At 56.0% G+C, this 40,598-nt stretch carries 41 protein-coding genes; 15 read left to right on the forward strand and 26 right to left on the reverse strand.

The genetic code is table 11. The features are described from left to right. Nucleotides 1–255: 255 nt before the first annotated feature. From ML541_RS17820 to ML541_RS17825, 3 genes are read left to right on the forward strand one after another with little or no spacing between them, the layout of a single operon-like run. Entirely contained in the window at nucleotides 256–459 is a 204-nt protein-coding gene (locus ML541_RS17820) for a DUF6496 domain-containing protein (protein ID WP_243375069.1), read from the forward strand. Continuing rightward, the gene (locus ML541_RS18935; protein WP_279342570.1) at nucleotides 452–577 is read left to right on the forward strand and encodes a hypothetical protein; all 126 of its coding nucleotides are present in this window, start codon (nucleotides 452–454) and stop codon (nucleotides 575–577) included. The genes ML541_RS17820 and ML541_RS18935 overlap by 8 nt, the downstream gene beginning before the upstream one ends. A 7-nt stretch (nucleotides 578–584) precedes the next feature. Then, entirely contained in the window at nucleotides 585–1,748 is a 1,164-nt protein-coding gene (locus ML541_RS17825) for a hypothetical protein (protein ID WP_243375071.1), read from the forward strand. 82 nt (nucleotides 1,749–1,830) lie between these two features. Here the strand turns inward: ML541_RS17825 and ML541_RS17830 are convergent, their stop codons facing one another. From ML541_RS17830 to ML541_RS17905, 16 genes are all read right to left on the reverse strand, one after another. After that, complete coding sequence (locus ML541_RS17830; protein WP_243375072.1) at nucleotides 1,831–3,501, reverse strand: ASKHA domain-containing protein; 1,671 nt, start codon at nucleotides 3,499–3,501, stop codon at nucleotides 1,831–1,833. A 70-nt stretch (nucleotides 3,502–3,571) separates the two neighbouring features. Next, nucleotides 3,572–4,597, reverse strand: a complete 1,026-nt coding sequence (locus ML541_RS17835; protein WP_243375075.1) for a uroporphyrinogen decarboxylase family protein — start codon at nucleotides 4,595–4,597, stop codon at nucleotides 3,572–3,574. Next, the gene (locus ML541_RS17840; RefSeq protein WP_243375169.1) at nucleotides 4,594–5,637 is read right to left on the reverse strand and encodes a uroporphyrinogen decarboxylase family protein; all 1,044 of its coding nucleotides are present in this window, start codon (nucleotides 5,635–5,637) and stop codon (nucleotides 4,594–4,596) included. Before ML541_RS17840 ends, ML541_RS17835 begins: the two co-directional genes overlap by 4 nt. After that, nucleotides 5,637–6,302 carry a corrinoid protein gene (locus ML541_RS17845; RefSeq protein ID WP_243375078.1) on the reverse strand — a complete coding sequence of 222 codons (666 nt, stop codon included), beginning with the start codon at nucleotides 6,300–6,302 and terminating at the stop codon, nucleotides 5,637–5,639. Before ML541_RS17845 ends, ML541_RS17840 begins: the two co-directional genes overlap by 1 nt. Before the next feature lie 260 nt (nucleotides 6,303–6,562). Continuing rightward, nucleotides 6,563–7,906 carry a nitrogenase component 1 gene (locus tag ML541_RS17850; RefSeq protein WP_243375080.1) on the reverse strand — a complete coding sequence of 448 codons (1,344 nt, stop codon included), beginning with the start codon at nucleotides 7,904–7,906 and terminating at the stop codon, nucleotides 6,563–6,565. Continuing rightward, nucleotides 7,899–9,428, reverse strand: a complete 1,530-nt coding sequence (locus ML541_RS17855) for a nitrogenase component 1 (protein ID WP_243375083.1) — start codon at nucleotides 9,426–9,428, stop codon at nucleotides 7,899–7,901. The genes ML541_RS17850 and ML541_RS17855 overlap by 8 nt, the downstream gene beginning before the upstream one ends. A 4-nt stretch (nucleotides 9,429–9,432) precedes the next feature. Then, nucleotides 9,433–10,800, reverse strand: a complete 1,368-nt coding sequence (locus tag ML541_RS17860; RefSeq protein WP_243375091.1) for a hypothetical protein — start codon at nucleotides 10,798–10,800, stop codon at nucleotides 9,433–9,435. An 8-nt stretch (nucleotides 10,801–10,808) separates the two neighbouring features. Further along, a complete protein-coding gene (locus ML541_RS17865; RefSeq protein ID WP_243375094.1) occupies nucleotides 10,809–11,567 on the reverse strand; it encodes an ABC transporter permease subunit in 759 nt (252 codons plus the stop codon). Nucleotides 11,568–11,585: 18 nt separating this feature from the next. Next, nucleotides 11,586–12,626, reverse strand: coding sequence for an ABC transporter substrate-binding protein (locus ML541_RS17870; RefSeq protein ID WP_243375096.1), 1,041 nt, complete (start codon nucleotides 12,624–12,626; stop codon nucleotides 11,586–11,588). Between the two features lie 40 nt (nucleotides 12,627–12,666). Next, on the reverse strand, nucleotides 12,667–13,569 hold the full coding sequence (locus ML541_RS17875) for an ABC transporter permease subunit (RefSeq protein WP_243375099.1): 903 nt from the start codon (nucleotides 13,567–13,569) through the stop codon (nucleotides 12,667–12,669). 11 nt (nucleotides 13,570–13,580) lie between these two features. Beyond that, on the reverse strand, nucleotides 13,581–14,627 hold the full coding sequence (locus ML541_RS17880) for an ABC transporter substrate-binding protein (RefSeq protein ID WP_243375102.1): 1,047 nt from the start codon (nucleotides 14,625–14,627) through the stop codon (nucleotides 13,581–13,583). A gap of 34 nt (nucleotides 14,628–14,661) precedes the next feature. Next, the gene (locus ML541_RS17885; RefSeq protein WP_243375105.1) at nucleotides 14,662–15,690 is read right to left on the reverse strand and encodes an ABC transporter substrate-binding protein; all 1,029 of its coding nucleotides are present in this window, start codon (nucleotides 15,688–15,690) and stop codon (nucleotides 14,662–14,664) included. A 15-nt stretch (nucleotides 15,691–15,705) separates the two neighbouring features. Further along, on the reverse strand, nucleotides 15,706–16,491 hold the full coding sequence (locus ML541_RS17890) for a hypothetical protein (RefSeq protein WP_243375108.1): 786 nt from the start codon (nucleotides 16,489–16,491) through the stop codon (nucleotides 15,706–15,708). A 2-nt stretch (nucleotides 16,492–16,493) separates the two neighbouring features. Continuing rightward, the gene (locus tag ML541_RS17895; protein WP_243375111.1) at nucleotides 16,494–17,309 is read right to left on the reverse strand and encodes an ABC transporter ATP-binding protein; all 816 of its coding nucleotides are present in this window, start codon (nucleotides 17,307–17,309) and stop codon (nucleotides 16,494–16,496) included. A gap of 189 nt (nucleotides 17,310–17,498) precedes the next feature. Then, entirely contained in the window at nucleotides 17,499–18,428 is a 930-nt protein-coding gene (gene cysK, locus ML541_RS17900) for a cysteine synthase A (protein WP_243375114.1), read from the reverse strand. 68 nt (nucleotides 18,429–18,496) lie between these two features. Next, entirely contained in the window at nucleotides 18,497–18,850 is a 354-nt protein-coding gene (locus tag ML541_RS17905; protein ID WP_243375117.1) for a NifB/NifX family molybdenum-iron cluster-binding protein, read from the reverse strand. A 214-nt stretch (nucleotides 18,851–19,064) separates the two neighbouring features. On the opposite strand from ML541_RS17905, the gene ML541_RS17910 reads away from it, so the two are divergent. Beyond that, nucleotides 19,065–19,601: a hypothetical protein gene (locus ML541_RS17910; protein ID WP_243375119.1), complete on the forward strand. Its 537-nt coding sequence runs from the start codon at nucleotides 19,065–19,067 to the stop codon at nucleotides 19,599–19,601. An 83-nt stretch (nucleotides 19,602–19,684) separates the two neighbouring features. On the opposite strand, the gene ML541_RS17915 is transcribed toward ML541_RS17910, so the two are convergent. The 7 genes from ML541_RS17915 to ML541_RS17945 form a co-directional block, all read right to left on the reverse strand. Further along, complete coding sequence (locus ML541_RS17915; RefSeq protein WP_243375122.1) at nucleotides 19,685–21,103, reverse strand: hypothetical protein; 1,419 nt, start codon at nucleotides 21,101–21,103, stop codon at nucleotides 19,685–19,687. Between the two features lie 30 nt (nucleotides 21,104–21,133). Then, on the reverse strand, nucleotides 21,134–22,102 hold the full coding sequence (locus ML541_RS17920) for a hypothetical protein (protein WP_243375124.1): 969 nt from the start codon (nucleotides 22,100–22,102) through the stop codon (nucleotides 21,134–21,136). A gap of 91 nt (nucleotides 22,103–22,193) precedes the next feature. Continuing rightward, nucleotides 22,194–22,547 carry a glutaredoxin domain-containing protein gene (locus tag ML541_RS17925; protein WP_243375126.1) on the reverse strand — a complete coding sequence of 118 codons (354 nt, stop codon included), beginning with the start codon at nucleotides 22,545–22,547 and terminating at the stop codon, nucleotides 22,194–22,196. A 31-nt stretch (nucleotides 22,548–22,578) separates the two neighbouring features. Continuing rightward, complete coding sequence (locus ML541_RS17930) at nucleotides 22,579–23,892, reverse strand: nitrogenase component 1 (protein ID WP_243375129.1); 1,314 nt, start codon at nucleotides 23,890–23,892, stop codon at nucleotides 22,579–22,581. Then, complete coding sequence (locus ML541_RS17935; protein WP_243375131.1) at nucleotides 23,892–25,364, reverse strand: nitrogenase component 1; 1,473 nt, start codon at nucleotides 25,362–25,364, stop codon at nucleotides 23,892–23,894. The genes ML541_RS17930 and ML541_RS17935 overlap by 1 nt, the downstream gene beginning before the upstream one ends. 18 nt (nucleotides 25,365–25,382) lie before the next feature. Then, the gene (locus tag ML541_RS17940) at nucleotides 25,383–26,720 is read right to left on the reverse strand and encodes a nitrogenase component 1 (protein WP_243375134.1); all 1,338 of its coding nucleotides are present in this window, start codon (nucleotides 26,718–26,720) and stop codon (nucleotides 25,383–25,385) included. A gap of 63 nt (nucleotides 26,721–26,783) precedes the next feature. Further along, on the reverse strand, nucleotides 26,784–28,283 hold the full coding sequence (locus ML541_RS17945) for a nitrogenase component 1 (RefSeq protein ID WP_243375136.1): 1,500 nt from the start codon (nucleotides 28,281–28,283) through the stop codon (nucleotides 26,784–26,786). 677 nt (nucleotides 28,284–28,960) lie between these two features. On the opposite strand from ML541_RS17945, the gene ML541_RS17950 reads away from it, so the two are divergent. The 7 genes from ML541_RS17950 to ML541_RS17980 are packed head-to-tail and all read left to right on the forward strand — an operon-like array spanning nucleotide 28,961 to nucleotide 35,673. Further along, entirely contained in the window at nucleotides 28,961–29,797 is an 837-nt protein-coding gene (locus ML541_RS17950) for a hypothetical protein (RefSeq protein WP_243375139.1), read from the forward strand. A 17-nt stretch (nucleotides 29,798–29,814) separates the two neighbouring features. Continuing rightward, nucleotides 29,815–30,699: an ABC transporter ATP-binding protein gene (locus ML541_RS17955; RefSeq protein ID WP_243375142.1), complete on the forward strand. Its 885-nt coding sequence runs from the start codon at nucleotides 29,815–29,817 to the stop codon at nucleotides 30,697–30,699. Next, on the forward strand, nucleotides 30,696–31,454 hold the full coding sequence (locus ML541_RS17960) for an ABC transporter permease (protein ID WP_243375144.1): 759 nt from the start codon (nucleotides 30,696–30,698) through the stop codon (nucleotides 31,452–31,454). The genes ML541_RS17955 and ML541_RS17960 overlap by 4 nt, the downstream gene beginning before the upstream one ends. A gap of 28 nt (nucleotides 31,455–31,482) precedes the next feature. Continuing rightward, a complete protein-coding gene (locus tag ML541_RS17965) occupies nucleotides 31,483–32,493 on the forward strand; it encodes an ABC transporter substrate-binding protein (protein WP_243375147.1) in 1,011 nt (336 codons plus the stop codon). Next, complete coding sequence (locus ML541_RS17970) at nucleotides 32,493–33,692, forward strand: ABC transporter permease (protein WP_243375150.1); 1,200 nt, start codon at nucleotides 32,493–32,495, stop codon at nucleotides 33,690–33,692. Before ML541_RS17965 ends, ML541_RS17970 begins: the two co-directional genes overlap by 1 nt. Nucleotides 33,693–33,706: 14 nt before the next feature. Next, entirely contained in the window at nucleotides 33,707–34,351 is a 645-nt protein-coding gene (locus ML541_RS17975) for an ABC transporter ATP-binding protein (RefSeq protein ID WP_243375153.1), read from the forward strand. Nucleotides 34,352–34,383: 32 nt separating this feature from the next. Continuing rightward, complete coding sequence (locus ML541_RS17980) at nucleotides 34,384–35,673, forward strand: homocysteine synthase (RefSeq protein WP_243375154.1); 1,290 nt, start codon at nucleotides 34,384–34,386, stop codon at nucleotides 35,671–35,673. Nucleotides 35,674–35,783: 110 nt separating this feature from the next. On the opposite strand, the gene ML541_RS17985 is transcribed toward ML541_RS17980, so the two are convergent. Together ML541_RS17985 and ML541_RS17990 are read right to left on the reverse strand one after the other, a co-directional pair. Continuing rightward, nucleotides 35,784–36,170 (reverse strand): type II toxin-antitoxin system death-on-curing family toxin, encoded by a 387-nt coding sequence (locus tag ML541_RS17985; RefSeq protein ID WP_243375157.1) that lies wholly within the window; start codon nucleotides 36,168–36,170, stop codon nucleotides 35,784–35,786. Then, nucleotides 36,167–36,412 carry an AbrB/MazE/SpoVT family DNA-binding domain-containing protein gene (locus ML541_RS17990; RefSeq protein ID WP_243375160.1) on the reverse strand — a complete coding sequence of 82 codons (246 nt, stop codon included), beginning with the start codon at nucleotides 36,410–36,412 and terminating at the stop codon, nucleotides 36,167–36,169. Before ML541_RS17990 ends, ML541_RS17985 begins: the two co-directional genes overlap by 4 nt. Before the next feature lie 156 nt (nucleotides 36,413–36,568). Here ML541_RS17990 and ML541_RS19015 point away from each other — a divergent pair, with 156 nt between their 5' ends. The 4 genes from ML541_RS19015 (at nucleotide 36,569) to ML541_RS19020 (ending at nucleotide 39,309) form a co-directional block, all read left to right on the forward strand. After that, nucleotides 36,569–36,826: a type II toxin-antitoxin system RelE/ParE family toxin gene (locus ML541_RS19015; RefSeq protein ID WP_347710813.1), complete on the forward strand. Its 258-nt coding sequence runs from the start codon at nucleotides 36,569–36,571 to the stop codon at nucleotides 36,824–36,826. Then, entirely contained in the window at nucleotides 36,823–37,197 is a 375-nt protein-coding gene (locus ML541_RS18000; protein WP_243375162.1) for a helix-turn-helix transcriptional regulator, read from the forward strand. The genes ML541_RS19015 and ML541_RS18000 overlap by 4 nt, the downstream gene beginning before the upstream one ends. A gap of 1,183 nt (nucleotides 37,198–38,380) precedes the next feature. Continuing rightward, nucleotides 38,381–38,740: a helix-turn-helix domain-containing protein gene (locus tag ML541_RS18005; protein ID WP_243375165.1), complete on the forward strand. Its 360-nt coding sequence runs from the start codon at nucleotides 38,381–38,383 to the stop codon at nucleotides 38,738–38,740. Between the two features lie 179 nt (nucleotides 38,741–38,919). Then, nucleotides 38,920–39,309, forward strand: a complete 390-nt coding sequence (locus ML541_RS19020) for an ImmA/IrrE family metallo-endopeptidase (RefSeq protein ID WP_347710814.1) — start codon at nucleotides 38,920–38,922, stop codon at nucleotides 39,307–39,309. A 90-nt stretch (nucleotides 39,310–39,399) separates the two neighbouring features. Here the strand turns inward: ML541_RS19020 and ML541_RS18010 are convergent, their stop codons facing one another. After that, nucleotides 39,400–40,137, reverse strand: coding sequence for an abortive infection system antitoxin AbiGi family protein (locus tag ML541_RS18010; RefSeq protein ID WP_243375167.1), 738 nt, complete (start codon nucleotides 40,135–40,137; stop codon nucleotides 39,400–39,402). Nucleotides 40,138–40,598: the final 461 nt, after the last annotated feature.

The raw sequence follows: 40,598 nt of genomic DNA on the forward strand, positions 1-40,598 counted from the left end.
GTAAAATGGCTGTAGGACATGGTGGGTTCCTTTCCGTAGTGAGTGTTGGTCGCGCTTCACACACTACCAGAAAACCATCATGTCCTGCTTTTTTATCACGTGGTGCACTTACGAATAGAATCTACCCTTCAAGGGGCATATTGGGTCCCTCTTTCGTTCTACAGGCAAATATAGCCGTCACGGCTCAAGTGCAGAGTATCTTTGTTATACTTGAATCGAGGCGGCAGCTTCCACGTTTGCATGAGGGAGGTCACCATGGCACGTTACGGCAAGAAAGCGCAGGAAACGGTTGAAGAGACCATGGATGAGTTCAAGAAGGGGCAATTGAAAAGCGGCAAATCGGAGAAAAAGGTCACCAATCCCAAGCAGGCAGTTGCCATCGGTCTGTCGAGGCCCGAAAAAAGGGGGCCAAGGTGCCCGAACCCCCAAAACACGCGTGAGGAATGTCGGAATGGATGATCGAGGACACCGGGTCATTCTCATTACCGGCGCTACCGATGGACTGGGGCTGAAAGTTGCCACCGATCTGGCAGCCAAGGGATACACCCTGCTCCACGGGTGGACAAAACCGGAATAGGGAATATATGCAAAGCTTCGAATCCACAGTTTCTGCAGCGGGCCTGATGCTCGATTTTGCCGGTGCTACTGGCCTTACCGGCAGCGGGACGCCACGGCGCTACCTCTGGACCGATGCCTTCGCCATCTGCAATTATCTCGATCTCTTCACCCGAAGCCAACAGCAGTCGTGGCTGGATCTGGCGCTGCAACTCGTTGACCAGGTTCATCATATCCTTGGTCGCCACCGTCCCGATAATGCCCGTACCGGCTGGATCAGCGGGCTGTCCGAGCCGGATGGGGAGCGGCATCCAACCGTCGGAGGGCTACGGATCGGCAAGGAGCTGCCGGAACGTTCCCCGGGCGAGCGATATGACGGCCAACTGGAATGGGAGCGGGACGGCCAGTATTACCATTACCTGACCAAGTGGATGCATGCCTTGAGCTGTGTCGCCAGGGCTACCGGCAATATCGAATATCTCCTTTGGGCCATCGAACTGGCCAAGGTGGCCCATGGCCGTTTTACTGCGATCCCTGAACGCGGCAACGGCCGGATGTACTGGAAAATGAACATCGACCTGACCCGCCCTGCGGTCACTTCCATGGGGCAGCACGATCCCCTTGACGGGCTGGTCACCTACAGCGAGCTCCAGGCATGTTCTGAGACAGCGGAGACAAAGGACAGGCTTCCAGCTCTGGACAGAGAAATCGAGGAGATGGCCAGGCTCTGCCGGTCCACGTCAGTGGCGACCGATGACCCGCTGGGGTTGGGAGGCCTGCTCTTTGACGCCGGTCGCATGATGCAGCTAACCATCCGCGGAAAGTTCCATGAAGATGGACTGCTGGAGCGGGTGCTGGATGCAATTCTCGAAGGACTCGTTTTTTTCGACAAGCAGGACCAGGTGCAGCTTCCTGCCGCATACCGACTGGCATTCCGGGAGCTGGGGTTGTCCATAGGCCTTCATGGCCTGGAACGGATGCGGGGATGGCTCGGATCATATCCGGAGCAGTTTAGCCCCCTCGTCACGAGGCGGTTGGAGCAGCTGGCCAGGTACTTACATCTGGGAAATAAGATAGAGCAGTTCTGGCTGGAACCGGCACACCGCAAACAACGGACCTGGAGTGAACACCGGGACATCAACCAGGTCATGCTGGCAACGTCCCTGGCCCCGGACGGCTTTCTCACCGCCTGATTTCCTTTCCTCAAGGCCAATCTCAATCGGAGTCGAAATTCCCGGGCTTTCGCTGCGATTCCCTGTGGGCAGAAGCACTTGATCAAAAAGAGAGTACTTCAACAAAGACGCGGTCGAAGTCAGCGCAGTTTGCCAGCTCTACAACTTTGACCTCCTGCACTAATCGCTGCACCTCAATTCGGCTGTTGTGGTTGAGCAAGAAAGCCTTTCCGCCACTTTTAGCTGTGTTGCCGACAAACTCAATTTTTCCTGTGGTTTCAGCAGGAAGAAGTCCGATCGTGACCAGACTTTCTGCGGTGAGATGAAAACCGAAAGACCCGGCGATGAGGACCTTATCTAGATCCACAGGATTCACACCCGTATGGCGCAATAGGAACTCCACCCCAGCCCTGATTGCCCCTTTCGCAAGCTGCACCTGACGAACATCCTTTTGGGAAAGATACACATTGTCAGTCAGCTTGAAAGCCGGCTTACCATCAATTTTTACAAGTCGCTCCGCCAGGAGAGGAAGCAAAACTGGATCTTCAGGTGAGACGAACTTTCCGTTCTTGTTGATTACCCCATGTCGAACCAGTTCGGCTACTATATCCATCAATCCGCTGCCGCAAATACCGGTAGCCGGAGAGTTGCCAATGGTCTTGAGGCAAATATCCCCCCCCTTGAGGATAGCGAAACGCTCGATCGCCCCCTGCCCTGCTCTCATGCCAAAGGTAATGTTCATTCCCTCAAAAGCAGGTCCGGCAGCGGTAGAAGTTGCCCGAACCTGGCCTTCATGGACGATCGCCATCTCACCATTGGTGCCTATGTCGATAAAAAGAACTGTCCCCTGTTCTTCATGAAGCCGTACCGCTTGCAGACCGGCTGTAATGTCAGCCCCAACATAGGCGGAGATGATCGGGGGCAGGTAAACAATCCCCTTGGGCGCAATGGTCAGCACCAGATCATTAGCTGACATCCAGCAGCCGCCAGTGAGTTCGGGGGTATAGGGGTATTGCCCGAGAGAACGGGGGTTGATGCCTGCAGCGAGGTGGAGCATACAAGTGTTGCCGCTGAAGACGACCTCGTAGATGCGATCCTGGTGGACCTCTGCCTCGCCTGCTACCTGCCCGATCAGGCGGTTGATTTCACCGATCACACCAGAGCGCATCTCCGATAATCCCTTTTCTTCGCAGGCAATCCGAATCCGGGAAAGTACATCCTGGGCATGGCGGCTCTGGGGATTGAGAGCCGAGGCATGTGCCAATTCCATTCCTGTGTTCAGATCGACTAGAGATACCACCAAGGTGGTGGTGCCGATATCCACCACTACTCCAAAGGTCTCCCCTTCCGTATCCCCCTCTTCCTCATAGGCGATTTCGCCGCCGTGAAAGACGGCTGTCACACCTTTGTCAGGCTGAAATTCCTTAGTTACGTGCGGCGCCAGGGCCACGGCCAGGGCATGACCGTGGCTGGTTATCTTAAGGTCCTCCTGGGCAACATCCGGGACAAGGACGGTAATGTCGCCGATTACTTCGGCTTCGCAGGAAAGCACCTGCCCCGCCAATTTCTGATCGTTGGAAAGATGATGCACCCCACGCCGTATAATATGGTGGAGGGAGTCCGGCTCCAAATGGACGGCGCATTTACCGCAAACGACGGCACCGTTGCAGGGGGATTCAATCAGCACACCGGCCAAGCGTGCCGCTTCCAGAACGGTGGTCCCTTTTTCGACGGCAATGGAGCGATTGGCGGGGAGGAAATGGACGTTTGGCATTAATTTATCTCCATCGAGAAAAGCAATAGGACCTATAGGTCCCATAGGACGCATAGGTCCTATAGAAAAACTAATGGCTATTTTTGACAATGCCGGTCATGGCCCGAATATTTGCCACCGGCGACGCCGTACTAAGACCGCAGGCAGGCGAAATAATGTCGATGCCGTCTTTTACCAGCCCTTCCGTATGGCGGGCGACCTTGTCCGGGTCTCCCAATTCAAGCAGGAAGGTGCTCACATTGCCCATGGTAGTTAGCTGGGGATACTCCTGCTTCAGCAGTTTTAGATTCACGAAGGCGTCGGTGCTGATAGCATCCGCATGAAGCTGGGGGATGGAAGGTTTGACCGCCTTCATCTCCCCGCAGATATGCACCAGTACCGGCACGCCGGTGGCATGGATGCCGTCGATGACCTTATTGAGATAGGTGACCGCGTAGTCGGAGAACATCTTCGGCCCGAGGATTTCGCCGGTGGCGGTGGGATCGCCGATACAGATGGCAGTGGCGCCGCTCTCCACCAATGTTTGGGCAAAGGCTATGAGAAATTCGCTGACGTAGTCGAGGACCCGGTGGGAAGCGTCCCGCTCTTTGCGCAGCTCTTTCAGAAACTGCATGGGGTCGACGATTGAAGCTGCAGTGCTGATGGGTCCGGTGACGCTGCCGATAATCGGCACCTCCGGATTCATTTTCGCCAGCCGTTCGGCGGCCCCAGCCAGGGTGTGTATCCGGCCTGCATTGAGCATGGCGGCAACGTCCCGATAGACCACCTCCTTCACCGACGGAAACGACTCCCGGGCGATCTTCGGTTCGCAGGCCAGGGTGCCGAAGTCGATGTCGCTCCCCAGCACCTCCGCCTCCACCGTCATGCAGAAGGGAATGCCCAGGTTTTCGAAACCGGTATCCCGATGGACATCGGTGGCGATTGCCGCCATCAGTTCGCTGTCGAAGTGCCCTTCCGGAAGAGTGTGGCCGCTTTCGTTCATCACATCCACAATGGCGGCGTTCATCATGCCGCCGGTGCAGATAACCGGCGGCCGGTCCACCTTTTTCTTCTTCACTGTATCCAGCAAGCGCTGTTTGGGACTGAGACTCATCATTGATCCTCAACTTTAAAATTACGCACCGTCTCCATCATCGCCTCTATATTCTCGAACGGCGCCTCCGTAGGCAGACTACAACCGGACGCGACGATGAAGCCTTTGGGGTTGTCATGGGCCTCGCGGAGGCAGGAAAGGGTTGCCCGGCGCACATCCTCCACCGCCCCCTGCAGCATCACCGCCGAAGGATGCACATTGCCCATCAGCCGCACCCGGTTTCCCACCGCCAGCTTTGCCTCGATCAGACTGGCATCGTTATCGATACTTATGCAATCGGCACCCGCCTCCACCATCGACTCCCAGATCTTGGCCGTTTTGCCACAGATGTGCAGGGTAACACTCTTCCCTTTGCCGTGGATGAAGTCGATGAGCCGTTTGAGATAGGGCAGGGAGAACTCCTTGAACTGCCGGGGGCTGATGACGGTGGATGACGACATGGCATCGGTAAGGCTTGGTGTCGCCCCGGCCTCGATAATCGCCGCGGCATAGCGGAAATTTGTGTCCAAGGATATTTCGCAGAGCCGATGCACAGTCTCAGGGTCCTTCAGCATCAGCCGGGCCAATGTTTCCGCCCCCACCAGGAAAGAGGCGTTGGTGAAAGGGCAGGTCAGCGCTCCGGTCACCGGCACCTCGTTACCCACCTGATCCACGGCAATGCGCATCGCCTCCAAGTGATGGGGCAGATTGCCGTCCCGGTACGGATCCGCGGGCTGCAGCCGCTGGACCTCAGCCGGATCGCTGATGGCCGGAGCTTCCAGGTACGCAGTCTCGTCTGCCGGATAATGCACCTTCGCACCCATGGCCTCGGCCTGGGTATAGAGGTCGGTGAAGATGCGGATCACGTCGTAGCCGAACTTGCGGTAGGCAGCCACCTGGGCCTGGGCGATGAGCGGACCGTTGCCGCGGAAATCCCCTACCTTGACGCCGATCACTCTGGCCGCGGTGTTGCCGACGATGGGAACGCAGGGGAGACGATCTATTGCTTCCCCTTTGCCGTAGGCGGCGAGACGTTCCAGTGGTTTCATGGCATCAGTGCCCATCACGCTGCTGCCACTTCCGGGGAAGTCAGCCTTCTAGCCAGACGCACGGCATCGGCGGCGTTGACCGCATAGCCGTCGGCGCCGATCCGGTCGGCAAAGCCCTGGGATATGGGGCCGCCGCCGACGATGACCTTGAACTTGTCACGTACCCCCTGATCGTTGAGCTGGCGCACCACCTCCCCCATGCCGTCCATTGTGGTGGTCATGAGCGTGGAAAGGGCAATGATGTCGGCATCAATTTCCTGGGCGGTCTGAACGAAGCTTGCCGGAGGAATATCGCGCCCCAGGTCGGTCACGTCGAAGCCCGAGGTTTCCAGCATGATCTTCACCAGGTTCTTGCCGATATCGTGGGTATCCCCCTGAATGACGCCGATCACAACCCGCCGCTTTTCCGCCACCGCATCCTGCCTGATGTGGGGCTTCAACACATCCATCCCCGCGTACATGGCATCGGAGCACATGAGCAGCTCGGGAATGAAGTATTCCTCCTCGTCGAAGAGCTGCCCTGCCCGCTCCATACCGGCCGAAAGCCCCTTCTCGATTGCCTCATAGGCATCAAGCCCTGCTGTCGCAACCGCTTCAGCCGTGGCCACCGCCTGATCCTCGTCCATATCCACCACGGCGTCGGCCAATTGCTTGTATAACGTTTCTTTGTCAGCAGACATTTCCATTCCTCCTCTTGTCTCCTCCATAGAGGAGCTCTTTTAGAGTTTTCCTATCTCGTGAATGTGCAGAAAAGGCTGCCGTGGCTTCGGGAGGGAGTGACCGAGCCACAGCGGCGAGCGGACACTCGCCCCATGGTGCTAGAAGCCTCGCCGCCTGTCGAATGCAAAACCGATTGCGACGAGAACAGGCCCCGCAAGGTCCGCAGCTGTGGCGACCAAACGACCGGATGAAGTCGCGGCAGCCTGGCCTCCACCACAATTCATCTATTCGCCACCACAGCGCTGAATAAATCCTCAGCCAGCCGTAAGCCCCCGCTGAAACCGGTATAGCCCCGGTCCAGCACCGCCCGGTTGGCAACGGGAAAGGAAACTGACAGGTGCGGCGCCCCCAGCTGCAGGGCCAGTTCCCGCTCCAATGAGCTTCCAACCACGAAGGCTGGGCTGAAGGCGTTGTAAAATTTCTCACCCCTGGAGCGCGGCCAGTGGCGGTTCAGGTGACCCAGCACTTCGCTTGCATCCGTCTCGAAAACCAGCTTGGTTTTGTAGCCGGAGGCAAGCTTCTCTACACGGCCGGCCAGGGCAACCTTTTCCTCCTCCTTCACCTGGTCCGTGCAGACGGTCAATTCGGGCAGCCAGCCCAGGTCATCGGCCAGGAAGCGGCTCAGGGCCACGGCATAGTTGCCGTCACCGACTACCACCGCGTAGCGCTGCAGGTCGATATCGTTATAGCAGTCCGTAAGAGGCTCCAGGATTTTGTAATAGCGGCTTTTCTCCCGGTCGATCACCCCCTGTACCATACTTTCGTCAAGTGCCAGCTTTGCTGCCACCAAGCGGAGGAACTCCTCCGAGGCACTGGGGCCCACGGGGAGCGGCAAGGTGAGATAGGGCGTGCCGTGGCGTTCTTGAAACTGCCGGGCCGCCTCCTGACCGTAGATGTCGGAGACGACTATATTCAACTCCGCCTCGCCCGCCCGGCGAATGGCCTCCAGGCTGTCATCGGCGGTAAAGAACGAATTTACCTCAAGCCCCAAAAGTTCCAGCAACCGGCGGATTCCTTCCAGGTTGCCACGCCAGAACGGGTCCATGTAAGGAACGATCCCCCAGAGGTTGACCTTTCCCTTCACCTTGGGGAGCCCCCGCTCCAGAAAATCCTTGACCAGGGCCTGCAGCACCAGGTCGTATCCCCAGTAGGAGTTGCCGCGGAAGCCGCCGGTGATGGCGCCGATGATCGGCGCTCCCTCATCGCGAAACTCGTTGACTACGGCAAAGATATCGTCGCCGATCATTTCAGGGACGCAGCCTGTCAGGACCACATACAGCTCTCCGTCCATGACCTTGAGGGTGCTGGCGATCTGTTCCCGCAGGCGCTCCTCGCCGCCGAAGACCACCTCGTTCTCCTGCATGTTGGAACTGGGAACGGTCAGGGAACCGCAATAGCCTCCCACCTGGAGACCGCTGCCGCCGTTCTGGGTCCAGGCAAAATTGCCGGCGCAGCCGGATGCCGAATGAAGGATGGGGATCGCTCCCGGCAGGGCGGTGACGGTACCCACCGCTCCCCCCAGGGAACACATGAAACGCGCCCGTTCGACAAAATGTTCACTCATTGACAGACCTCCCGCGGGTATTCAGATAGGAAAAGGGCTCGGCCCTATACCAGTTTTCCGTGTAGGGGAGCCGAATGTTCTCGCCCAGGTTGCGGTTGTAGACGGGATTCTTCAGCTGGCGATGCAGCCGTCGCGCCACCTCGTACACGCCTCGGTAGCCGATGTAGGACAGCCCGGTGTTGTAGATGACATGGGTGGGAATGCCAAGCTTCGCGGCGGTCATGTTGCCGTTGGCGTGGCCCAGAAACAGATCCGGCTTGAGCCGTTTGAGCAGGTTGGCCTCCTCGAAGGGCTGAACGTTGGCAATGTCCACCACGTAATCGCTCTTGGCCTCGCCGGCCAGCTTCTCGTACTCCACGTTGGCAAAATCGTCATGGTGGAAGGAACGGATGCCCACCACCTCCAGCCCTATCTCCTGCAACAGGCGAGAGGTGGCCAGAGCGCGGAACTCACCGGCGCTGACGAACACCCTCTTTCCTTCGAACAGGGGTCGAAATTCCTTTAGTGCTTCCTTGAGCTCCGCCTCCTCGGCGGCGATCAGCGGCTCCACCTGCCCTTCCAGCCCCAGCGCCGCGGCCACATCCCTGAGCCACAGGCTGGTGTTCTCGATGCCGATGGGCATGTGCCTGATGATGGAGGGGACGTTGAACCGCTCCTGTAGATAGCCGAGGAAGTAGTCGTCATGGGTTGGGCAGGTGCTGATGGAGAGGGCCGCCCGGGTTGCTTTGACGAAAGAGTCGGGATGGGCGAAGACAGGAAAGACATTAACCTCCAGCCCCAGTGAATTCAGAAGCCGCTCCAGTTCCTGCTCGTCCACCCGCCCCATGGAGGAGACGTTCATCAGGTTGACCGTCTTCGCCAGGCGCTGCTGTTCCAGGAAGACAGCCAGTTCGTCCTCCGGAGCCGGATTGCTGATACCCCGTTCCTCCAGGAGATTGCGGCCGATGGTGTGATAAACCGCATCGTAGGCGGTGGCCCAGATTTTGGTCTTGAACCCCTCACAGTGAACGGGCAAGAGCCTGGCGTTGACCTGGGGCTGTAACTTCTGCGCCACCCCATCGATGTCGTCGCCGATGATGCCCGGCACACAACCGGCAACAATGGCGATGGTCGCCGGACGGTAACGACGATCCACCTCAATGATGGCTTTTTCCAATTTCGGCTCGCCGCCGCTGATGACATCGGTCTCATCCAACGCTGTGGAAAGCCAGATTCCATCCTTGGTTTTCCCCTGGCGGACGTTGCTCCCCACCCGCACGTTTGCATTCTGGGAATGGGTACAGGAACCGCAGCCAAGAGCGCTGTGCAGCAGCACCACGTTATCGGGCAGGGTGTTGAGCATGGCCAGAGCAGGCAGCAGCAGACAGATGGAGCCCTGGGTAAAGCCCCGGTCGCCGTCGTCGATCAAGCAGCTCTTGCCTTTGGCCTTTCCGGCCAGGCCGCAGATGGTGTCGTTGTGGGCAATGACCGCCTTCAGCCGGTCTTCGCGCTTGGGAGGGACTTTGTTGTCGAAGTAAGTCATCTGTTCATCCTTTCACGTCCAGTGTCTTTCTTATTTTTGCCGGAATCTGCTTCCAGCAAGGTATCCAGGTGGAGCAGTGGCCGCAGGAGCCGTAATTCCAGTCTTTGAGATGTTCCTTGTTGCCGTGGGTCTCACAGCGTCCGGGCAGTTTGCCGGCATCGGTAATGGCCCCGGTCGGGCAGCGGTCGATGCAGGCCCGGCAGCTGCCGTCGAAGGCGTAGAGGCAGTAGCCATAAACCTCGGAATAACGGCGTTCCGTCGGTTGCAGGTTGAGGGTCGTTATAACGCTGCAGAGCCGGCCGAATGCCCCCTTCTCGCTGATGAAGTTCTGGTGCAGGCCGAAGGTTCCAAGTCCGGCCGCCAGGGCGGCGTGCCGCTCAGACCAGAAGGGAAGCCAGCCGTCCGAGTCGTAGCGGGGATCGATGTTGGGAGCCACGGCCTGTGCCCCATTGCGCTCGGCAAAACGGATCAAGGCCCGTCGCACCACGTTGAGGAACTTGGAGCCGTTCCACTTGCCGGAAGAAAACTCCACGGCTGAGTAGCGCTGTTCCCGGCTGTAGTTCCTGGAGATGTGCTCGGTGAATGGCAAAAAGACGCTGATCACCGAACGGGCGCCAGGAAGCCACTCTTCAGGCAGCCGATGGCATGGCCCCACCACCTCCGGATCCTGGAATCGTGCGAAGAGCGGATCATGGGCGGAAGCAACCGCAACCAGCGGCTCGTCCCAAATGGGTGGGTTATCCCCTTCGGGAAGGGCATTGCGGAAATCGCCCTTAACCAACTCGGTGACAAAATTGACGATCTCAGCGGTTGCCACATCAGGCTGAGACACGATGGTAACCGGATTTTCCGGCAGCGGATCGGGAATAAAGAACCGTGGATTTACCCCTTCCGGCAGCTGTCGGTTCCTGGTAAGCGCCTCGGGGTTGGGATTGGCCGATCCCTTCACCACCGGCGGTTTGTCGAAGGGTTTCCTGAAGCCGGGGGGCGAACCCTTGGTGAAGTCGTAGGCAACCCAGATGTAGAGTTGCTCGTAGAGCCCATCAAGCAGGTTCGCTGCTAGTTCTGCCGGCGTCTGTCCCTCTTTGAGCCGGGTCGTCCCCTCTTCAGGAAAGAGCTCCCCCTCGATGAAGTAGTAGATCTCCTGGCGAATAGGAGCCGCCGCGTTGCGCAGGGCCGCAGTGCGGTCAGATTGCCGCACCGCCAGCACCTTGCGCCGGTCCGGCCTGTATCCCCAATGGTTTGCCTGCAGGATGTAGTCGGTCAGGCATTCCAGCACCGACTGCCGGTTGAGGATATTGGGATAGGGCTCCCCCCACTTGGGGATTTCATTGATGAACAGTGAATTGTGGTCGCCTTGTTGTGGCAGCATGGCCTTACCTACCTTTTCCCGGTCCAGTGGAGCACCCGCCGCTGGAGCAGATCGAACAACTCCATGATTAGAATGATGACCAGCGACATGAAGAGCATGCCGGCCAATACCTTTGGGTAGTCGGAAAAATCGGCGTGGTACTGGATAAAGTGCCCCATCCCCGACTTGGCGCCGAACATCTCCGCCACCGTCAGGAGGATAAAGCTGAAGACCAGTGCCATGCCGGCCCCGCTGAAGATCATGGGCATCGCCCCTGGCAGGATCACCTTGCCGTAGAGACGAAAGCCCCTGAGTCCCAGGGTGCTGGCATTATCCAGGTAGCGCTGTTCCAGCAGCACTACACCATGGATGGTCCCCATCAGGATCGGCCAGAAGGCGCCGGCAAAGATGATGAACGCCGACGACAGCCAGAAGGTGGGGAGAATGGCTATGGCATAGGGAATGAGCATCGTCGGCGGGATTGGGCTGATGCCGCGGAAAATGGGCATCAACACCCCCCGCAGGAAGCGGGATGAACCGACCAGAACCCCGCCGCCAATCCCGAGCACCAGAGCCAGCAGGTAGCTGGGCAACAGGAGCCCCATTGAGTTAACGAAGCCCTGCAGCAGTTTCGGTATGGAACGCTTCAACTCGGGGAGAATCTTGGCCAGCCCGGGAAACAGCACCGGTTCGAGCCAGCCGGTCAGATCGGTGGCAATCTCGAAGAGCACCATTAACAGTATCAGCAGGACCAGTGACCAACCGTATTTCTTTACCAGTAGCAGCATCGGTCGCTCCAAAGACGGTTAAAGATTCTGCTTGGCGAAGCGCTTCTTCGCCTCCTTGAAGTACTTGTCCTTCGGGTTGCGGCGCAAAAGCTCGTTCAGGGCGTCCCGGTACAAGTCCGTATTGATGAAGCGATTGAGATCCACATCGGTCTGCAGGTAATCGATGGCCTTCATGTCATCCCACATCTGTTTCACCCCTTTTTTGTTGGGGTCCACATCCACATGCTGGTGGGGCTCCAGGGTGAACTCCCTGGCCATCTTCTCATCCATATCCAGGAACTTCTTGTTCACATCCACCGCCAGCCGGGGATTGGCAGCCTTCAGCTTCTCGGCCTGGAGCACCCCCCGCAGGAAAGCACGGTAGGCTTCCGGGTGTTCCTTTACCGCCTTACCCTTGGCAACGATTCGGCAGCAGGGATGCTTGGGAAAATAGTCATTGCTCCAGCCAACGACAGCCACCCCCGATTCTTTGGCCTTTACCAGCACCGAGGATGCGCCGATCCCTGCATCCACCTTGCCCGCCTTGACCGCTTCCAGAACGGCGGAGGGGTTCTTCAATTCGATGATCTTCACATCTTTATTTGGATCGAGACCGGCACGCTTCAGGGCTCCCCGCCAGACGATGTCGGCGGTATAGATACGGGGCGTGGCCACGGTTTTGCCTTTGAAGTCCTTGATGTTCCTGAATTTTCCCGCCTTGGAAGGGAGCGCCAGCACCGGGTGGCCGCCGGAAAGGTGGCCACCGATGATAGTGAAATCTGACCCTTTGGAGATAAAGGTCAAGGGACCGGCTGTGCCGAAGGAGATACCGATGTCGATCTTGCCGCTGTTCAGGGCGTTGAGGCCGTCGGAAGAACTGGCAAACTGCACTAGTTCAACCTCGACACCCTCTTTTTCAAAGAGTTTCTGATCTTTAGCGATGAAGGTCAGGACGCTGCCGCCGCCGGGGGCATAACCCACCTTGAGGGTCGGTTTGGCGGCCGCTGCTGCCGAGCCGGCAAATGAAACGGCGATCAGCAAAGCCAGAGCGCCCTGAGTGATTTTTTTGAAAAGAGCCATTGGGAACCTCCGTGTCTTGGTCAGTATATTTGTAGTAAAATCAGTTACGCCAGCGAAGCAGACGCCGCTCGATCCGCTCAGTGCCCCAGGTAATAGTCGTCACGACGATGCTGATGAAGATGATGCCGACGATGACCCGCTGGTAATCGGCGAAATCGGCAAAGTTCTTCACATACCAGCCGATGCCGGAATTGGCGCCGATAAGTTCGGCAGCGGCCAGAAGCACCAGGGAGAAAACCAGCGCCAGGGTCGCCCCCGTGCAGATGGAGGGCATGGCGCCCGGCAGTATCACCCGATAGAGCAATGTCCCCTCCCGCAGGTTCAGCACCCGGGCAGAATCGACGAGCCCTTTAGGAATGTTGAACACCCCATGCACCGTGTTGATGAAGATGGGCCAGAAGGCGCCGATGAAGATGACGAAAATGGAGGCGGCGCGAAAACTGGGCAAAAGCGCAATGGCATACGGGATGTAGACGATGGGAGGGATCGGCCCCAGCACCTTGGTGATGGGGTTCACCGCCTTGAACAGCCGCACCCGCCAGCCGACCAGCAGTCCCAGGGGAATGCCCGTGACCAGGGCGAGCAGGTAGCCCCCTACCAGCAGAATAAGCGAATTTACCAGCCCCTTGAGCATGTCGGGCAACTCGGCGACGAACAGCTTCAGCACATCCTCCGGCTTGGGAAAGAGCATCTTGTCGAGGATTGCAAAGGGGCCGGTTGTCAGGTACCAGATAAGGAAGAAAACATAGAGAATGGCCGCCACATCACCGCTGCTGGTTTTCGTCGATGCATCTCCGGCAAGAACGTAGCGCAGCAGGTAGACAAGATGAATTGCCAACGCCAGCACCATGAGATGAATGGGCAATCCCGCTCCTGCTGTCGTCGCAAGGATCACCAGCAGGAGCGCAAAAAGGATGTTCGGTAGAATCTGGATCTTTGCCATGATGATCTATCCTAGTGGTTGAGGTGCAGCGCCGGCTCGCCGCTCTTGAATTCCTTGTTCAGCTTCTTCCACAGCTTTTCCTTGGGCTCCCGCTTCTCAAGGGCAGCCAAGGCGCTCGCATACAGCCTGGTATTGATCCTGTTTTCTATGGAGTCGTTGCTGGTGATGTAGTCTGCCCGCTTCATGAAATCCCAGAACTGGAGCACCGACTTCCGGTGCGGGTCGGGACTTACCAGCAGGTGCCCCCCATAGATGTCCTTGAGGAGATCGGTCTTGTCGATCGGGACGTATTTGGCAACCACATTCACCGTGCCGTTTCTGTCAGTCAGGTAATAATTGTAAGCCTTGAGCAGTGCGACGAGAAAGTGTTCAAAGTCGGCCTGGCGCGCCTTTAGGGTCGAGGTCAGGGCAACCTGCCGGCAGCAGGTATGACCTTTGATCACCTCACCGGAGTACTTCACCACCTTTAGCCCCTGCTTTTCGGCAAGGGTGAAATAAGGGATCCACACGAGACCAGCATCCAGGGTGCCCTTCTTCACCCCCTCCATGACCGCCGCTGGTGAATCGAATTCCTTGATGGTCAGGTCCTTTTTCCAATCCAGTCCCGCTTCATGGAGCGCCGCACGGAAGACCACGTCCCCCGTGGCCAGGCGTACCGCGCCGATGGTGGCCCCCTTGAAGTTCTTCAACTCCTTGAACCGGGTTGCTTTTTCCGGTTTGGCGATGAGACCGTGCCCCTCCCCCATCTGCCCACCGAAGATGGTGAAATCGGCCCCCTTGGCGATAAAGGAAAGGGGTGCGGAAGTCCCGAAGGAACCGGCATCCAGCTTGCCGGTCTTGATGGCGGTCAGCCCCTCGCCGGAATTGGTGAACCGTGCCAGTTCCACATCAAGCCCTTCCTGCCGGAAAAATCCTTTTTCCTTGGCAACGAAGTAGAGCAGGTGTCCAGAGGTGGGCAGGTAGCCCACTTTGAGTTTCTTAAGGTCGGCTGCATGGGATAAGCCGGCCCCAATGGCAACCAGGGTGATGGCAAGAACTAGGATTATAATCCGTTTCATGTAAGTCCTTCTTTCTGCTGTCTCTCAGCTTGATTTAGTTGTTTTTCTTATAGAAACTGAGCATTGCTTGATAAGTTTTATCCTTGGGGTTCTTTTTGATAACTCTGTCCAGCGCCTGCTTGTAAATTGCCGTGTTGATGTGCTTGTCGATGGGATACTCAGTAGCGATATAGCCAGCGTCCCGAATGTGCTGCCAGAAGTCCAGAATGCCCTTGCGCAGCGGGTCGGGATTGGAGTCGGCCACCCTTTTCACGTAGGTCTCGTTGCGGATGATATCCTCATCGATTTTCAGCGCCTTGGTATAGATCTTCACCGTTTCGTCCGGGTTGGTCTTGTAGAATTTATAGGCCCGGATCAGGGCGGCGAGGAACTTTTTGTAGGTCTCCGGATCGGCGTTGACCTGCCTGGTGTGGGCGACAATGCGGCAGCAGGTGTAATCCGGGTAGAATTCCTCGATGTAGTGGGCCACTTTCAGGCCGTGGTTCTTTTCTGCCAGGGAAAAGTGGGGAGGATAGACGAGGCCTGCATCCACGGCTCCTTTTTTCACCGCTTCGACCACGGCGGCAACGGTGCCGAACTCGACGAAATTCAGATCCTTCTTGTAGTCGATCCCCGCCTTCTTCAGGGCCCCCTTGAAGATCACGTCACCGGTGGAAAGCTTCACCAGGCCGATCTTCTTTCCCTTGTAGACCTTCAGGTTCTTGCCGTTCAGCTCTGCCAGCCGCTCCGGCCGGGTAATAATGGCCTGCCCCCCGATCATCATGCCGCCGATGAAGGTGAATTCGCTCCCCTTGCTGGTAAACAGGAGTGGTGCGGTGGTGCCGAAGGTGCCCACATCCAGTTTCTCCGCCTTGAGAGCCGCCAGCCCTTCGGCGGCGCTGCCAAACTGGTACAGGTCCACATCGACCCCTTCTTCTTTGAAGTACCCTTTCTCTTTGGCAACAAAATACAGACCATGGGCCGGCTCCGGCACGTAGCCGACTCGCAGTTTCGGCAATCCGGCGCCGAAAGCGCTTCCTGCCAATGTGGTTAGAAACAGGATGCTGACAACCAACTTTTTCATGATTTCCCCCTTCTTTTATTGCTGTTTCTTGCGCTTTGTCGGACAGCAGTCCGGCACACAAACCGCCCTGCTGTTCAGTTTCAGTAACACCGGATCTTTCCGCCCGTCTGCATCCAGCAGGTCATCCAGTGCGTCACAGTAGATTTCTTCGTTAACATGGCTGGAGAGAAAATCCCGCTTCATCCCTTCCTTTTGCAGCCCCAGGGCTGTCCACAGCCGTTTCAGCCTCCAAAAATCCGGGTCCGGGTCCAGGTGAGGATGCCGCTGATCGGCATCCGGCACCAGTTCAACTATCTGCCGCCAGGCCTTGAGCGGGTCCTTTTTCAGACACTGGTAAGCCTGAATCAAAGCCGTCACCAGGCGGACCTGGATCTCCTTGTCCAGCGCTCCGGGGCCGGTAGCCGCAACAATGACAATACCGCTGTTGGGTTCCCCTCCGTCTTCCTCATCCAATTCGCCAACCATGTCATCGTGTTCGAGCCGACCTCCCCCGGCGATGATATTGAGCCCGCCACCTGCGCCGATCCGGCCGAGGGTCTGCTCCACCGGAACAGCACCGAAAGCTAGGTGTCCCGTTTCCAACGCTGCCAGCACCTGGGCACCATCACCAAAGGGAACCAGGGCAGCTTCCAGGCCATTGGACTTGTAAAGCCCCGCTACTTCGGCAAGAACCACCAGAGAAGCCCCCGGGTGATCCAAATAACCGATGCGGACCGGTCGGCTGGTTTTCGCCTGCCCGTTAAGGGGAGCGATCGTCAGCACAAACAACGCGATCAGCATTGCGGCGGAATACCTCTTCATCCTCAGATCCCCTCTCCTGCTGTTCTGATCGTCCTTCCTTCATCAAGCTCGTCCAGCACATCGGCGTGCAGCTCGGCAATGAGACGATCCCGCAGGGTGAGAAAGGAGGAGTCGCTGTAAAGCGACTGCCGCTGGCGCGGCCGTGGGATGTCCACTGGGAAGATGCCGCGCACCGAGCCCGGATTCAGTCCCATCACCACTACTCGGCTGGCAAGCAGGATTGCCTCTTCCACATCGTGGGTAACAAAGAACACCGTCTTCCGCTCTGCCGCATTCTGCTGCCACAGTTGCAGGAGCAGATCCTGCAGGCGGGCGCGGGTGATGGCATCCAGTGCGCCGAAGGGCTCATCCATGAGCAGGACCGGGGAATTAATGGCAAAAGCCCGGGCGATAGCCGCCCGCTGCCGCATCCCCCCCGACAATGCGCCGGGGAGCTTGTGAAAAACCCCGTTAAGGCCCACCATTTCCAGGTAGCTCTGGGCCGTTTCACGAAGCTTCGCCTTGGGACGGTCGGGGAAAGCCTGTTCCAGGGCCAGGACAACATTCTGACCGGCTGTCATCCAGGGGAAAAGGCTGTAGTCCTGAAACACTACCCCCCGATCCAGTCCCGGGCCGCTGATTGGCTTGCCGTCAAGGGTTATGGTCCCGCTGCTTGGTGCAGCAAGGCCCGCAAGCAGGCGAAGGAGGGTGCTCTTGCCGCAACCGGAGGGTCCCAGCAGACAGACAAACTCCCCGGCCGCCGCAGTAAAGTTGATATCCTCAAGAACTGCTTGTTGTGAATAGGCATAGGAAATATTGGTCAGGGCGATTTCGTGCATGTGTATGTCCTTTGCTGCCGTGGCTTTTGCATGCTTCAGGCAAAAAAAAGAGGTCAAGGATACGGCGTCAACAAACGCCTTTACCTTGACCTCCAGTTTTCTGGTCAGTCAAATGTGAGTATTAAACTGCTATGAAACGTGCGTTACAGGAGAGTAATCGTGAGCATCGACCAACGACAATTGCTTCCATCATACTTCTTGAAACAGGGCCGTAGAGAGGTACCGCTCACCAGTGTCAGGAAGGATGACGACAATGCGTTTCCCCTTGTTCTCCGGCCGCTTGGCTACCTGAATCGCGGCAAAGGCAGCGGCACCGCCGGAAATGCCGATGAGCACCCCCTCTTCCTTCGCTACGCGGCGGGCCGTTTCAAAGGCCTCTTCATTCCTGACCTTGAATATCTCGTCGATTATGCCCGTATTGAGAACCCCTGGAACAAAGCCGGCACCAATCCCCTGTATCTTGTGAGGACCAGGCACACCTCCGGAAAGTACCGGCGAATCAAAAGGCTCAACCGCCACGACTTTGAACTCAGGGTTGCGCCCCTTGAGGATCTCCCCGATTCCGGTGATGGTCCCGCCGGTGCCGACCCCCCCGACAAGAATATCCACCTTGCCGTCCGTATCGGCCCAGATTTCCTCGGCGGTTGTTGCTCGATGAATGGCTGGATTCGCTTCATTCTTGAATTGCTGCGGCACAAAGGAATTGGGTGTGGCCGCAGCCAGTTCTTCGGCCTTCTCGATGGCCCCTTTCATCCCCTTGGCGCCAGGCGTCAACACCAGCTCCGCCCCATAGGCTTTCAACAGGTTGCGCCGCTCGATGCTCATGGTGTCGGGCATGGTCAGAATCAACCGGTAGCCCTTGGCCGCTGCCACAAAGGCAAGGGCTATCCCGGTATTGCCGCTGGTCGGCTCGATGATCACGGTATTCTTGGTGATCAATCCTTTCTCCTCGGCATCCTTGATCATGGAAAAGCCGATGCGATCCTTGACACTTCCTCCGGGGTTGAAGGACTCCAGTTTGGCAACAACTTCTGCAACCGCACCTTCAGCGACGCGATTGAGGCGCAGAAGAGGTGTAGTGCCAATGAGTTCAGTCAGATTGTTAGCAATGCGTGCCATAGAAAATCTCCTTTAACAATTATTCGGTTCATCCACTGTCGGGAAATGATGATCAGACGTCCGGGTGGCTAGTTCAGTTTATAGCGGACGCGGAACAGCTTTGACTGGAGCACCGTAGCCAACGCCTCCTCAATGGAGCCATCAAGGGAGAACGGCAGCATGTTGCTGCCGAGCAGAACATCGATGGCAGTGGGACCGATCTGATTAACGATCACACCCTGGCAGTCATTGAGCAGCGAGACCGTACTGTCGAGGAAGTCACCGCTGTGGCAGTGTCCGTTGCATGCCGGCAGGGTCTGCCGTTCTTCGACCTGTCGCCACTGTTCATCGATCAGTTCGTAAATGACAAAAGCCTTGGTTCGGCCGAAATGTTCATTCACCGCCAGTCCATCACTGGTAGCAACTGCCACTCTTATCTGCATGGTCCCTCAAATAAAAAAGGCCAGGGCCGTCACGGACAACCTAACGAACCTTGGCCTCCAGTTTTCTGGTCAGCAACAGGTAAAACCATCTTAGCTTCCTCTACAAATCAAGTCAAGAATATTTTCTAGTAAGTCGATTTATTTTGTAGAGTTTATTTCTCCTTCACCTTGGTGAGGAACAGTGATAATCTTCAAAAAGAAAGGAGCCGTCCACATGGCCTTATTTCGCAATGTTATCCTTGCCATCTGTTTCCTTGCCATGAACGAACCTTGTTTCGCCATGGATACCGGCCAATACCAGGAGGTTCAGAAGCTGATGCAGGCTCCCTCGGGTATCCTTGCCAAAAAAGCCTCTGAAATCCTCAGACAGAAATATGAGATTGCCGATTTTGCCCTGCATAACGGTGCAGATGACGGCGCTCTGCCATTCAAAGCACTCCCCGATTTCGTTACGAGCAATCCGACCAGTTACACCGCTTACCGAATTGCGGTTCTTCGACCAGAGCTTCTTTCCCGGCAGCAATGTTACTGTGACCGGAAAGATCACCCCACCCTGCTGCAGTGTTTTCTTATCAGCGACAAGCCCTTGATCTACAACGACCATGCCGCTACTGCGCCTGTCTGCATCCGTGAATCACTTCTTGTCTTTCTCTGGTCAGAATCGGGCATCTCACCGGGTGAGATTACAGGGTACCTGCGTTTTCTGTTCGATCCTGAAATAAACCAGCCACCGCAAACCTCCCTTAATTAAGCAACTACATCTATTCCTGAAACAAAATCAGGCAGGGACCGAAGCCCCTGCCCTGCCATTGCAACTCTTCGCTCAGAACTTGCTCAGAAGAAATAATAGAAAGCAAGCCTGCCCACATTCGCCTGGCCGAAATCAGATGTCCCGGCAAGAGGAGACGTACCGTTATTGGCGGTAACATTCACTGGGTTACCGTACTGCGTCTTCAGATGTTGGTACTCTACGGCAATGCGCAAAGCGGCATTGAGATCATAGGAAGCATTGGCGAATAAAGATTCGTTGAATTTTTCGAAGTTGGAGTTGTTCTTGTAGGTAGCGTAGTTAAGCGCCCCGCGCCTTCCGTAGCCCACTGAGATGCCCAGGTCCTGAACAGGATAATAGATCAGCTGAGAACCAAGACCGTAGCCCTTGGCCGCTGTAAGATTGCCTGGGGTCCCGACCAACGAGGCTGCCGTGGCGCTGGTTCCCGCAACGGTAACCAGGTTGGCTGCTTCATAAATCTGCCCTTCGAAGGTCAAGGTCCCTTCCCTGCTCTTGCCATCTGTCGAGCTGATCAGCGGAACAAACGTGTAAAATCCAATGCCCCAGGTATCGACCCGACGGGCATTTCCGTTTACATCCTGATTTCCATAAATACCGAAGAAGCCGGCAGTAAATGGGTTCTGAATAAGTCCTGCTGCCCCGGGAGAAACACCGAGCGCTTTACTGATAAAAAGCACCTGGCCGGCGAAATTTGGCAATGCCCCCCAGGTATCACCGGCTGCCCCTGCTGTACCCGGCGTGCCGTTGGTACCGCCAGGGCCGCCCTTCGTGTTAGTTATGGAGTTATTGTCCTGGTAAGGAGTCTGAACTCCTGCCAGTATTTTGATGGAGTTATTCTTGTCAAGTGCCAGACGGTGGGTCACTCTCAGCTGCGGGTTTCTTGTTCCTGGAAAGCCAGTGCCGCCATTGCCTCGAAAATCAATTGTGCTGGCGATCGCCAGTCCGAATATGTCGGCGGTCTGACCAAAAAGGAACTGAGTCTTGCCCCAGTCCAGATTGGCATAGGCATGTCGCAGCCTGGGGCTTGGGTTGAGAAAATCAGTCGTGGCAGCTGCATTTGTATCCTGGAAATCAAATTCCAGCAAGCTGCTAGTTTTGGCCCCGAGCAGCGCAGGACCGTTGGCTTTGAGCCATATCCTCGACTGGCGTGCCGAGAACACCGATTGGTCCCGTTGGTTGGCAAGGCTTGAGGTCTTGGGTAGCGCCTGTGGTGACATCTGTGAGTAGTTGTGGCCGAAGTTCACCGAGTTATATGCGTAGTCAAGTTTGATGAAGCCGCCGACCGACAGGTTGAACTTGCTGGTCGCTGGGGCATTGAGATTGCCGTAGATCCCCGGGGCAACCTCACAGGATGGTGCAAAATCACAGTTGTAGGGAACCTGCGCCGGACCGTTACCGTTCTCCGCGCCATGGGCGGTCGTTGCGGCGAAGAGCGCCGCGGCCAAAAATGCTGTTTTTTTCATCCTTTTCCTCCTTGGTGATAATACAAATTATTATTCAGGTTCAACAAAGTCGCCCGGTTGCGCTTTGGTGGCATCTGCAGTTATGCCAAAAGCGCCATCCAAGCCGACATAATCGGTTACGACAAAATCGGTGATCTTGTTGCCATGGGCGAAACCGAGACCGCTGATCACCTCGCCGCCCCGGTAAACGGCCAGCCGCTGGCCCTGCTTCAGTCCCGACGTCAGCCCGGCATCCACGTAGATTCGATCACCCTTAACCGTGGCCACCTTGGCATACCAGGGTGTGCGGCTGAGGGAATCCTGTACCGCCCAAGCCAGCCCGCTCACCGCCCGTTGCACGGCCTCTTCCCGGCTTTCGTCTTTCTCCGGTTCGGGTATTCTGACGGTAAAGGACCGAATCAAGGCCGGCCCGCGGTTGTCATAGAGGTCGGCTTTTATCACGGCGCCGGTGTCAGTTCCCTCAGGGGCGTCGATTATGAGTACCGCCCCCCTTCCGAGCTGTCGGGCAGCAGCAGTAACCAGGTCAGTTTTCTCGTCGCCTGACGAAGGTTGAGCGATAGCCTGGCTTTCGACAGGTCGGACAACACAACTCTGGGCCAGTTGCCCACGAATCACACTGGCCAGGTGCAGGTTTTCCACCTCGGCCACCAATAACCGGTGTCGCAAGCCAGCAGGTTGGGCCGCTGCCCTACCACCCTGCTCAGCCTCTGCCGTTACCTTCTCGTAGCCTTTCCTCACCAGCTCCCGTCCGCGCGGGATGCCATTTACCAGCGAACTCTTCGGCACCCAGACCTTCGGATTCTCCGCCGGGTTCCCAAGGTTTATGGGGTTGTCGATCTCCACGTACTCATCCTGATTGACAGGTACAATGGTTCGATTGCAGCCACTGAGAACGGCAAGGCCAACCACTATCACCCAGCCTGCCAATAACCACCTGATGCTCTTTTCCCAACCCTTCCCCATGCGGTTCCTTTTTCTTCCCACTTGGATCTCGTCCATCGTTTTTTCCTCCATAAAAAAAGGCCGCACCCCATCAGGGAACGGCCTCCAGTTTTGCTGGTCAACCTTATCTATTTTAATTCTGCAGCGATTACTTCGCCTTAGCGGCACATACCTCTGCAAAGGCTCGCTGAAACGATTCGCGAATGAATCCCCGCAGCACCTTCTGGTCATTGCCGATGACGATCACCGGCACGGCACGGCTTTTATACCTGGTCGTCATCTCCTCCAGATACCTGCCATTGTCGGCAATATCCTTTTTGACAAAGGGGATGTTGTTTCTGGCCAGGTATTCCTTGGCGGCAGTACAATTGGCACACCATGGCGCCGTATAGAGGACCACCCGCGGGAAGGCAGCAACCTGCTCAGCCGCACCCGTTGATGCCTGCCCTGACACGCCCCAAAGAAGGAATACAACGGCAACCGTAATCCTGATCATGTTCATAACCACCTCCATCGGATCTGGGAACTGAAAATCATTGGAAACTGCTCAAGATTACCGAATAGATGTCTTCTGTCAGCCGCAGCGCCCCTTCGTAGCCGACAAAAGTCCGGCTCAGAATCAGGCGGTCGGAAACCGGCATGGCAACGGAAAGTGGATAACCCTTGAGCTCCCGGGCGATGACCCGATCCCAACTACTCCCCAGAATAAGCGGCCGCTCGCGGAAAGTCCGTTTCTCCAGTTCGGTGCGGACCGTGCGACCGTCGGCGCCGTAATGGACCGGCGACACCAGGGCCGCGTCGAAACGGGCGAACTCAGCCTCCACCAGAGGCAGATACTCTTCAGGCACCTTTTCCGTCACGAACTGCACCTCAGGAATCAAGCCCAGGTCGTTGATGAGGAAACGGGTCAGCCCCAGTGCATAAAAGCTGTCGGCAATGATAACGAAATGGCCGGGGAGAAACCGGGTCTCAAAGAGGAGATCGGCAGAGCGCTCGATGTAATAATAGTAACGTTCCTCCTCCCGCTGGATGGTGGTTTCCACGGTAGTGGCGGGAACGCCGGCATAGGCGCCGACCGCACGTAGAAAACTCCCCGTTTCCGTTGCGCCGATGGGAAGCACCGGATAATGCAGGAATGGCGTTGAGAATTTTTCTTCCAGCCGCTTCACCGTTTTCAAGCCAACCCACGGCGACAGCAGCAGGTTGAACTGGGCGGCCGGAATGCGGCGGATCGAAGCCACCCCCTCCCCCGGTCCGTAGATCAGGTTGGGGGTAAGGCCGATTGAACGGAGCAGACTGCCGATTGCCTGAAGCGTCCCAGCCCAGTAAGGGTCCTGATAGGGAAGGACCGTCCAGACATTGACCAGCCCTTGTTCCACCTGCGTCGGCTCCAGAAACTGATCGATGATCGCCTGCCAAAGCAGTTCGTGCCCAAAGTAGTTGTCTCCCTTGAAGCCACCTGTCTCAGCAAAGACGATCGGCGCGCCATTTGCCTTGAAACTGCGTACCACCTCTCCCACATCGTCGCCGACAATGTCGGAGGTACAGCCGGTCAGGACCACGTACAGATCACCATCCATCACCTTCAGCGTATTGGCGATCGTCTCCCGCAGCTTGCCCTCACCGCCGAAAACCACCTCCTTTTCCGTGGCATTGGTACAAGGAACCGTATGTCCCCCCACATAGCTGGCCCCCTGAAAGCCGTTGCCGTTGGACAAGCCGCTCCAAAGTTTCTGGCCGCAGCCGGGACCGGCATGGATAATGGGAATAGCCCGGGGAATCGCCACCACTGATTGCAATGCGCCAAGGGCGCAGACGTTTCGTATCTGTTCAACCACTTCGGCCATCAGACAGCCTCCTGCTCAAGAAATGTGTAAGAATCCTGCCCGTACCACCAGTCGCTGTAGGGCAGCCTGACCCGTTCGGCCAGCTTATTGACGAAATTGCGGTTCGTCAGGGCATCGATGATGCGCCAGCCGAAGTTGACCAGACCCCGATGGCCGAAGGCTGTGTATTCGTCAATGACCGGCACTGCCGTGATGCCCAGTTTTGCGGCCCAGACCGAGCTTCCCGGATGCCGGGAGAAATAGAGGTCGGGCTTGAGCCGTGACAGGGTATTGGTGATCTCGAACAGTTGCTGGTCCCCCACGCTGAAGGTGATGTCCTGCTCACGCGCAGCAGCCCGGAGAATGGCAGGCGGCTGGTCGCCGTAATCGTAATGCTGGTCGTAGTGCCAGCTGGCTGCATGCAGTACCTTGATCCCCAACTCATCCAGCACCCCCAGGTAGGACTGGGCATAGCTGGGGCCCATACCGACAACAGCCCTGGTCCCCTTGAGCCGACCTCTGATCTCATCGAGTTCCGCCTGGGTTGCGGCGCGCTCCTCAGCGATCAGCTGTTCCACCTCAACCTCTTTTCCCACGGCAGCGCCAATCCCGCGCAGCCAGGCCTCGATGCCGGCAAAGCCGTGGGGAGGAATGGTCTTCACATAAGGAATGCCGTACTGCTCCTCAAGGGCCGTGCCCATGTAACTGCCGAGAGTGGTACAGACTGTCGCGGTAACGGCTGCCTCGGAGATGGTTTCCAGTTCTTCCACCGTGGCGAAGGGAATGATGAAGCGGGGCTCCAGGCCGATGCGGCCGAAGAGCCGGGTGATGTATGCCCTGGCGCTGCCACGGAAGTTGATCATGTTCACCAGGGAGGGCTGCCTTTGCCGCGGCGGTTTGACGATGCCAGTAAGCACCGCATGGAAGGCCGCGTCGAACCCGGAAGCCCAGACCTTGCTCCGGAATCCCTCGCAGGAGACGGGAATGACCGGTATGGGAACCTCATCTTTCAGTTCGCTGATCACCCCCTTGATGTCGTCGCCGATGATCCCTGAAGCGCAGGAGGTGGTGACAAAGATAGCCTTGGGTCGGAACCTTCGCCAGGCCTCCAGAATGCCCGCCCGCAGCTTTTCCGTACCACCGAAGACGGTGTCCGATTCTTCCATGTTGGTGTTGATCAACTGGATGTTGCGGTTGTCCTGTTGCCGGTAAAACCGCCCGTAATGGTTCGCAATGTTGTGATAGACCGTGTCGCCGGCACAGCCGACAGGCGCATGGTTGACGATGGCGGCATCGACGATGTTGGCCAAAAGCGTCTGAGCACAGCCGGAGCTGCAGGAACTGGTCTGACTGAAGCTGCGCTCGCAGTTACTGATGGTGCTGCCACAGCGGGTACGGGCGACAAGATCCTTAAGGGTGCCGGCATAGCCGGTAATGGCCCCCAGGCGGGCCTCCCGGATGGGCGCTTCTGATATGTCGAGGTTTATGGGCATTTGATGAGTCTCCTTCCTTTAGCGATTGGATACCAGCACGCTGATGAGCTCCGTCACCAGGTGCAAACCGCCGCGGAATCCGGCATAGAACTGGTCGGTGACGATGCGGTTGGTGATGGGGTAGGATACCCCCCAGAACGCCGCTTTGAGCCCCGCTGCCAGCGGCCGGTCCAGGTTGCTGCCGATAACGAAGGCCGGGCTGATGGGAGTTCCATAGGGATCATCCTCTTGTGCCAGCTGCTCATTGAGGCGCTCGGTAATCCGGTCCGTGTCTGCCTCGAAAATGAGCTTCGGGCGCAGGTCGGCCGGAATCGTCTCAAGCCGTTTGGCCACCGCCTGTTTCTGCTCCTCATTCAAGAGGTCCGTTACGGCCGTAAAATAGGGAATCCAGCCCAGGTCGTCGGCAATGAAGCGGTTAACGGCAAAGGTATAGTTGGCGTTGCCGATCACTACTCCGAAACGCTGGAAGTCCTGGTCGGTGAAAAGATCGGTCAGGGGGTTGATGAAACGGTAGTAATAGGCCTTTTCATCGGCAATCACCCGCTCCAGTGTTTCATCATCCACCTTGAGCTGCGCGGCGATCCGCCGCAGGAATTCCTCGGTGGCAGTCGGCCCGATGGGGAGCGGTTCAGAAACGAACGGAGTGCCGTGGGTGAATTCAAAAACCTCAGCCGGTTTGACGCCGTGAACATCGGAAAAGACAATGTTCAGCGAGGCGCGTGATGCCTCCTTCAGGTCTTTCAGATCATCGAAGGGGGTGAGGAATGTGTTGGCCTTGATCCCCAGCAGACCGAGCAGGCGCTTGATCTCCAGAAGATTGCCACGCCAGAAGACGTCTTGGGCTGGCACAAAGCCGAAGAGGTTCACCAGCTTCGGATCCTTCTCCAACCCTTTCTCCACGAACTGGGTAATGATCGCTTCCCAGATGAAGTCGGCCCCGACGGTGGAATCCCCCTTGAAGCCCCCGGTTTCGGCAACGATAACTGGCTTGCCATGCTTGCGGAATTCTCCCACCACCGCCCGCACATCGTCACCGATGATGTCGGTCATGCAGCCGGTAATGACGGCATAGACGTCTGCGTCCACCACCTCCAAGGTTGCGGCGATCTGCTCGGCCAGGCGATCCTCGCCGCCGAAAATTACTTCTCTTTCCAAAATATTGGTGCTGGGGGTAGCCCGGCCGTCGGTGAGGGTGGTCCCCCAGTAGCCGCCGCCGACCGTGGCCGCACCGTCGGCGCTGGCAGCACAGCCGGGGGCCGAGTGGACAATGGCCACCGCTCGCTCGATCGAGTTTATGGTCACCAGCGCGCCACCCAGGGCACATTGGTAACGGGGTCGTTCTATATGGGTACTCATATGGATCTCCTATTAGGTTGGCTCTGTCCTGGTGAAGTCCTTCACTCTTCACTCTTCACTCTTTCAAGCCGCCTCGCTCTTGATATAGGCGAATGGGCTCTTCTCATACCATTCCTTGCGGTAGGCTTCCGGGACGTTCTGGCTCAATTTGGCATTGAAGGCGTGGTTGCGCAGGTTCCGCACGGCCTTTTTCGCCACTTCATAAAAGCCGCGGTAACCCACATAGTGATCGAAGATCCGGAATATGGTGATGGTCGGGTAGCCGAGGCGGGCCGCCCAGGCATTGTCGAAGACATGGCCACAGAAAAGATCGGGATCGACCTTCTTCAGCAGGTTGACCAGCTCGAAGGGCTGGAAGTTGGCGATGTCGATGGGGAAATCTTTCCCCTTCTGCGCCTCGATCAGCCGGTCGTAGAACTCGGTGCCGAAATCATCGTGGTGGTAGGACCGCAGGCCGACGATCTCCATCCCCAGCTCCTGGAAAAGACCGCCGGTCACCAGAGCGCGGAATTCCCCGGCGGAGAGGAAAACTTTGATCCCTTTCAGTGCCGGCAGATACTTCTCCACCCCCTTTTTCACCTTGGCTTCCTCGGCTTCTATCAGGGCCAGCGCCTCATTCTCCAGTCCGAAATTGCCGGCGATGTCCAGAAGCCAGCGACGGGTGTTCTCCAGGCCGATGGGCATGTCCTTCAAGACGCAGGGGATGCCGTACTCGGTGTTCAGGTAGTGCACCAGGTAATCATCATGGGTCGGGCAGACGCTGACGGTCAGATCGGCCTGGGTCATGCGGCGGATGGTTTCCCGGTCGGCAAAGTTGGGACCGATGACCACGTCGATGCCGATGGCGTTCAAAAGCCGCTCCAGTTCCACTTCATCGGGCTTGCCCATGGAGGCCAGATTGATGACGTTGACGATTGGCCGCTCTCCCGGCTTTCGCCCCTCTTTTTTCGGCGGCGGGCCGTCCTTGTCCTTCTCGATAAAGCCGTGGACCATGGCATGGAAGGCCACGTCATAGCCGGTGGCCCAGACCTTGGTCTTGAAGCCTTCGCAATGGGAATACAGAAGCGATGTGTCAATCAGGGGTCTCACCTTTTCGATCACCCCCACCAGGTCATCACCGATGATGGACGGGGTGCAGGTGTGCATGACGATGATGGACTTGGGCTTGTACTTCTCGTTGACCGCCAGGATGGTTTCTTCCAGGCGCTGTTCGCCACCATGGACCACGTCCGATTCATCCAGGTTGGTGGAAAACCAGAGGCTGTCCTTGGCATTGGGGTTGCCCCGCAACAGGTGATGGAGGCGGATACTGGTGTTCATGCCGAAACCGGTGGAGCCGCAGCCAATGGCTCCGTGGACGATGACCGCCGTCTCCGGCAGGGTCAGCAGCATCCCCAAGGTCGGCAGCAGCTGGCAAAGCCCCGCCTGGGAAAATCCCCGTTCGTTGTTCTTCAGACAGATCTTGTCCTGCTTGCCGATACCGCTGGCACAGCCGCCGAAGGCCATGCAGGCGGCAACCCGCTCTTCACGCCCCGGCACTATTTTGTCTTCCTTCAATCCCATAGCCGTCTCCTTTATTCCTTCAGATTTAAGCTCAAAATAGAAAAACCGGAGGGTCGCGCATACTACGCTCGACACCTCCGGTTTCGCCGGTCGGCCTGCCAGTTTTATTCTTTTTAGTCTATCAACTTAGTAGCTTTATAGCCGAGTCATTCCTTAATGTCAACCACTTTCTGTTGGCTTGGTTAATCTCCCTGACCGGTAATGGAAGCAATCACCAGGTTCTGGCTTCCGTTACTGCTAATGCCATGGTGCTCCAAAACCGGAACGACGACGATCTGGCCAACGCCTATGGGCTGGAATTCTTGCCGGTCAAAGCTTCCCCACTCCTTCGATGACCATCCAAATGTGACTGCCGTGATGGGTAGGGGTAATTTCCTGCCTGATGTCAATGCACTTCCGCGAGGTCAGGAGGCCCTAAAAAACTTATTGACAGAATTTCAAATTTAAAATATAAGTCTATCGACTTTATAGTGTAACTATTCTGATTTCAGCATGGCTGACCGGAAAACCGGAGGTCAAAGGAAAATCTTCCTTTGGCCTTTTTTGTTTCTTTAGCGGAACTTTGCATTACCGAACTTATACAACCCTGCTGACCGGAAAGACCGGAGACCAGGATGCATGTCCAGATTACATGTGGGCATCCTCCAAGTCTTTATGAAAGCTGCAAGGGAGGTACTATGAAATCTGGGAAAACGACAAAACGCAGCATTATTGCCAAGGCTAAATCCCTTGGCGCCAGCCTTGTTAATTTCGCACCAGTTTCCCGCTGGGAAGAGTTTGGCGAGGTATTGCCCGAATACCGACCAAAGGCGCTGTGGGACAAGGCTGAAACAGTCATTGTTATCGCCGTCCCTATGCTGCTGCCGGTTCTGGAGAGCACCCCTTCCATCAATTACCAGGAGATGTACAACGCGACCAACAGTCTCCTCGACCAGATCGGCTTCCGCCTTTCGGTCTGGCTCAATGACCGAGGACACGCCTCCATCTTCATGCCCCGTGACGGCTACGGAAATCTTGAGATCCTCTTGAACAAGTACCAGGGCTGCTTCAGCCACGTGTTTGCCGCCAAATATGCCGGCCAGGGGACCATTGCCTACAGCCACAATCTCATCACGCCTGAGTATGGGCCACGGGTACGCATGGTCTCCATCCTGACCTCGCTGAAAATTGCAGGCGATCCCTTGATCGAAAAGGATGTCTGCACCAAATGCGAGGTCTGTCGCAAACTCTGCCCATCCAGCTCATTTACCACGCGCCCCGACTCGATCATCGCCGAAATGGATGTTGATGCCTGCACCCGGTATCACCAAGTTTTGCGAGGTGAGAACCGCTGGCCGTGCGGTATATGCTGCAAAGTCTGCCCCGTCGGAGGAGACCGGAAATTATATGAAAGCACGAACATCGGTCGTTATCTCAGGGAGCGGGAAGTACTTGACGAAAATCCGGAAGATGAGAACTACCGGAGTTGGGTACACCAGCGGCAGCATGGTTCATCAGGAAACCGTATTTATTAACAGAGGGGGATAGAGCGATGGCATCAGTAGATATTGAAAACCTTTCAAAGCGATATATCTCCAAGGCCGGCGGCGACTGTCTTGCCCTGGATGATCTCAATCTCAGCATAGAAAAAGGGGAGTTTTTCGCCCTTTTGGGGCCTAGCGGCTGCGGCAAGTCGACCTTGCTGCACATTATCGGCGGATTGAACAGCGCCGACGGCAAGATACTGATCAACGGACAGCCGGTAAAGGGGCCTGGACTGAACCGGGGTATCGTTTTCCAGGAATATGCCCTGTTTCCTTGGCTCACTGTGGTGGAAAACGTTGCCTTCGGCCTGAAGATGAAGGGGGTAGCAAAGCGGGAGAGACTTCAGACGGCCCGCGAGTGTCTGGCGCTGGTCGGTCTTTCCGGATTTGAGGAGCGGTATCCCGATCAACTCTCGGGGGGCATGAAGCAGCGTACTGCCATTGCCCGTGCCCTTGCCTACGATCCGGAAGTGCTGCTGATGGATGAGCCCTTTGCGGCCTTGGATGCCCAGACCAGGGAGATTCTCCAGGGGGAACTGCTGAAGATCTGGGAAAAGACCGGCAAGACCATCATCTTCGTTACCCACAGTATCGAAGAGGCAGTCTTTCTCGCCCAAAGGGTAGCGGTCATCACCTCCCGACCAGGGCGGATCAAGAAGATAGTGGACATTCCCCTGTCCACACCGCGCTATGAAGAGGAGGACATCCGCTCCTCTGCTGCATTCTCGGAAGTCAGGCATGAGCTATGGAAGCTGTTAAGTGAAGAAGTGGTGAATTCTGGTACATTGAACGGCTATGGTGGCTCCAGCAAAGCTGTGCAGGCCAAGGGATCTGAGCCATTGGGCGAAGGCCTCCTGCTGCAGGCTCAGACGGAAGGGGTGGAACAGCAATGAAAACGAGAATTCTGCAAGTATCTGTAGTCATACTCTTACTGGCGCTTTGGCAGGTGTTGCCCCAACTGGAGGTCATCAACCCGCATTTTCTCCCTCCTCTTTCCGAAGTCGTAAAGACCATCCACGCTCTGCTCGCGGCCAAGGAACTCCAGGCACACATCCTCATCAGCCTGAAGAGGATCTCTGCCGGATTGCTGGTCGCCCTTCTGGTGGGTGCCCCTTTGGGCCTGTTGATGGGCTGGTTCAGGGAATTTGAGCAGGTCGTTGATGCACCGCTGCAAGCCGGCCGACAGATTTCGGCCCTGGCCTTGTTCCCGGTCTTTATCCTCCTGTTCGGCATTGGCGAGGTTTCCAAGGCCATCATCATCTTTTGGGCATCGTTCTGGCCGATCCTCCTGAACAGCATCGTCGGGGTGAAAAACATCGATCCGATCCTGATCAGGTCGGCCCGTTCCATGGATGCCCGGGGGGTGAAGCTGCTCGTTAATATCATCATCCCTGCAGCGGCTCCTTCCATGTTCACCGGCATACGCCTGGGTGCATCCTATGCATTCATGGTGCTCGTTGCCGCTGAAATGGTCGGGGCCAATTCGGGACTGGGCTTTCTCGTCCTCAATTCCCAGGAGACCTTCAGGATTCCGGAAATGTACGCCGCAATCATCACCCTCTGTCTGTTCGGTCTTCTGATCAATCATGCTCTGCTCCTGCTGGAGCAACGGGCAACGAAATGGCGCCAGTTAAGGGCTAATGGATAGACACAACAACAATAAAAGGAGAAGCAGAATGGAAAACATGTTCAGGAATGGAATTTTTCGCCTGGCATCCCTCGTGCTGGCCGGCACCATGCTGACAGCCGTCGGGGCAGCCTCAGCGGAGACGGCCAAGAAAAAGGGAAGCCAGGCGCCCTTCGAGGTGAAATATGCCAACATCCAGTGGTTCGATCCGGTCTACATCGCCGATGAAAAGGGATGGTTCGAGGAAGAAGGGCTGAAGATCAAATGGGTCGGCGAGATCCCGGCGGCCCAGCTGGTACCTTCGGTCGCTTCCCGGTCCATCGACTTCGCCAACCGGCACACCCCCCTGGTACTTACCGCTAATGCCGGGGGAGCAAAACTGAAGATCATCTCTGCCGGTGCCAGGACAACCGCCGAGCGTCCCCATATGAAGTATCTGGTCAGTGGCGAAAACACCAGCATCAAAAGCGTCAAGGATTTCAAAGGGAAAAAGATCGGCATCAACAGCTTTGGCGCCTGTTCTGAGTATGTGCTCAAAGAGTATCTCAAGCGAAATGGTCTCGATAAAGATGTCCAGTTTGTCGTCATCCCCGATGCCAACCAGGAACAGGTGCTGAAACAGGGGCAGATCGACGTGGCCGTTCTTCACTCACCCTATTACGAGAAAGCGACAAAGGCTGGTGGCGCCCGTGAGGTATTCAGCGATTACGTGGTCGATAAAGGACGGACCGGGATGCTCCCCTACTTCACCAGCGAAGAGCTGATTCGCGAGCACCCCGAAGTGGTGAAGAAATTCGTCAAGGTGCTGGTCAAGGCTTCCAACTGGACCAACAAACACCATGATGAAGCTGCCCGGATCTTTGCCAAGCGGAGAGGCCTCGACCCCAGATATGTCGGCAGCTGGGAATACTACAAAGACGGCAAAGTCCCCAGCGACAAGGAAGTGCAGTGGTGGATCGATCTGCTGGTCCGGGAAGGAAAGCTGAAAAAGGGCCAGATCGTGGCCAAGGATGTATATACCAATGCCTATGCGTCCCAGGCCGTAAGCAATAAAAAATAATGCTGCGGATCATCGGACATAGCCTGACCAGAAGATGGGTGCAGTCCCTCTCCACGCTGACGGCGGTGGTCTTCAGCGTGGGGATATTCTTCGCCATCTACCTGCTCTATCTAAGCGTTTCCCTGGGGCTTGACGCCGGCAAAAAGCGGCTGGGCGCAGATCTGCTTGTAATACCTGCGGACTCCATCGTCGAGCCGGAAATGCTGCTTTTTACTGGTCAGCCGTACAATGTCTACATGAACCGGGAGATCGAAGGGCAAATCGCCAAGATTCCCGGCGTAAGGCGCACCACGCCACAATTCTTCGCCCAGACCCTCAATGAGACCTGCTGCACCCTGATCGGGGCTACCCGCCTGATCGGTTTCGATCAAAGGTCGGACTGGCTGGTTCTTTCCTGGATTAAACGCCTGCCCGGTGGTGGTCTGGCGCCGGACCAGGTGATCGTCGGCTCCGGGGTCAAGGGCTTTTCCGGGCAAACAGCCACCATCCTGAAAAAGAAGGTGCGGGTGGCGGCAGTTTTGGAGCCGACGGCGACAAGCCTGGACTACTCGGTGCTGATGCCCATCGATGCCACCCGCGACTTGGTAAAAACCATTCCCTATTTTCAGACCTTTCTCGGCAATCAAGGCGACGTCAGCCGGGCTGTTTCGGCAGTGCTGGTAGACGTGGACAACGATTTCGACCGTGGCACGGTGGTCAAAGCCATCGAACGCACCGGCAGGGTCCGGGTCATTCAGGCATCAGTGGTGCTGCAGCGGATCAAGGACCAGATGGATGTGCTGTTTCTGGTCATGCTCTGCGCCGGGACGCTGGCCGCCGTCTCTTCAATCATCCAGCTTTTCGCCCGCTTCTTTTCCCTGGCCTGGGACCGCAAGGGTGAGTGGGGGCTCTACCGTGCCCTGGGCGCCACCCGCAGAGATTTGAAATTGCTGGTAGCCGGCGAGGCGTTGTTTTTAACCTGGGGTGGCGTTGCTGCCGGATTGGTCCTGGGTTACTGCCTCAATGCAGCAGTGCTCCACCTGCTGGAACGGCAGGCCGCCTTTCCCCTTCTTGACCCGTCGCCAATGGACATTACGGTTGGAATACTGGCAATCTCCGGCGCCTTTACCCTGCTCGGCCTGATCGCCGCCCTGATACCGGGCATCAAAAGCGCCGGCATCGACCCATCGTCGGCCATGGCCATGGGAGACATTGATTGAATGAGGTCTACTAGATGTTGCTGGAAATGATCGATGTAAACAAGAAGTTCGACGACGATACCATCATCAGGGAGGTGTCGTTAGGGGTAACGGCAGGTCAGTCAGTGGCGGTTACCGGGCCTTCTGGCAGCGGCAAATCAACACTGATGTCCATCTTCGGCCTGTTGCTTCAGCCATCCCAGGGTGAGGTGCGGTTCAACGGACAGCCGGTATCTAGCCTCTCCGACGACGAGCGGTCCCGGCTGCGTAACCGCTCCTTTGGCTTCATCTTCCAAAACCCGCAACTGATCGGATCACTGTCGGTGCTGGATAATGTACTGGTACCAGCCCGACTGGCACGAAGACCGAATCTCGATGCCGCAGCAAAAGTAACACTGGAATCGTTCGGCCTGGGACACCGCCTGAAGCATCTGCCGCACCAGTTGAGCATTGGCCAGAAACGCCGGGTAGCCATTGCCAGGGCGCTGTTGCTGGGGCCGGAGGTAGTATTTGCCGATGAACCGACCAACGACCTGGACCAGGAGTTGGCAGGCCAGATCGGCGAGTACCTGTTGAGCCTGCCCAAAAGCGGCAGCGCGCTGGTGCTGGTCACCCATGATCACCATCTTGCCGCAAAAGCAGACCGAACGGTTCGGATCGATAACGGCACCATTCACTAAGCAGAGATATAAACGAGGAGGTTACACACAGTATGAGCGAAACTCAGACATTTTCAGCAGAAACCTTGGCCCTTCACGCCGGCCAGAAGCCCGATCCCGCCACGAATTCACGGGCGGTACCCATTTACCAGACCACATCCTATGTTTTCAACGATGCCGACCATGCCGCGAGACTGTTCGGCCTGCAGGAGTTCGGCAATATCTACACCCGCCTGATGAACCCCACCACCGATGTCTTTGAGCAGCGTGTGGCAGCTTTGGAAGGGGGCGTTGCCGCGCTGGCGGTTGCCTCAGGCCAGTCGGCCATCACCCTGGCTATCCTCACCCTGGCCCACGCGGGGGACGAGATCGTTTCTGCAACCAGCCTCTATGGCGGCACCTTCAACCTGTTCCACTACACCCTGCCGCAGCTGGGGGTGACGGTAAAATTTGTCGATCCATCGGATCCGGAAAACTTCCGCAAGGCGATCACGCCGAAAACCAAGCTGCTCTATGGAGAGACCGTCGGCAATCCGAAACTGGACACGCTGGACATCGAAAAGGTAGCGGCTATTGCCCATGAACACAACATCCCGCTGATCGTGGACAACACGACCCCGTCACCCTACCTGGTGCAGCCGCTGAAGCACGGCGCCGACATCGTCGTCCATTCGGCGACCAAGTTCATCGGCGGCCACGGCACTTCCATAGGCGGCGTCATCGTCGATGGCGGCACCTTCAACTGGGGCAACGACAAATTTCCCCAGTTGTCCGAGCCCGATCCATCCTACCATGGCATCAATTTCTGGCAGGCCCTGGGCAACATCGCCTACATCATCAAGGTCCGCGTCCAGTTACTGCGGGACATTGGACCGGCCCTCTCCCCTTTCAACTCATTCCTCCTCCTGCAGGGCTTGGAGACGCTGCACCTGCGCCTGGAGCGCCACAGTACCAACGCACTGGCAGTGGCCAAACATCTCAAGGAGCATCCCAAGGTCGGCTGGGTCACCTATCCCGGTCTGGCAGATCATCCGTCATTTAAAACGGCTCAAAAGTATCATACCCGCGGATTGTATGGCGCCCTGGTCGGCTTCGGCATCAAGGGAGGAGGAGTGGAGGAAGGGAAAAAGTTCATCAACTCACTGAAGCTGCATTCGCTGCTGGCCAATATCGGCGATGCCAAGTCGCTCGTCATTCACCCGGCTTCGACCACCCATCAGCAGTTGAGTCCGGAAGAGCAGCTTTCCGCCGGCGTAACGCCGGATTTTATTCGCCTCTCCGTCGGCATCGAGAACGTCAATGACATCATCGCCGATTTAGATCAAGCTTTAGCTCAAGTATAAAGGGTTTATTGCAATCATGGTGGGTCGTGCTACTGGAGGGGTTAGGCAGGCCTGTCTTCTTTTGGATGCCGGATTTTAAAGAGTCCGGCATCATTTTTTATCCAACTACATCATAAAGGTATGGCCCGGCTGCGTAACCAGGTCTCCACTTCCTTGGCACCGGCCTCACCAGCAGCCATGGCCATGGTAAAGCGATAGAGCTCATCCTGCGTTGTTTGGAGACGGAAGCCATTGAACTGAAGCAACAACCCGGCTGTGGTAATCCCCGTTCGCTTGTTGCCGTCCACAAAGGGGTGATTTTTGATTATGGACTCCATCAGTGCAGCTGCCTTGGCAAAAATATCGGGATAGAGGTCTCCACCGTCGAAGGTCGCCTGGGGCCTTGCTGCAGCAGCCTGCAAGAGGCCCAGATCGCGGACGCCATGGCTGCCGCCGGTCGTCTCGATAAGGCGGTAGTGGATGAAGAGTATCTGCTGCGCCGTCAGGTAATTAATCATTCGGCGAGCTTTTTCAACGCCGGTTTGTACTGCTCGATGAAATCATTGACCTGCGCGGCAAAGGCTTCATCCACCCCTTCCGCATAGGAAGCCGGTTTCACCGGCTCGATGACTATCCGCCCGTGTTCTTCGTCCACCTGCACATCCACTTCCGATCCCACCGCAAGTTTCAGCTTCTCCAGGGCCTCGACGGGAAGCGACACTCCCCGGCTGTTGCCGATGGCGCAAATCTTTCGACGCATACGATGCTCCCTTGGCTTTTGTTATAACAGGATTATAACGGGTGGTGGGATGAGAGGCAAGAGGTTTGGTGAAGGGCACAGGTGAGGCTTCAGGAATTATTGTGATAATTGGAACAAAAAGTTTGCTCGCTTGTTAGCAATATGTTAACATAAAACATGTTCTCCATTGAATACTCGAAGGTAGCCCGAAAGGCGCTGAAAGCCATGCCGCGTAATACGGCAAGGTTGATCATAGAGAAGATCGACGCGTTGGCTACCGACCCTATGGCGCCAAACAACAACGTTAAGAAACTCACCGGTCATCCGGGTTACCGGCTACGCGTAGGCGATTGGCGGATAGTCTACACGATCCACGAGCATGCCCTTGTGATAGCAGTAGTACGTATCGCGCCGCGAGGAGAGGTGTACCAATGAAAGCACAGATTATCGAAAAAGACGGCAAACCTGAATTTGCTGTTATTCCATACGTGGATTATCAGCATTTCCTGGAACTGCTTGAGGATGAAGCTGATGCGCGAGCCGTTGCCGAATTTCACGAAGCCTATACTGCCGGCCGGGAGTTTCTCATCCCTGACGAAATCATGCGTCGTGAGGTTGCGGGAGAATCGCCGGTAAAACTCTGGCGTGAGCATCGCGGCCTGACCCAGCAGGAACTCGCAACGCGGGCGGGAATCAGCAAGCCTTATCTTTCGCAGATCGAGACCGGCAAGCGGCAGGGAACGGTTGAGACTCTTTCTGCCATAGCCCGTGCACTGGATGTACCTTTGGATGTTTTGACGGGATAGCGGGGTAAAAGCTAGGTATCTCACCCCTATCTGATGTAAATCACCAGATGCAAGCATGAACCTACTATTCTCTGACCCCACTATTCTCAGATTTCTCTCAGTCTTCCCTCACACTCGGCTACACCCTAAGAAAAGGCAATAAACTCCCTATTTCCGGAGGAGAATTTTCTGTTCTAATTAGATTCACAACCGCATCAGGTACTTTACGTACCCCAAACCCTGCATTAAAGAAGTTCATCGCCTGATGGCAACGATCGCCCGCTAGGTCCATCTGCTGACAGCAGTCACGATAAAGCTTTCCGGAGTTGCATCCGCATAATTCTGTCGGCTGGAACTCTGTCACCCTTTCATATGCGTGGCGTGCTGACTGTGGTCCAGGCCATCGCTGAAGCACTTGTAGGTGGAGATGCCGGAAGGCCCAGACGGTGTAGATGTCCAGTAATGTTACAAGGGGATTTCCAATCGTCCAAGCTCCGTCATCTGCCTCAAAAGCGCAGATTGAGCCGTCAGGACAGTTTGTGTGCCTTGGACCAATCCACACAGGGTGCCGCAAAGGGATTCCCTTCCAGAATCCCCAACTCCGGACGATGCGCCGCCCATCGAAGGGAACTCCGGTAAGGAATACTGCTTTCTGCCACAGGCCTGGTAATACAAGGCTCTCAGTGAGAAGCCATATTCCTTCTGCCTGAGCCCAGACTTTAGCCCCGGGATATACTTGTAAAACAGTGGCTACCTCCTTTCTGTACTGTTCTTCGAGGCTTGTGCCGACGACCGATGCGGCGGCACTTGACGACCATGATCCACTGGCTGCCCTTTTCCCGCTGGCGGCCCCTGCCCCCGATCCAGTTGTGGGTCTTGTCTCTCCTGATCTTTTTTCATGACTTTCCTCCGTTGCCGGCACTATTGAAAGAACCGACGGATCGTCCGGCTTTACGAGTCCGCGATTCATTACTCTTGGAAAAATACCTCGATCCAGTTGATTACCCATTTCATGTATTTTGTGGGTTATGTCCATGAATCACCAACCTCCGAGGTGTCAATTTAAGTTCAAGCCTCCCCAGTAGGATGCTTCTGTGGGGGACGAACAAAACATATTGCAAATATGGGTTCCTGTTGCTAGAATCGAACACAATGACACTATTGCATAAGTGAATCAAAATTGCAAGAGTCGAACGGAGTGAAAATGGAAAAAAAAATGGGGTGGTTCGATGCGATGGGATTTTATCAAGCGCTGGATGCCACTAGACAAGCCCGAAAACTAACTTGGAGGCAGGTAGCTGCCAAATCAGGAATTGCTGCCTCGACGTTAACGAGAATGGCACAAGGGAAACGACCGGATGTTGATAGTCTTGCAGCATTGACGGCATGGTCTGGGTTGAGGGCCGATGACTTTGTCCGAGATCGGGAAGGACAGGCAGAAGCAGAACCGCTGGCAATGATATCGACGTACCTTCGGAGCGATGCTAACTTAACCCCTGAAGCTGCCGATGCATTAGATGAACTAATTAAAGCAACATACAACAGACTGCGAAAGGGAAAGTGATGGGGCTGCGGCGAGGCTTCAAATCAGAGGCAAGTGCAATCGCTAGAGAAGTGCGCGCCGAACTTGGCCTCGGTCCTATCGCCGCACTCGACCCATGGAGGCTGGCAGAGCATCTGGAAATCCCAGTCGTGCCGCTCAGCAACTTTGCTGAGGAGGCACCCAAGGCTGTAAAGACATTTATGTCTGTGGAAGAGGGAGCATTCTCTGCTGTCACAGTCTTTCATGGGTCAGCACGAGTTATTGTCCACAATAATGCTCATGCGAAAGTGAGGCAAACTAGTGACGTGGCCCATGAGTTGTCCCATGCATTGCTCCACCACCCTCCGATGCCAGCGTTCGACCATCGAGGGTGTCGGGATTGGGACGACGAATTAGAGGACGAAGCAAAGTGGCTTGCAGGGACACTGCTAATACCGGAGGAGGCAGCACTTCAAATTTTGAGGAGGGGAATGAGTATAGAGGACGCTGCAGGTCGGTATAATGTGAGTCAAAAGATGGTGCAATACCGGCTAAATGTAACCGGTGCTTATAGCCGTGTCCAAAGGGAGCGCGCTTGGCGACGCCGTTGACTCTGTAGTTGCATGAGCGGAGGAAAAGCGAGCGAGACCAATGTGGAAAACTATATCAAAAAACAGCCGCCCCCCTTTTACCCTCTAGAACTACATATCGCACCTGATTTGTTCAACAGTAAGGATACGGGTAGATAGACGGTCTACTTCATCGTAAGAATACTTCTTTCCTTTCGCGTCCCTGAGGTGGTGAATGAACTCTCTGATTTCAGAGTCATCATTTATGATAATGTACTTGATATCATTGGGTGCGAACTCTAGCCTGATCTCTTCAAGATAAGCATCACATTCTTTCTTATGAACGAGATAGCCCTCAGCATCTACGATCATGGGACATGGCGCAGAAAGTGGTGGGACAAAACGCCATTCCCGCTCGTCAGAAAACCTGTAATTTAGCTCTGTTTTCCCCTTCCGAGTTAAGTCTCCCTCATAGTTTTTAATGTACCGGAGAGCATCAATGAGAGACTTTTGTTCAGCTGACAACTCATGCAATTCAGCATCTCCAATATAATGATTGAATGCATCTTCGTAGCTTCCAGCAAGCATCGAATTTTTCGCTACGTAGAGCACTGGATTCAGCCCTTTTGTTATTCCCCAATCCTTTGTGAGGCCAAGTCCGTAATTGCCATACTTAGATATATGATCTTTAATTTCAGATAATGGGATATCACAAAAACTCACCATAGGGGCGTGATATATTGTTTCCTCCGGGTCTTTCAGCAACACCGTTTCCTTGCAGTAAGAAACCCGGAAGTTCTCTTCCAAAATTCGCTTTAGTATTTCCTTGCTGTTAGTAAAGTGAATAAGGGTATTTGCGCTTAAGGGCATAGTAAATTCTCCGGTGAATCCTAAATTGATCAGCAACCGTCCTTCGAGGGATACTAACCCGATTTAATGTTGATTTCCAGTCCTTGATTTGCATTCTCTTTATTTAGGAGATTTGCCGGACACGTTGCTTAATTCTGATTCGCAGAACCAATTATGGAGGCCATCCATAATTCTATACCCGCCCTCCCTCACCCTATACACCTGCTGAAAAGTCGGCAAGAGGTGAGATGTAAGACGCAAGACGAATTGGGCTGCCGGAGCAATTTTGGGGGAAAAAATACGCGGCATTCAGTTTCATCGGGCAGACACCACTCGACCAACCGAATCCTGGCTGGGTGGATTCAAATTGCAAGTGCACCACGTGAATTTTGAAAGAAGACTTCGTGTGGTGTCTGGTAGTTAAGGCATTTTCTGGGTCGATGATTCACCTTTTCAATTATGAAATGCAGTTCTTCTTCAGT

This window comes from Geotalea sp. SG265, from assembly GCF_022808985.1.
Classification (GTDB): domain Bacteria; phylum Desulfobacterota; class Desulfuromonadia; order Geobacterales; family Geobacteraceae; genus Geotalea.

Coding starts and splice junctions, on each gene's coding strand:
- ML541_RS17820 (WP_243375069.1), top strand. CDS start 256: ATGGCACGTTACGGCAAGAAAGCGCAGGAAACGGTTGAAGAGACCATG.
- ML541_RS18935 (WP_279342570.1), top strand. CDS start 452: ATGGATGATCGAGGACACCGGGTCATTCTCATTACCGGCGCTACCGAT.
- ML541_RS17825 (WP_243375071.1), top strand. CDS start 585: ATGCAAAGCTTCGAATCCACAGTTTCTGCAGCGGGCCTGATGCTCGAT.
- ML541_RS17830 (WP_243375072.1), bottom strand. CDS start 3,501: ATGCCAAACGTCCATTTCCTCCCCGCCAATCGCTCCATTGCCGTCGAA.
- ML541_RS17835 (WP_243375075.1), bottom strand. CDS start 4,597: ATGATGAGTCTCAGTCCCAAACAGCGCTTGCTGGATACAGTGAAGAAG.
- ML541_RS17840 (WP_243375169.1), bottom strand. CDS start 5,637: ATGGGCACTGATGCCATGAAACCACTGGAACGTCTCGCCGCCTACGGC.
- ML541_RS17845 (WP_243375078.1), bottom strand. CDS start 6,302: ATGTCTGCTGACAAAGAAACGTTATACAAGCAATTGGCCGACGCCGTG.
- ML541_RS17850 (WP_243375080.1), bottom strand. CDS start 7,906: ATGAGTGAACATTTTGTCGAACGGGCGCGTTTCATGTGTTCCCTGGGG.
- ML541_RS17855 (WP_243375083.1), bottom strand. CDS start 9,428: ATGACTTACTTCGACAACAAAGTCCCTCCCAAGCGCGAAGACCGGCTG.
- ML541_RS17860 (WP_243375091.1), bottom strand. CDS start 10,800: ATGCTGCCACAACAAGGCGACCACAATTCACTGTTCATCAATGAAATC.
- ML541_RS17865 (WP_243375094.1), bottom strand. CDS start 11,567: ATGCTGCTACTGGTAAAGAAATACGGTTGGTCACTGGTCCTGCTGATA.
- ML541_RS17870 (WP_243375096.1), bottom strand. CDS start 12,626: ATGGCTCTTTTCAAAAAAATCACTCAGGGCGCTCTGGCTTTGCTGATC.
- ML541_RS17875 (WP_243375099.1), bottom strand. CDS start 13,569: ATGGCAAAGATCCAGATTCTACCGAACATCCTTTTTGCGCTCCTGCTG.
- ML541_RS17880 (WP_243375102.1), bottom strand. CDS start 14,627: ATGAAACGGATTATAATCCTAGTTCTTGCCATCACCCTGGTTGCCATT.
- ML541_RS17885 (WP_243375105.1), bottom strand. CDS start 15,690: ATGAAAAAGTTGGTTGTCAGCATCCTGTTTCTAACCACATTGGCAGGA.
- ML541_RS17890 (WP_243375108.1), bottom strand. CDS start 16,491: ATGAAGAGGTATTCCGCCGCAATGCTGATCGCGTTGTTTGTGCTGACG.
- ML541_RS17895 (WP_243375111.1), bottom strand. CDS start 17,309: ATGCACGAAATCGCCCTGACCAATATTTCCTATGCCTATTCACAACAA.
- cysK (WP_243375114.1), bottom strand. CDS start 18,428: ATGGCACGCATTGCTAACAATCTGACTGAACTCATTGGCACTACACCT.
- ML541_RS17905 (WP_243375117.1), bottom strand. CDS start 18,850: ATGCAGATAAGAGTGGCAGTTGCTACCAGTGATGGACTGGCGGTGAAT.
- ML541_RS17910 (WP_243375119.1), top strand. CDS start 19,065: ATGGCCTTATTTCGCAATGTTATCCTTGCCATCTGTTTCCTTGCCATG.
- ML541_RS17915 (WP_243375122.1), bottom strand. CDS start 21,103: ATGAAAAAAACAGCATTTTTGGCCGCGGCGCTCTTCGCCGCAACGACC.
- ML541_RS17920 (WP_243375124.1), bottom strand. CDS start 22,102: ATGGACGAGATCCAAGTGGGAAGAAAAAGGAACCGCATGGGGAAGGGT.
- ML541_RS17925 (WP_243375126.1), bottom strand. CDS start 22,547: ATGAACATGATCAGGATTACGGTTGCCGTTGTATTCCTTCTTTGGGGC.
- ML541_RS17930 (WP_243375129.1), bottom strand. CDS start 23,892: ATGGCCGAAGTGGTTGAACAGATACGAAACGTCTGCGCCCTTGGCGCA.
- ML541_RS17935 (WP_243375131.1), bottom strand. CDS start 25,364: ATGCCCATAAACCTCGACATATCAGAAGCGCCCATCCGGGAGGCCCGC.
- ML541_RS17940 (WP_243375134.1), bottom strand. CDS start 26,720: ATGAGTACCCATATAGAACGACCCCGTTACCAATGTGCCCTGGGTGGC.
- ML541_RS17945 (WP_243375136.1), bottom strand. CDS start 28,283: ATGGGATTGAAGGAAGACAAAATAGTGCCGGGGCGTGAAGAGCGGGTT.
- ML541_RS17950 (WP_243375139.1), top strand. CDS start 28,961: ATGAAATCTGGGAAAACGACAAAACGCAGCATTATTGCCAAGGCTAAA.
- ML541_RS17955 (WP_243375142.1), top strand. CDS start 29,815: ATGGCATCAGTAGATATTGAAAACCTTTCAAAGCGATATATCTCCAAG.
- ML541_RS17960 (WP_243375144.1), top strand. CDS start 30,696: ATGAAAACGAGAATTCTGCAAGTATCTGTAGTCATACTCTTACTGGCG.
- ML541_RS17965 (WP_243375147.1), top strand. CDS start 31,483: ATGGAAAACATGTTCAGGAATGGAATTTTTCGCCTGGCATCCCTCGTG.
- ML541_RS17970 (WP_243375150.1), top strand. CDS start 32,493: ATGCTGCGGATCATCGGACATAGCCTGACCAGAAGATGGGTGCAGTCC.
- ML541_RS17975 (WP_243375153.1), top strand. CDS start 33,707: ATGTTGCTGGAAATGATCGATGTAAACAAGAAGTTCGACGACGATACC.
- ML541_RS17980 (WP_243375154.1), top strand. CDS start 34,384: ATGAGCGAAACTCAGACATTTTCAGCAGAAACCTTGGCCCTTCACGCC.
- ML541_RS17985 (WP_243375157.1), bottom strand. CDS start 36,170: ATGATTAATTACCTGACGGCGCAGCAGATACTCTTCATCCACTACCGC.
- ML541_RS17990 (WP_243375160.1), bottom strand. CDS start 36,412: ATGCGTCGAAAGATTTGCGCCATCGGCAACAGCCGGGGAGTGTCGCTT.
- ML541_RS19015 (WP_347710813.1), top strand. CDS start 36,569: ATGTTCTCCATTGAATACTCGAAGGTAGCCCGAAAGGCGCTGAAAGCC.
- ML541_RS18000 (WP_243375162.1), top strand. CDS start 36,823: ATGAAAGCACAGATTATCGAAAAAGACGGCAAACCTGAATTTGCTGTT.
- ML541_RS18005 (WP_243375165.1), top strand. CDS start 38,381: ATGGAAAAAAAAATGGGGTGGTTCGATGCGATGGGATTTTATCAAGCG.
- ML541_RS19020 (WP_347710814.1), top strand. CDS start 38,920: ATGTCTGTGGAAGAGGGAGCATTCTCTGCTGTCACAGTCTTTCATGGG.
- ML541_RS18010 (WP_243375167.1), bottom strand. CDS start 40,137: ATGCCCTTAAGCGCAAATACCCTTATTCACTTTACTAACAGCAAGGAA.